At 69.0% G+C, this 56,051-nt stretch carries 54 protein-coding genes and 2 pseudogenes (1 of these 56 running past the window's edge); 31 read left to right on the top strand and 25 right to left on the bottom strand.

Annotation, left to right across the window (positions count from 1 at the left end; all coding sequences use genetic code 11):
• From HOV77_RS20445 to HOV77_RS20410, 8 genes are all read left to right on the top strand, one after another.
• Nucleotides 1–1,248 carry the 3' portion of a branched-chain amino acid ABC transporter substrate-binding protein gene (locus tag HOV77_RS20445; protein WP_290864043.1) on the top strand. Its footprint begins 18 nt before the window's first position, so only the last 1,248 of its 1,266 coding nucleotides appear in the window; the start codon falls outside the window, past its left edge; the stop codon is at nt 1,246–1,248.
• Between the two features lie 133 nt (nt 1,249–1,381).
• Complete coding sequence (locus HOV77_RS20440) at nt 1,382–2,446, top strand: branched-chain amino acid ABC transporter permease (RefSeq protein WP_290864042.1); 1,065 nt, start codon at nt 1,382–1,384, stop codon at nt 2,444–2,446.
• A gap of 2 nt (nt 2,447–2,448) precedes the next feature.
• Nucleotides 2,449–3,717, top strand: a complete 1,269-nt coding sequence (locus HOV77_RS20435; protein ID WP_290864041.1) for a branched-chain amino acid ABC transporter permease — start codon at nt 2,449–2,451, stop codon at nt 3,715–3,717.
• Entirely contained in the window at nt 3,714–4,553 is an 840-nt protein-coding gene (locus tag HOV77_RS20430) for an ABC transporter ATP-binding protein (protein ID WP_290864040.1), read from the top strand. Before HOV77_RS20435 ends, HOV77_RS20430 begins: the two co-directional genes overlap by 4 nt.
• Nucleotides 4,554–4,555: 2 nt before the next feature.
• Complete coding sequence (locus HOV77_RS20425; RefSeq protein ID WP_290864231.1) at nt 4,556–5,260, top strand: ABC transporter ATP-binding protein; 705 nt, start codon at nt 4,556–4,558, stop codon at nt 5,258–5,260.
• Nucleotides 5,261–5,388: 128 nt separating this feature from the next.
• Complete coding sequence (locus HOV77_RS20420; protein ID WP_290864039.1) at nt 5,389–6,279, top strand: ABC transporter substrate-binding protein; 891 nt, start codon at nt 5,389–5,391, stop codon at nt 6,277–6,279.
• A complete protein-coding gene (locus HOV77_RS20415; protein ID WP_290864038.1) occupies nt 6,228–7,211 on the top strand; it encodes an amino acid ABC transporter permease in 984 nt (327 codons plus the stop codon). Before HOV77_RS20420 ends, HOV77_RS20415 begins: the two co-directional genes overlap by 52 nt.
• Before the next feature lie 29 nt (nt 7,212–7,240).
• Nucleotides 7,241–7,993, top strand: a complete 753-nt coding sequence (locus HOV77_RS20410; protein ID WP_290864229.1) for an amino acid ABC transporter ATP-binding protein — start codon at nt 7,241–7,243, stop codon at nt 7,991–7,993.
• Here HOV77_RS20410 and HOV77_RS20405 read toward each other — a convergent pair.
• A complete protein-coding gene (locus tag HOV77_RS20405) occupies nt 7,990–8,751 on the bottom strand; it encodes a hypothetical protein (protein WP_290864037.1) in 762 nt (253 codons plus the stop codon). The two genes, HOV77_RS20410 and HOV77_RS20405, sit on opposite strands and share 4 nt — an antisense overlap.
• A gap of 218 nt (nt 8,752–8,969) precedes the next feature.
• Between HOV77_RS20405 and polA the strand changes: the two genes are divergently transcribed.
• A complete protein-coding gene (gene polA / locus HOV77_RS20400; protein ID WP_290864036.1) occupies nt 8,970–11,657 on the top strand; it encodes a DNA polymerase I in 2,688 nt (895 codons plus the stop codon).
• A gap of 353 nt (nt 11,658–12,010) precedes the next feature.
• Here polA and HOV77_RS20395 read toward each other — a convergent pair whose 3' ends face one another.
• Complete coding sequence (locus HOV77_RS20395; protein WP_290864227.1) at nt 12,011–12,781, bottom strand: class I SAM-dependent methyltransferase; 771 nt, start codon at nt 12,779–12,781, stop codon at nt 12,011–12,013.
• Between the two features lie 489 nt (nt 12,782–13,270).
• Between HOV77_RS20395 and rpsA the strand changes: the two genes are divergently transcribed.
• Nucleotides 13,271–14,743: a 30S ribosomal protein S1 gene (rpsA, locus tag HOV77_RS20390; protein WP_290864035.1), complete on the top strand. Its 1,473-nt coding sequence runs from the start codon at nt 13,271–13,273 to the stop codon at nt 14,741–14,743.
• A 262-nt stretch (nt 14,744–15,005) separates the two neighbouring features.
• Here the strand turns inward: rpsA and HOV77_RS20385 are convergent, their stop codons facing one another.
• On the bottom strand, nt 15,006–15,203 hold the full coding sequence (locus tag HOV77_RS20385) for a hypothetical protein (RefSeq protein ID WP_290864034.1): 198 nt from the start codon (nt 15,201–15,203) through the stop codon (nt 15,006–15,008).
• 67 nt (nt 15,204–15,270) lie between these two features.
• Between HOV77_RS20385 and coaE the strand changes: the two are divergent.
• Nucleotides 15,271–15,831, top strand: a pseudogene (gene coaE / locus HOV77_RS20380) (dephospho-CoA kinase); the annotation flags it as partial.
• A gap of 64 nt (nt 15,832–15,895) precedes the next feature.
• On the opposite strand, the gene HOV77_RS20375 reads toward coaE, so the two are convergent.
• Nucleotides 15,896–17,479 carry a hypothetical protein gene (locus HOV77_RS20375; protein ID WP_290864033.1) on the bottom strand — a complete coding sequence of 528 codons (1,584 nt, stop codon included), beginning with the start codon at nt 17,477–17,479 and terminating at the stop codon, nt 15,896–15,898.
• 633 nt (nt 17,480–18,112) lie between these two features.
• Between HOV77_RS20375 and uvrB the strand changes: the two genes are divergently transcribed.
• Together uvrB and HOV77_RS20365 are read left to right on the top strand one after the other, a co-directional pair.
• Complete coding sequence (gene uvrB / locus HOV77_RS20370) at nt 18,113–20,251, top strand: excinuclease ABC subunit UvrB (protein WP_290864032.1); 2,139 nt, start codon at nt 18,113–18,115, stop codon at nt 20,249–20,251.
• 46 nt (nt 20,252–20,297) lie between these two features.
• A complete protein-coding gene (locus HOV77_RS20365; protein ID WP_290864031.1) occupies nt 20,298–21,215 on the top strand; it encodes an alpha/beta hydrolase in 918 nt (305 codons plus the stop codon).
• On the opposite strand, the gene HOV77_RS20360 is transcribed toward HOV77_RS20365, so the two are convergent.
• Both HOV77_RS20360 and HOV77_RS20355 read right to left on the bottom strand, forming a co-directional pair.
• Nucleotides 21,202–21,936, bottom strand: coding sequence for an alpha/beta fold hydrolase (locus tag HOV77_RS20360; protein WP_290864030.1), 735 nt, complete (start codon nt 21,934–21,936; stop codon nt 21,202–21,204). The genes HOV77_RS20365 and HOV77_RS20360 overlap by 14 nt on opposite strands.
• Nucleotides 21,933–22,223, bottom strand: a complete 291-nt coding sequence (locus HOV77_RS20355) for an antibiotic biosynthesis monooxygenase (RefSeq protein WP_290864029.1) — start codon at nt 22,221–22,223, stop codon at nt 21,933–21,935. Before HOV77_RS20355 ends, HOV77_RS20360 begins: the two co-directional genes overlap by 4 nt.
• Nucleotides 22,224–22,435: 212 nt before the next feature.
• On the opposite strand from HOV77_RS20355, the pseudogene HOV77_RS20350 reads away from it, so the two are divergent.
• Nucleotides 22,436–23,401: pseudogene (locus HOV77_RS20350) on the top strand (TerC family protein); the annotation flags it as partial.
• A 212-nt stretch (nt 23,402–23,613) separates the two neighbouring features.
• On the opposite strand, the gene HOV77_RS20345 reads toward HOV77_RS20350, so the two are convergent.
• Genes HOV77_RS20345 through HOV77_RS20335 form a run of 3 tightly spaced genes read right to left on the bottom strand, consistent with a single transcriptional unit; the run spans nt 23,614 to nt 26,486 of the window.
• A complete protein-coding gene (locus HOV77_RS20345; protein WP_290864028.1) occupies nt 23,614–24,558 on the bottom strand; it encodes a C40 family peptidase in 945 nt (314 codons plus the stop codon).
• Nucleotides 24,555–25,622, bottom strand: coding sequence for a dipeptide epimerase (locus HOV77_RS20340; RefSeq protein WP_290864027.1), 1,068 nt, complete (start codon nt 25,620–25,622; stop codon nt 24,555–24,557). Before HOV77_RS20340 ends, HOV77_RS20345 begins: the two co-directional genes overlap by 4 nt.
• A gap of 9 nt (nt 25,623–25,631) precedes the next feature.
• On the bottom strand, nt 25,632–26,486 hold the full coding sequence (locus HOV77_RS20335; RefSeq protein ID WP_290864026.1) for a serine hydrolase: 855 nt from the start codon (nt 26,484–26,486) through the stop codon (nt 25,632–25,634).
• A 143-nt stretch (nt 26,487–26,629) separates the two neighbouring features.
• Between HOV77_RS20335 and HOV77_RS20330 the strand changes: the two genes are divergently transcribed.
• On the top strand, nt 26,630–27,547 hold the full coding sequence (locus tag HOV77_RS20330) for a lytic transglycosylase domain-containing protein (protein WP_290864025.1): 918 nt from the start codon (nt 26,630–26,632) through the stop codon (nt 27,545–27,547).
• An 89-nt stretch (nt 27,548–27,636) separates the two neighbouring features.
• Nucleotides 27,637–28,296 carry a hypothetical protein gene (locus tag HOV77_RS20325; RefSeq protein ID WP_290864024.1) on the top strand — a complete coding sequence of 220 codons (660 nt, stop codon included), beginning with the start codon at nt 27,637–27,639 and terminating at the stop codon, nt 28,294–28,296.
• A gap of 62 nt (nt 28,297–28,358) precedes the next feature.
• Here the strand turns inward: HOV77_RS20325 and typA are convergent, their stop codons facing one another.
• On the bottom strand, nt 28,359–30,224 hold the full coding sequence (gene typA, locus HOV77_RS20320; protein ID WP_290864023.1) for a translational GTPase TypA: 1,866 nt from the start codon (nt 30,222–30,224) through the stop codon (nt 28,359–28,361).
• A 111-nt stretch (nt 30,225–30,335) separates the two neighbouring features.
• Here typA and gsmA (HOV77_RS20315) point away from each other — a divergent pair, with 111 nt between their 5' ends.
• A complete protein-coding gene (gsmA, locus tag HOV77_RS20315) occupies nt 30,336–31,418 on the top strand; it encodes a sporangiospore maturation cell wall hydrolase GsmA (protein WP_290864022.1) in 1,083 nt (360 codons plus the stop codon).
• Nucleotides 31,419–31,497: 79 nt separating this feature from the next.
• Here gsmA (HOV77_RS20315) and HOV77_RS20310 read toward each other — a convergent pair whose 3' ends face one another.
• Nucleotides 31,498–32,535, bottom strand: coding sequence for an LCP family protein (locus HOV77_RS20310; RefSeq protein WP_290864021.1), 1,038 nt, complete (start codon nt 32,533–32,535; stop codon nt 31,498–31,500).
• Nucleotides 32,536–32,644: 109 nt separating this feature from the next.
• Here HOV77_RS20310 and gsmA (HOV77_RS20305) point away from each other — a divergent pair, with 109 nt between their 5' ends.
• Nucleotides 32,645–33,769, top strand: a complete 1,125-nt coding sequence (gsmA, locus tag HOV77_RS20305) for a sporangiospore maturation cell wall hydrolase GsmA (RefSeq protein WP_290864020.1) — start codon at nt 32,645–32,647, stop codon at nt 33,767–33,769.
• On the opposite strand, the gene HOV77_RS20300 is transcribed toward gsmA (HOV77_RS20305), so the two are convergent.
• On the bottom strand, nt 33,766–34,896 hold the full coding sequence (locus HOV77_RS20300) for a citrate/2-methylcitrate synthase (protein ID WP_290864019.1): 1,131 nt from the start codon (nt 34,894–34,896) through the stop codon (nt 33,766–33,768). The genes gsmA (HOV77_RS20305) and HOV77_RS20300 overlap by 4 nt on opposite strands.
• A gap of 68 nt (nt 34,897–34,964) precedes the next feature.
• Here HOV77_RS20300 and HOV77_RS20295 point away from each other — a divergent pair, with 68 nt between their 5' ends.
• The 4 genes from HOV77_RS20295 (at nt 34,965) to HOV77_RS20280 (ending at nt 39,647) form a co-directional block, all read left to right on the top strand.
• Nucleotides 34,965–36,131 carry a citrate synthase gene (locus tag HOV77_RS20295; RefSeq protein ID WP_290864018.1) on the top strand — a complete coding sequence of 389 codons (1,167 nt, stop codon included), beginning with the start codon at nt 34,965–34,967 and terminating at the stop codon, nt 36,129–36,131.
• Between the two features lie 202 nt (nt 36,132–36,333).
• Nucleotides 36,334–36,909, top strand: a complete 576-nt coding sequence (locus tag HOV77_RS20290) for a TetR/AcrR family transcriptional regulator (protein ID WP_290864017.1) — start codon at nt 36,334–36,336, stop codon at nt 36,907–36,909.
• Nucleotides 36,906–38,204, top strand: a complete 1,299-nt coding sequence (locus tag HOV77_RS20285) for an MFS transporter (protein WP_290864016.1) — start codon at nt 36,906–36,908, stop codon at nt 38,202–38,204. Before HOV77_RS20290 ends, HOV77_RS20285 begins: the two co-directional genes overlap by 4 nt.
• A gap of 3 nt (nt 38,205–38,207) precedes the next feature.
• Nucleotides 38,208–39,647: an aminotransferase class V-fold PLP-dependent enzyme gene (locus tag HOV77_RS20280; RefSeq protein ID WP_290864015.1), complete on the top strand. Its 1,440-nt coding sequence runs from the start codon at nt 38,208–38,210 to the stop codon at nt 39,645–39,647.
• Between the two features lie 225 nt (nt 39,648–39,872).
• Here HOV77_RS20280 and HOV77_RS20275 read toward each other — a convergent pair whose 3' ends face one another.
• Nucleotides 39,873–40,715, bottom strand: a complete 843-nt coding sequence (locus HOV77_RS20275; protein ID WP_290864014.1) for a site-2 protease family protein — start codon at nt 40,713–40,715, stop codon at nt 39,873–39,875.
• A gap of 30 nt (nt 40,716–40,745) precedes the next feature.
• Between HOV77_RS20275 and HOV77_RS20270 the strand changes: the two genes are divergently transcribed.
• Together HOV77_RS20270 and HOV77_RS20265 are read left to right on the top strand one after the other, a co-directional pair.
• Complete coding sequence (locus HOV77_RS20270; protein WP_290864013.1) at nt 40,746–42,341, top strand: NAD(P)/FAD-dependent oxidoreductase; 1,596 nt, start codon at nt 40,746–40,748, stop codon at nt 42,339–42,341.
• Between the two features lie 155 nt (nt 42,342–42,496).
• Nucleotides 42,497–44,521, top strand: coding sequence for a glycogen debranching N-terminal domain-containing protein (locus tag HOV77_RS20265; RefSeq protein WP_290864012.1), 2,025 nt, complete (start codon nt 42,497–42,499; stop codon nt 44,519–44,521).
• 166 nt (nt 44,522–44,687) lie between these two features.
• Here HOV77_RS20265 and HOV77_RS20260 read toward each other — a convergent pair whose 3' ends face one another.
• Entirely contained in the window at nt 44,688–45,716 is a 1,029-nt protein-coding gene (locus tag HOV77_RS20260) for a toprim domain-containing protein (RefSeq protein ID WP_290864011.1), read from the bottom strand.
• Nucleotides 45,717–45,759: 43 nt separating this feature from the next.
• Nucleotides 45,760–46,023 carry a hypothetical protein gene (locus HOV77_RS20255; protein ID WP_290864010.1) on the bottom strand — a complete coding sequence of 88 codons (264 nt, stop codon included), beginning with the start codon at nt 46,021–46,023 and terminating at the stop codon, nt 45,760–45,762.
• 214 nt (nt 46,024–46,237) lie between these two features.
• Here HOV77_RS20255 and HOV77_RS20250 point away from each other — a divergent pair, with 214 nt between their 5' ends.
• Complete coding sequence (locus HOV77_RS20250; RefSeq protein ID WP_290864009.1) at nt 46,238–46,696, top strand: NUDIX domain-containing protein; 459 nt, start codon at nt 46,238–46,240, stop codon at nt 46,694–46,696.
• Here the strand turns inward: HOV77_RS20250 and HOV77_RS20245 are convergent.
• Genes HOV77_RS20245 through HOV77_RS20225 form a run of 5 tightly spaced genes read right to left on the bottom strand, consistent with a single transcriptional unit; the run spans nt 46,693 to nt 50,354 of the window.
• Nucleotides 46,693–47,562: a neutral zinc metallopeptidase gene (locus HOV77_RS20245; protein WP_290864008.1), complete on the bottom strand. Its 870-nt coding sequence runs from the start codon at nt 47,560–47,562 to the stop codon at nt 46,693–46,695. The genes HOV77_RS20250 and HOV77_RS20245 overlap by 4 nt on opposite strands.
• A gap of 30 nt (nt 47,563–47,592) precedes the next feature.
• On the bottom strand, nt 47,593–48,705 hold the full coding sequence (gene menC, locus HOV77_RS20240; protein ID WP_290864007.1) for an o-succinylbenzoate synthase: 1,113 nt from the start codon (nt 48,703–48,705) through the stop codon (nt 47,593–47,595).
• Entirely contained in the window at nt 48,702–49,394 is a 693-nt protein-coding gene (locus HOV77_RS20235; RefSeq protein ID WP_290864006.1) for a GNAT family N-acetyltransferase, read from the bottom strand. Before HOV77_RS20235 ends, menC begins: the two co-directional genes overlap by 4 nt.
• A 9-nt stretch (nt 49,395–49,403) precedes the next feature.
• Nucleotides 49,404–50,027 carry a GNAT family protein gene (locus tag HOV77_RS20230; protein WP_290864005.1) on the bottom strand — a complete coding sequence of 208 codons (624 nt, stop codon included), beginning with the start codon at nt 50,025–50,027 and terminating at the stop codon, nt 49,404–49,406.
• A 54-nt stretch (nt 50,028–50,081) separates the two neighbouring features.
• Complete coding sequence (locus HOV77_RS20225; protein WP_290864004.1) at nt 50,082–50,354, bottom strand: type II toxin-antitoxin system Phd/YefM family antitoxin; 273 nt, start codon at nt 50,352–50,354, stop codon at nt 50,082–50,084.
• Between the two features lie 58 nt (nt 50,355–50,412).
• On the opposite strand from HOV77_RS20225, the gene HOV77_RS20220 reads away from it, so the two are divergent.
• The 5 genes from HOV77_RS20220 to HOV77_RS20200 are packed head-to-tail and all read left to right on the top strand — an operon-like array spanning nt 50,413 to nt 53,351.
• Entirely contained in the window at nt 50,413–51,018 is a 606-nt protein-coding gene (locus HOV77_RS20220) for an ATP-dependent Clp protease proteolytic subunit (protein WP_290864003.1), read from the top strand.
• A gap of 11 nt (nt 51,019–51,029) precedes the next feature.
• Nucleotides 51,030–51,323, top strand: coding sequence for a hypothetical protein (locus tag HOV77_RS20215; protein WP_290864002.1), 294 nt, complete (start codon nt 51,030–51,032; stop codon nt 51,321–51,323).
• Nucleotides 51,324–51,347: 24 nt separating this feature from the next.
• Nucleotides 51,348–51,899 carry a M50 family metallopeptidase gene (locus HOV77_RS20210; RefSeq protein ID WP_290864001.1) on the top strand — a complete coding sequence of 184 codons (552 nt, stop codon included), beginning with the start codon at nt 51,348–51,350 and terminating at the stop codon, nt 51,897–51,899.
• A gap of 7 nt (nt 51,900–51,906) precedes the next feature.
• Complete coding sequence (locus HOV77_RS20205) at nt 51,907–52,512, top strand: allophanate hydrolase subunit 1 (protein WP_290864000.1); 606 nt, start codon at nt 51,907–51,909, stop codon at nt 52,510–52,512.
• The gene (locus HOV77_RS20200) at nt 52,509–53,351 is read left to right on the top strand and encodes a biotin-dependent carboxyltransferase family protein (protein WP_290863999.1); all 843 of its coding nucleotides are present in this window, start codon (nt 52,509–52,511) and stop codon (nt 53,349–53,351) included. The genes HOV77_RS20205 and HOV77_RS20200 overlap by 4 nt, the downstream gene beginning before the upstream one ends.
• Here the strand turns inward: HOV77_RS20200 and HOV77_RS20195 are convergent.
• From HOV77_RS20195 to HOV77_RS20180, 4 genes are all read right to left on the bottom strand, one after another.
• A complete protein-coding gene (locus HOV77_RS20195) occupies nt 53,329–53,766 on the bottom strand; it encodes a hypothetical protein (RefSeq protein WP_290863998.1) in 438 nt (145 codons plus the stop codon). The two genes, HOV77_RS20200 and HOV77_RS20195, sit on opposite strands and share 23 nt — an antisense overlap.
• Before the next feature lie 222 nt (nt 53,767–53,988).
• Nucleotides 53,989–54,561, bottom strand: a complete 573-nt coding sequence (locus tag HOV77_RS20190; protein ID WP_290863997.1) for a Fic family protein — start codon at nt 54,559–54,561, stop codon at nt 53,989–53,991.
• On the bottom strand, nt 54,558–54,875 hold the full coding sequence (locus HOV77_RS20185; protein WP_290863996.1) for an antitoxin VbhA family protein: 318 nt from the start codon (nt 54,873–54,875) through the stop codon (nt 54,558–54,560). Before HOV77_RS20185 ends, HOV77_RS20190 begins: the two co-directional genes overlap by 4 nt.
• Before the next feature lie 335 nt (nt 54,876–55,210).
• Complete coding sequence (locus HOV77_RS20180; protein WP_290863995.1) at nt 55,211–55,369, bottom strand: hypothetical protein; 159 nt, start codon at nt 55,367–55,369, stop codon at nt 55,211–55,213.
• A 165-nt stretch (nt 55,370–55,534) separates the two neighbouring features.
• Between HOV77_RS20180 and HOV77_RS34810 the strand changes: the two genes are divergently transcribed.
• On the top strand, nt 55,535–55,705 hold the full coding sequence (locus HOV77_RS34810; protein WP_363260658.1) for a hypothetical protein: 171 nt from the start codon (nt 55,535–55,537) through the stop codon (nt 55,703–55,705).
• A 71-nt stretch (nt 55,706–55,776) separates the two neighbouring features.
• Here the strand turns inward: HOV77_RS34810 and HOV77_RS20175 are convergent.
• Nucleotides 55,777–56,051: VOC family protein (locus HOV77_RS20175; protein WP_290863994.1), on the bottom strand; the 275-nt coding region annotated here is incomplete at its 5' end.

The raw sequence follows: 56,051 nt of genomic DNA, 5'->3' as shown, positions 1-56,051 counted from the left end.
GCACTCACAGTGCTGGCCGCCGCTGCCGCCACCGCGGTCGCGGCGACGGCGTGTGACAGCTCGGGCGGCGACAACGGCGGCTCGGGCGTAACCGAGGTCGTCGTCGGCGTCGACCTCCCCTTCCAGGGTTCGTCGAAGGACGCCTCCGACTCGACCTGGAACGCGATGTCGCTCTACCTCGAGCAGGCGGGCAACAAGGCCGGCAAGTACAAGGTCACGCTCAAGAAGTACGACGACTCCACCGCGGCGGCGGGCAAGTGGGACGCGGCGCAGTGCACCAAGAACGCCAACGACCACGTGGCCAACACCAACGAGGTCGCCGTCATGGGCACCTACAACTCCGGCTGCGCCCAGCTCCAGATCCCGGTGCTGAACCAGGACCCGAGCGGCCCGATGCTGATGGTCTCGCACGCGAACACCAACCCGGGTCTCACCAAGGCGTGGGACGCGAACGAGCCGCAGAAGTGGTACCCGACCAACAAGCGCAACTACGCGCGGGTGGTCACCACTGACGACTACCAGGGCAAGGCCGCCGCGCAGATGGCGATCAAGGACCTGGGTGTGAAGAACTGCCTCGTCCTCGACGACACCGAGACCTACGGCAAGGGCGTCGCCAAGCAGTTCGCCGAAGAGGCCACCAAGCAGGGCATCAAGGTGACCCAGCAGGGGTGGGACTCGAAGGCGACGAACTACAACGCGCTGTTCAACAAGGCCAAGACCGACGGCGTCGACTGTGTCTTCACCGGTGGCGTGTTCGACAACAACGGCGGCCAGCTGGTCAAGGACAAGGTCAAGATCCTGGGCGACAACCAGAAGGTCAAGCTGATCGGCCCGGACGGCATGGTCGGCTACCCGGAGTTCGACAAGATGCCCGAGGCTGAGGGCTCGTTCCAGACCTTCCCGGGCCTGGGCCTGTCGGACCTGTCGAAGTCCGCGGTCACCGGCAAGTTCCTGGCCGACTACAAGACCAAGTTCGGCGCCGACCCGGCCAGCCCGTACGCCCTGTACGGCGTCCAGGCGCTCCAGGTGATCCTGGCGGCGATCGAGAAGTCCGACGGCACGCGTAAGAGCGTCACCGAGCAGGTGCTCGGCGGCGGCGCCGGCATCACGATCCCGGCTTCGACCGCGATCCTGGGCAAGGACATCAAGATCGACCCGGCTTCCGGTGACGTCAACGCGATCGACATGACGATCCAGACCATCACCGGCGGCAAGGAGACCACCGTCAAGGCCTGGCCGGTTTCCTGATCAGGTAGGCACGGCATCTGACGGATGTGCTGGGGAGGGAGCCGATGCGGCCCGGCGTCGCACGGCTCCCTCCGCGCATCCGGGGCATGTCGTCCCACGACGGACACACCGACCGGCCCTTCCAAGGAGCACCATGGCACAGTCCACGACAGCTGCCGCACGCTTGCCCCGAACGCGACTGAACCTCTCCGCGTACGGCGAGCGAATCGCCGGCTTCACGATCCTCGCCGCCGTCGCGGCCTGGCTCGCGATCAACTTCATTGACAATCCGCAGCAGTTCATGACCGCATCGGTCATCGGCATCAGCAACGGCGCGCTCTACGCGCTGATCGCGCTGGGCTATTCGCTCGTCTACGGCATCATCGAGCTGATCAACTTCGCTCACGGCGATCTGTTCATGCTCGGCACGCTGTTGAGCGCGACCGTCGTCGCGGCTGCGTTCAACCTCTTCAACGAGCCGGTCGGCATGGGCGCGCTCGGCTGGCTGGTGTTCGCGGGGACGCTTGTGCTGGCGGCGGCGTTCTGCGCCTCGATCAACGTGACGATCGAGTTCCTGGCATACCGGCGGCTGCGGCACGCGCCCAAGCTGGCGCCGTTGATCACGGCGGTCGGCATGAGCTTCATCCTGCAGTTCATCGGCCTGAAGTGGAACGGCTCCGGCCAGAAGGACCAGCCGAGCGTGCTGCCGCAGGGTTCCATCGATCTCGGCGGCGTCCAGATCGACACCAACTTCTTCGTGGTGCTGGCGGTCGTCATTCCGGTTCTGGTCCTGATGACCTGGATCGTGACGAAGACCCGGGCCGGCAAGGCGATGCGGGCCACCGCTCAGGACCCGGATGCGGCCCGGCTGATGGGCGTCAACGTGAACCGGATCATCTCCTTCACCTTCGCCATGGGTGGTGCGCTGGCGGGCATCGCCGGTCTGATGTACGAGCAGGTCGTCACGACGACCCGGTACGACCTCGGTCTGCAGCTCGGCCTGATCGCGTTCACGGCCGCGGTGCTCGGCGGTATCGGCAGCCTGCCCGGTGCTGTGCTGGGCGGCGTGCTGATCGGCCTGATCCAGGGCCTGAACGAAGGCGTCAAATACGGTGCCGGGCAGCGGTGGACCCAGAGCGTCGTCTTCTCGATCCTCATCCTGATGCTCGTCTTCCGGCCGGCCGGCCTGCTGGGCAAGGCCACAAGGGAGAAGGTGTGACCATGAGCCAGCCGACTATCGCGGTTCCGACGCCCAAGCGGCCGCAGGGCGTCGATCGGACCCAATTGAGGTGGCCGCTCGGCTTCACCGTCGCCGCCGTCGTGGTGGTGGTCTTCTACGGATTCATTCTTCCGTTCCTCGTGCCCGGAGTACGCGGATGGGTGCAGGACTGGCTGCCCATCAGCGAGATCAACGTCGCGCTGATCTGGGCGATGAGCGCCCTGGGCCTGAACATCGTGGTCGGCTACGCCGGTCTGCTCGACCTGGGATACGTCGCCTTCTGGGCGCTGGGCGGCTACACCACCGCCTGGCTGATGTCCGACTTCGGCTTCGGCGGGAAGGTGAACTTCAACATCTTCGGCAGTCCCGGGGCGGCCAGCACCACCGGCATCCATCTCAACCTCGTCCTGGTGTTCCTCGCCGCAGCCGGGGTCTGCGCCTTGTTCGGCGTGATCATCGGCGCTCCGACACTGCGATTGCGCAGCGACTATCTGGCGCTGGTGACGCTCGGCTTCGGTGAGATCATCCCGCAGATCTTCCGCAACGGCGACGAGGACGGCCTCGGGTTCAACCTCACCAACGCCACCCTCGGCATCGGGCCCATCGACTCGATGACCTTCGTCCGGATCAACCGGGGTGACGTGGTCGTCGGCAAGCTCAACGTCTTCGACCACGTCGGGCGGTTCATCCTCTTCTCGCTGCTGACCGCGCTGATCATCTTCGTCTCGCTGCGGCTGCGGCAGGGCCGGCTCGGCCGGGCCTGGCTGGCCATCCGCGAGGATGAGCTGGCGGCGAGCGCGATGGGCGTGCCGTTGATGCGGGCGAAGCTGGCGGCGTACGCCGTCGGTGCGATCGCGGGCGGGATCGGCGGTGTCGCGTACGCGCTGCACCTGGGCCGGATGCTGCCCGACCCGTTCACCTTCGCGGTGTCGATCACGCTGCTGGCGATGGTGGTGCTGGGCGGCATGGGCAACGTCTGGGGCGTACTGCTCGGGGCGCTCATGATCTCCTGGTTCAACTCCACGGGTCTGCCGCAGATCGGCGACTCGTTCAACTCCGCCTTCGGCACGAACGTCAACTTCCCGTCGTTCAACTTCTTGATCTTCGGTGGCGTCCTCGTGCTGATGATGCTGTTCCGGCGCGAAGGACTGCTGCCCGAGTCGCGTACGCGGCTGGTGCTGCACGAGGGCGAGGCGGGCGACACTCAGGCGGAGGAGCCGGAGCAGGAGCTGGTCGACGAGACCACGGTCAAGTCGGGAGACGTCAAGTGAGCGAGAACCCGACGACGGTGGGTCAGCCGGCGCTCCAGGCCGACGACATCTCCGTCATCTTCGGCGGTCTGGTGGCCGTCAACAAGGTCAGCTTCACCGTGCCCGAGCAGAGCATCGTGAGCCTGATCGGCCCGAACGGCGCCGGGAAGACCACCTTCTTCAACGTGCTCACCGGGTTGTATCCGGCCGAGCGCGGCGGCCAGGTGGCTCTCGGCGGGCGGGATGTGACCGGCCTCGCTCCGCACAAGATCGCGTCGCTCGGCCTGGCCCGGACGTTCCAGAACATCCGCCTGTTCAACCTGATGACGGCGGAGGAGAACGTCAAGGTCGCGATGCACTCGCACCTGAAGGCCGGCGTCTTCGGCACCGTCATCCGAGCGCCCTGGCAGCGCCGGGAGGAGCGGGAGGCGCACGACTTCGCCCTGGAGCTGCTCAAGTTCGTGGGCATCGGCAAGTCGGCCTACGAGTACGCGCGGAACCTGTCCTACGGCGATCAGCGGCGGCTGGAGGTGGCCCGCGCGCTGGCGCTCAAGCCGAAGGTGCTGCTGCTCGACGAGCCGACGGCCGGGATGAACCCGCGCGAGTCGGCGGAGTTCGTGGACTTCGTCCACCGCGTACGCGACGAGCGGAAGGTGTCGGTGCTGCTCATCGAGCACGACATGAGCGTCGTCATGCGGGTCTCGGAGCGGATCACGGTGCTCGACCGGGGCGAGAAGATCGCCGAGGGCACCGCCGACGAGGTACGCACCAACCCCCGGGTCGTCGAGGCGTACCTGGGCAGCGCGGCGAACGACAACCACGTGACCATCGACGACGGTGAGGAGGCCGGGTCGTGACGATGCTGGACGTGAGCGGCATCTCCGTCTACTACGGCAACATCGCCGCCGTGAAGGATCTGTCGCTCCAGGTGAACCAGGGTGAGATCGTCACCCTGATCGGCTCCAACGGTGCGGGGAAGTCCACCACGTTGCGGACGATCTCCGGGCTGCTCAAGCCGCGCTCGGGGCACATCGTGTTCGACGGTCGCAAGATCGAGGGGATTCCGGCGCACGACATCGTGCGGCTGGGTCTGGCGCAGTCGCCCGAGGGACGGCGGATCTTCCCCCGGATGAGCGTCGCGGAGAACCTCGACCTGGGTGCGTACCTCCGCAATGACAAGGCGGGGATCGCCGAGGACCAGGAGCGGATGCTCGAGCTGTTCCCGCGTCTGCGGGAGCGGATCGCGCAGAAGGCCGGCACCCTGTCCGGCGGTGAGCAGCAGATGCTGGCCGTCGCGCGGGCACTGATGGCGCGGCCGAAGCTGCTGCTGCTCGACGAGCCGTCGATGGGTCTGGCCCCGGTGCTGGTGGACGTCATCTTCGCGACCATCAAGCGGATCCGCGAGACGGGCACCACGGTGCTCGTCGTCGAGCAGAACGCGCGGGCCGCGTTGAGCGTCGCCGACCGGGCGTACGTGCTCGAGTCGGGGAGCATCAAGCTCAGCGGGCCGGCTCGGGAGCTGCGCAACGACCCCGAGATCGCGAAGGCATACCTGGGCGGCTAGCCGTCCAGGTCCAGCCGGCTCAGCTGGGCGGCTAGCGGTACCAACCAGATCAGGGTTCTATGTCGAATCTTGCCCCAAGATTCGACATAGAACCCTGATCTTGCCCTAACGGGGCGTAACCTACCTTCGTGCGAATTGTCCAGTTTGTGGCGGCTATCCTGCTCGTCGCCGGCGGAGCCACGGCGTGTTCGAGCGACGACAACGGCGGCGACGACGGCGGCGCGAAGCCCCTGCCGAGCGTGAGCGCCGACGCGTCGCTGGCGGCGAAGGTGCCCGCGGCGATCAAGTCCGACGGGAAGATCACCGTCGGCACGGAGGCGACATACGCCCCGGCGGAGTTCCTCGACGCCGACGGCAAGACGGTCATCGGGTTCGACATCGACCTGTTCAAGGCGGTCGCGGCGCGACTTGGACTGACGGCCGAGTTCCAGCAGAGCACCTTCGGCGCGATCATCCCCGGTGTCGGCACGGGAAAGTACGAGGCCGGCGTCTCGGCGTTCACCATCAACAAAGAACGCCTGCAGCAGGCCAACATGACGAGCTACTTCAGCGCCGGTACGCAGTGGGCGGTGAAGAAGGGCAACCCGCAGGGCGTCTCGATCGACGAGCCGTGTGGCAAGCGCATCGCCGTGCAGAAGGACACCGTTCAGGTCGACGACATCACCGTACGGTCGACGGGGTGCACGTCGGCGGGGAAGACCGCGGTGACGATCAACCCGTACCCGGGTCAGGATGCGGTGGCCAACTCGGTTGCGTCCGGCAAGGACGACGCGATGCTGGCCGACTCCCCGGTCACGGCGTACGCCGTCAAGCAGTCCAACGGTGAGCTCGAGACGCTGGGCGACATCTACGATTCCGCGCCGTACGGGTATGTGACGGCGAAGGCGCAGACGGAGTTCGCCGAGGCGCTCCGCGCGGCCGTCCAGTCGCTCATCGACGACGGCAGCTACCTGCAGATCCTCCAGGCGTGGGGGGTCGAGAGCGGCGCGATCAAGACTTCGGCGGTCAATCCGTCGTGACCGGCCAGCCGGAACCGCTGAAGGCGGTGCCGGTCCGGCACCCGGGCCGGTGGGTGGCGGTCGCGGTGATCGTCGTGCTCGCCGCCATGTTCGCCCACCTGCTCCTGACGAACGACGCGTTCCACTGGTCGTTCATGTTCCGCAACATGTTCACCCCGGCGGTGCTGCGGGGTGTGCAGGGCACGCTGCTCATGACGGTGCTCGCGATGTTCTTCGGCATCGCGCTGGGCATCGGCGTGGCGATCGCCCGGCTGTCGCCCAACCCGGTGCTCCGCGGAGTGGCCTGGGTTTACACCTGGGTCTTCCGCGCGGTGCCCCGGCTGGTGCTGCTGGCACTGCTGGGCAATCTGAACATCCTGTGGCCGCAGATCTCGTTCGGCGTCCCGTTCGACACCTACATCGGCAAGATCTTCGGTATCACCGACCTGCATCTGCGGGTGTTCGAGGGGCAGACCCGCAATCTGCTGACCGGGTTCGTCGCCGGCCTCATCGGCCTGGCGCTGTCGGAGGCGGCGTACATGGCCGAGATCGTGCGGGCCGGCATGCAGTCGATCGACCCCGGTCAGGAGGAGGCGGCGACCGCGCTCGGCATGCGGCGTTCGCAGACGCTGCGCCGGATCGTGCTGCCGCAGGCGATGCGCGTCATCATCCCGCCGACCGGCAACGAGACCATCGCGATGCTCAAGGACACCTCGCTGCTGATCTACGTGCCGGTCACCGCCGAACTGTTCTTCCAGCTCTCGGCGGTCGGCAGCCGCACGTTCCTGCCGTTCCCGATGTACGTCGCGGCCAGTCTCTGGTACCTCGCGATGGTCAGTGTGCTGCTGGTCGGCCAGCACTTCCTCGAGCGCTACTTCGCCCGCGGCCACCGCACCGAACAGGCCCGCATCCGGCTCGCCGGCATCGCCGGAGAACAAGGCGGCACGCTGTGACCGTCCCGGACGCTCCGCCGCCACACGTCATGGTGCGCGCCGACCAGGTGCACAAGTACTTCGGGCGCCTGGAGGTCCTGCGCGGCATCGACCTCACGGTGAACGCCGGGCAGGTGTGCGTCCTGCTCGGCCCGTCGGGTTCCGGCAAGTCCACCTTCCTGCGCTGCATCAACCACCTGGAGAAGGTCACCAGCGGCCGGATCTGGGTGGCCGGCGACCTGATGGGCTACCGCCAGCGCGGCGACAAGCTCTACGAGCTGCGCGACAAGCAGATCGCCGCGCAACGCCGGGACATCGGCATGGTGTTCCAGCGGTTCAACCTGTTCCCGCACCTCACCGCCCTGCAGAACGTCATGGAGGCGCCGCTGCGGGTCAAGAGCGAGCCCCGCGAACAGGTCCGCGAGCAGGCCAAGGCGCTGCTCGATCGGGTCGGGCTGGCGGACAAGGCGGCGAGCTATCCCGCGCAGCTGTCCGGTGGCCAGCAGCAACGCGTCGCCATCGCGCGAGCCCTCGCGATGCGGCCCAAGCTCATGCTCTTCGACGAGCCCACCAGCGCGCTCGACCCGGAGCTGGTCGGCGAGGTGCTCGACGTCATGCAGGGCCTGGCCCGTGACGGGATGACCATGATCGTGGTCACGCACGAGATCGGGTTCGCCCGAGAGGTCGGCCACCAGGTGGTCTTCATGGACGCCGGGGTGGTGGTCGAGTCCGGCTCGCCACGCGAGGTCATCGACAATCCGCGCGAGGAGCGCACCCGCGCCTTCCTCGCGAAAGTCCTTTAACTCGCCGCGCAGGGCAGCGCCGCCAGGCCCGCGAGAAACTCCAGCCGCTCCGCCGGGCGCAAGGCCGTCCAAGGAGCTGCGGCTCCGCGGTTCGTCTCCTGCTCGATAGGGATACGCACAGCGGAGTGCACCGGCAACGTGGCCATGTCGGCGGCGGTTCGCCCGGCGGCCTGCCAGGCAGCGGCGTGCGCGTCTGCCCTGTGGTAGCGCAGCGTCCCCAACCGATTCAACAGTGTCACTCCGTTGCGCGTACTCGGATCAGGAACCGGAAGCATGGCGGACAGCGCGTGACCGTCGGCTGTGACCGCCCAGGTGGCCGGGTCGGACGCGACGGCGAGTGCGCGGCCGGCGAGTTCGGACAGGCGGGGGACCGGGAAGCCGACCCACAGTGTCGCCGTGACCTGCGTGTGCAGGTCGTAGAGCGCGGACAGGAACTCGCGGCCGCGGTCGGTGGCCCGGAACGTGCCGTCTTCGGCGATCGTCAGCATCCCGCGTTCGGCCTGCCCGGTGAGGATCTCGCGGGCCTTGGCCAGGTCGCCGTACCGGCGGACCGCGGCGAACTGACCGGGAGTGACCGATTCGCCCGCACCGAGCCGCGTCCGCAGGTCGATCAGGAAGCCGACGGCGGGCGGGCCGCCGAACGACTCGCTCAGCTCGCGGCCGCCCATCGACCTCGTGGCCAGCATCGTCTCGGCGAAGACCCGGTCGATAGCAGGCGCGATCAACGCGGCGTACGCAGCCGGTGCGAGTTCATCCACCGCGCGAGCGTAGGGTCTGTCTCCCGGATCTCGCGAGTCGGTGGCGAGGTCCAGGCGGCGACTCGGCTAGCTTGATCTTCGTCGTCAGGCTTGTGGCCTGCCGGCGAAGACTCAAGCGACGCTGATCGTCGTCTGGGCCCGCCAACGGCCGCGAACGATCCGGGAGACAGACCCTGACGGTGCGTCGGAATGTCAGGGGACTGCAATAGGCTTCCGGGGTGACTGACGCTCGACTGTTGCTGCTGGACGGACATTCGCTCGCATACCGGGCCTTTTTCGCGCTGCCCGCCGAGAACTTCTCGACCACCACGGGCCAGACGACGAACGCCGTCTACGGCTTCACCTCGATGCTCATCAACGTGATCAAGGACGAGCGTCCGACGCACATCGCGGTCGCCTTCGACGTCTCCCGCAGGTCGTTCCGCACCGAGCAATACGCCGAGTACAAGGCGGGCCGGTCGGAGACGCCGGAGCAGTTCAAGGGCCAGGTCAGCCTCGTGCACGAGGTCCTCGACGCGCTCAAGATCAGCCACGTGCAGCTGGAGGGCTACGAGGCCGACGACGTCATCGCGACGATGGCCCGGCAGGGCCGCGAGGCCGGGATGAAGGTGTTCATCTGCACCGGTGACCGCGACGCGTTCCAGCTGATCACCGACGACGTCACCGTGCTGTATCCGCGCAAGGGCGTCTCCGACCTGGCGCGGATGGACCCCGCCGCGGTGCGCGAGCGGTACGGCGTGGGCCCGGACCGCTACCGGGACCTGGCCGCACTGGTCGGCGAGTCCAGCGACAACCTGCCGGGCGTGCCCGGGGTCGGACCGAAGACGGCGGCCAAGTGGATCGATCAGTACGGCGGCATCGACGGCGTCGTGGAGCACGCCGACCAGATCAAGGGCAAGGCGGGCGACAGCCTGCGCGAGCACCTGGCCGGCGTCATCCGCAACCACCAGCTCAACTACCTGCTCGACGACCTGACGCTGCCGCTCGCGGTGGACGAGACGGGCTGGACCGGCTGGGATCGCGAGGCCGTTCACCGCGTCTTCGACGCGCTGGAGTTCCGCGTACTGCGCGAGCGGCTCTATCAGTATCTCGAGATCACCGACGAGCCGGAGGCGCAGGCCGGGTTCGACGTCACCGGCGAGGTCATGCGGGCCTCGGGCGCGCTCACCGACTGGCTGATCGCCCAGGCGGGCAAGCCGACCGGCGTCGCGGTCAGCGGCGTGTTCGGCCGCGGCACCGGCAACCTCACCGGCGTAGCGCTGGCCACCGACGAGAGCGCCGCTTGGTTCGACCCGTCGGAGGTCGACGCCGTCGACGACGAGTCGTTCGCCCGCTGGCTCGGCGACCCCGACCAGCCCAAGGTGCTGCACGACGAGAAGCCGGCCCTGCTCGCGTTCGCGGCCAGGGGCTGGCAGCTCGCCGGAGTCACCTGCGACACCGCGCTCGCGGCGTACCTCGCCCGGCCGGATCAGCGCAGCTATGACCTCGCCGATCTGTCCGTCCGCTACCTGCATCGGGAACTGCGGGCGGAGGCGCCCGACGACGGCGGGCAGCTCGCCCTCGACTTCGGCGACACGTCGGCGGCCGACAGCGCCGGCGAGGCGTTGATGCTGCGAGCGCGAGCGACTCTGGATCTGGTCGACGCCCTGGGCGCCGAGCTCGACAAGGGCGATCCCGAGGCGCACGGCTCCCGGCTGCTGGCCGAGGTGGAGCTGCCCCTGGTGAAGGTGCTCGCCCGGATGGAGCAGACGGGCATCGCCGCCGACACCGACTACCTCAGCGAGCTGGAGGCCTTCTTCGCCGGCGAGGTCAAGTCTTCCGCTCAGTCGGCGTATGGGGTGATCGGGCGCGAGTTCAACCTCGGATCGCCCAAGCAGTTGCAGGAGATCCTGTTCACCGAGCTGAACCTGCCGAAGACGAAGAAGATCAAGACCGGCTACACCACCGACGCCGACTCCCTGCAATGGCTGTACGCCGAGACCGGCCACCCGGTGCTGGAGCACCTGCTGCGTCACCGCGACGTTGCCAAGCTCAAGTCGACGGTCGACGGCCTGCTCAAGTCGGTCAGCGAGGACGGCCGCATCCACACGACGTTCTACCAGACCGTCGCGGCCACCGGCCGGTTGTCGAGCACCGACCCCAACCTGCAGAACGTGCCGATCCGCACCGAGGAGGGCCGGCGGATCCGCCGCGCCTTCATCGTCGGGCCGGACTACGAGTCGCTGATGACCGCCGACTACTCGCAGATCGAGATGCGGATCATGGCCGACCTGTCCGGCGACGAGGGCCTGATCACGGCCTTCACCTCCGGCGAGGACCTGCACACCTGGGTGGCCTCGCAGGTGTTCGAGACCGACGAGATCACCGCCGACCACCGCCGCAAGATCAAGGCGATGTCCTATGGGCTGGCTTACGGCTTGTCCGCCTTCGGGCTCGCTCAGCAGCTCGGCATCTCCACCCAAGAGGCCAGCGGGCTGATGGAGGACTACTTCGCCCGGTTCGGCGGCGTACGCGACTATCTGCGGCGCGTCGTGGATCAGGCGCGGCGGGACGGTTACACCGAGACGATCCTCGGCCGTCGCCGGTACCTGCCCGATCTGACCAGCGACAACCGCCAGCGACGCGAGATGGCCGAGCGGATGGCGCTCAACGCCCCGATCCAGGGGTCGGCGGCCGACATCATCAAGATCGCCATGCTGCGCGTCGACGCCGCCCTCCGCGACGAGCAACTCGTCTCCCGGCTGCTGCTCCAGGTGCACGACGAACTCGTCCTGGAGATCGCGCCGGGGGAGCGGGAGCAGGTCGAGGCGTTGCTGCGCCGCGAGATGGGCGGGGCGCACCAGTTGTCGGTGCCGCTGGAGGTCTCGGTCGGCGTCGGCCGTGACTGGAACGCCGCCGACCACTGACCGGCCACACGTCGCTGACTCGCTGCGCGCTCGCGGCGAACGCGCCAGCTCGCCCCCCGTTGATCATGAACCTATGGTCCCTCTCGTCCGGCGTGTCGTATCCACCCGACCGTGATCGACTCCGCGATAGGGCGATCAACTCGGGTGCTACCCGCCTGCCCGAGATCAAGTGCCCTGCGTCTGTGGCGGGCGGCTCGAATCGGAGATCATGTTCCCGTGGCCTGCGCTAGAGGCCGGGTTTCCGCATACCACCGGCACTTGATCATCGGAATCACCGGTCGATCGCTGACCATGGGCACTCGATCTTGGACGACGCCGCCGTTGGGCGAGTCGGCATCGGCGCGAGCGGGTGATCAGCTCGGCAAGGTGGCGGTGAAGATCGCCGTCCCCGGGATGATGTCGCCGCGACGGGGACTCCAGCCGCCCCAGACGTTCTCGTTGCCCGCCGTCCACTCCGGCTCGACCAGATCGGTCAGGTGGAACCCGGCTCCGGTGATCAGGCGTACCCAGTCGCCGACCGTCCGGTGGTGCTCGACGTAGACCGCCCGGCCCTGCGCGTCCTCCTCGACGTAGGGCCGGCGGTCGAAGTAGGAGCTGACCGCGTACAGGCCTTCTTCGCCGGGTTCGTCGAGGAAGCACCAGCGGATGGGATGGGAGACGGAGAACACGAAGCGGCCGCCGGGGCGCAGCACCCGGGCCACCTCGGCGAGCACCGCGCCGGCGTCGGCGACGAACGGCATCGCCCCGTACGCCGAGCACACGAGCTCGAAGGAGCCCGCCGCGAACGGCAGGTTCGTCGCGTCGGCCTGCACCACCGGCAGGCGTACGCCGGACCGGGCGTCCAGCTCCCGGGAGTGGGCCAGCTGACGGCCGGATAGTTCGAGCCCGATCGCGGCGGCCCCCCGGGTGACGAGCCAGCGGCCGCACTGCCCGGCGCCGCAGCCGATCTCGAGCACCCGTACGCCGTCGACGTCGCCGAGCAGCCCCGCCCAAGCCTCGTCCAGCCCTTCGGGACCCCAGATGAACCGGGCGTCGCCGAGGAAGTCCCCGTGTTCGGCCTGGTACGCGTCGGCCGCCCCGTCCCACCAGTGACGGCTCGCCCGGCTGGTCTCGTCGGCGGCCACCGGTCGCCGATTCGGCCGCGCCTCTTGATCGGGATAGCTCACCTGATCATTGTCACGGACGCGGATTCCGCCCTCGGCGTACCACTGGAAATCCCGGCGCGGCAGGGTGCCGGAGCGTCGCCAGGGCCGGAAACGCTCCACACAGGACGCTCGATGGCAGGCGGCCCGACGTGGTCCGCCGGACGGAAAAGTGACCTGGACCACATGATCTACTGCAGCTCGGCCGATCAGTGTGATCAGACACACGTTCGGCTGATAAGCGTGCCCCACCCGGGCCTTGCGAGCGGAAGTCATCTTCTCGAAGCTGATGGGGTTGCGACGTGTGCTAGTGGGCACGGTAAGCTGTTCAATGCACTTACGCCGCCGCGTGCCTCGGTAGGGAGAAGGTTCGCAGCCGTCGATGCGACCTCGATAGAGGGAGTGTCCCCGGCGGGCGTCGAGGGGTGCACCTGTCTTACCTGACACCATCCGACCGGAGCAACAGTCCACATGACGAGCAGCATCGAGGCCACCTCGAGCGTCACCAAGGTCACTCACGACGATCTCGGTTCTGAGGAAGCTTTCCTCGCCGCCATCGACGAGACCATCAAGTACTTCAACGACGGCGACATTGTCGAAGGCACCGTCGTCAAGGTCGATCGGGACGAGGTCCTGCTCGACATCGGCTACAAGACCGAGGGCGTCATCCCCTCGCGCGAGTTGTCGATCAAGCACGACGTGGACCCCTCCGAGGTCGTCACGGTTGGTGACCACATCGAGGCCCTTGTTCTCCAGAAGGAGGACAAGGAGGGTCGTCTGATCCTCTCGAAGAAGCGCGCGCAGTACGAGCGGGCGTGGGGCACCATCGAGAAGATCAAGGACGAGGACGGCGTCGTCCGCGGCTCCGTCATCGAGGTCGTCAAGGGTGGTCTCATCCTGGACATCGGCCTGCGGGGCTTCCTGCCCGCGTCGCTGGTCGAGATGCGCCGGGTCCGCGACCTGCAGCCGTACGTCGGCCGCGAGCTCGAGGCGAAGATCATCGAGCTGGACAAGAACCGCAACAACGTGGTTCTGTCCCGCCGGGCCTACCTGGAGCAGACGCAGTCCGAGGTGCGTACCGAGTTCCTCAACAAGCTCGGCAAGGGCCAGGTCCGCAAGGGTGTCGTGTCCTCGATCGTGAACTTCGGCGCCTTCGTCGACCTCGGCGGGGTCGACGGCCTGGTGCACGTGTCCGAGCTGTCCTGGAAGCACATCGACCACCCGTCCGAGGTAGTCGAGGTCGGCCAGGAGGTCGAGGTCGAGGTGCTCGACGTCGACCTGGACCGCGAGCGGGTCTCGCTGTCGCTCAAGGCGACGCAGGAAGACCCGTGGCGTCAGTTCGCCCGGACCCACGCGATCAACAACATCGTGCCCGGCAAGGTCACCAAGCTGGTTCCGTTCGGTGCGTTCGTGCGCGTCGAGGACGGCATCGAGGGCCTGGTGCACATCTCCGAGCTGGCCGAGCGTCACGTGGAGATCCCGGAGCAGGTCGTTCAGGTCGGCAGCGAGGTGATGGTCAAGGTCATCGACATCGACCTCGAGCGTCGCCGGATCTCGCTGTCGCTGAAGCAGGCCAACGAGGGCTTCGTCGAGGGCGAGGAGCACTTCGACCCGACCCTCTACGGCATGTCGGCGTCCTACGACGCCGAGGGCAACTACATCTACCCCGAGGGCTTCGACCCGGACACCGGCGAGTGGCTCGAGGGTTACGACAAGCAGCGCGAGACGTGGGAGACGCAGTACGCGGAGGCCCGTCAGCGCTGGGAGGCTCACACCAAGCAGGTCCAGACCTCGCGCGCGGCCGACGCGGCCGCCGTCAACGAGGCTCCGTCCGGCAACGTCTCGACGTCGACCCCGGCGAAGGCCACCGAGGAGCCCACGGGCACCCTGGCCACCGACGAGGCGCTCGCGGCGCTGAAGGAGAAGCTGGCCGGCGGCAAGTGAGTCGCTAGTTCCACCTGAGAAGCCCCGCTCGGCACTGCCGGGCGGGGCTTCCGCGTTGTCGGCCGACGGGCCCAGCCCGCTGCGCCGCGCCATGATCGTCGGCTTCCGACATTCTTGGCGGCGCACACTTCCAAGATCGTCGGCTGCCGACATTCGTGGCACGAATCGTGCACTGATCGTCGGAAGCCGACGATCATGACGCGGGGGGCAGGCACCGCGTGGAGGGCGTGGCCGAAAGCGCTCGGGAAAGGAAAGCTGCTGATCAGGGGGCGAAGATCGCCGCTATCGCGACGGCGCCCGCCGCCGTGGCGTACCCGCTGATCATGAGAAGGGTGAAGCCGAGCGCGAGAGTCAGGCCGAGCGCGCGGGGAGCGGCGACCCGGCCGTGCCGCAAGTGGCGCGGGTGCGCGACGCGGACGGTGAACGGGCGGCGCTGGCCGCTACGGTGCCGTCCTGTCATGGAACCGCACTTTATGTCTGTTAAGTGCGGTAAGGCGGCATGCCACGCCGCGTCGTACGCTGTCCGCATGCTTTTCGTGGGGCTGACCGGCGGCATCGGGTCGGGGAAGAGTTCGGTCGCAGCGCGGCTGGGCGAACTGGGCGCGATCGTCATCGACTCCGACCGCTTGGCCCGGGAGGTCGTCGAACCCGGCACCGACGGGCACGCGGAGGTCGTCGCGCGGTTCGGGGCCGGGGTGCTCGCGGCGGACGGATCGATCGACCGGGCCGCGTTGGCCGCCAAGATCTTCGGCGACGCCGACGCGCGGAAGGCGCTCGAAGCGATCATCCACCCGCGAGTACGGGCCCGGACGGCGGAGCTCGCGAGCGCGGCGCCGCCGGACGCGGTCGTCGTCAACGACGTTCCGCTGCTGATCGAGGCGGGCTTGGCGGGCGCGTATCAGCTGGTCGTCGTGGTACTCGCCGATGAGGACATTCGCGTCGCCCGGCTCGTCGCCGCACGCGGGATGACCGAGGCCGAGGCACGCGCCCGCATCGCCGCGCAGGCCACCGACGAGCAGCGGCGGGCCGTCGCCGACGTGCTGATCGTCAACGAGGGCACCCTCGACGACCTGCGTTCTCAGGTCGACAAGGCTTGGCCCCGTCTTGTCGCGGCGGCCGCCTCTAACGCGTGACGGCGTCGCGGCGGCTGCCTCAAACGCGTGACGGCAGGGTGGGCAGCCGCTTGCCGAAGTCGATGTCGAGCTGGGCGAACCCCAGGCGCGTGCGGATCTCCAAGCGCCGGACGACGCCGGTCGGGTCGACCCAGTAGCGCATGAGCGCGGTGCCGGGCGGACTGGCCGCGTCCGCCGCCGTGTGGATCTCGAAGACCGCGACCGGCCGCCCGTTCAGCTCGTCCAGGCGCAGCCGGTAAGCGCTCTTGGCCAGCGCCTTCGGGTCGTCGCGCCCCGGCACGCCGACCGACAGCGCCTCGTGCAGCAACACATCCAGCTCGGTCGCGGGCACCCGCACGCCCAGGTCTTCCCAGGACCGCCGCTCCCACTTGCCGCGCGGTGCGGGAAGCGGCGGCTGCTTGTCGGTGCTCGCTCGCAACGACACACTGGTACGCCCAGCGTGCACGAGCACATTCCGGGCGTCGTCGTCCAAATCATGAGCGAGCGCGTACGCCACACCGGTGCGCCAGTCGAGCCAGCCGTCGACGAAGATCATCCGAGCCGGAGGGAGCGGCAGATTCACCGTGAAGTGCCCGCCCCGGGCGGCTTGGGTGCGCCGGCGCATGACGGACAGGGCTTTCGCCTCGGCCGCCGTGACCTTGCGCGGATTGATGAGCGCCCCGCCGAAGGCTGCGATCGCGGTCAGCTCCGGCCGCCGCGTCCGGTCGAAGTCCACCCGGGCCCGGATGTCGTTGGTGAGCAACGCTTCGATTCGGCGTACGCGGGCCGTGCCGTCCACCCAATAGGCGACGGGCCCGCCGTTGGCCACCAGCGAATGGGGATCCGGCGTCGGGCTGGCGCTCGGCGTCGCGCTGGGGTTCGTCGGTTTGACTCCGGCGGGATTCAAACCGGGTTTCTTCGTCGCGCTCGGACTTTGTGACGCTGCCGTTGTGGGAGTCGGTGACGACGTCGCGACGGGCTTCATCGGGATGGTCGCCGGACCCAGGAGGACTTCGACGGCGGTGCCGTCGACGGCGTCCTTCCGCAGCCATTGCGTTTGCAGGTCACGCAGGAGATCGGGGTTGTCCGCCTTGGTGGCGCTCAGCTGAAGGAGGACTGCGACGAGGCTGTCCAGCGGATCGGGCTGCTCCGGCACCGGCAGGCCCAGCGGGCGTACGCGCCAGTTCCCGGTGGGCGGCTCAGCCGGTGGCTCAGCGGTGGCCGAGGGCTTGTCCTCGGCCCGGATCGCCATGATTCCCGGCATCGCCTGGATGAGCAGCGCGGGCATGCCCTTCCGTTCCGCCGTACGCACATACAGCAACGAGCGCCGCCAGTCGATCCAGCCCGCGAAGCGGACGTCCTTCGGCTTCCCGTCGGGATCCTTGCCCGCGACGACACCGGAGACGGTGGCTCGCTGATCCTCATAGTTGTGCAGGCGTACGCCGGCGAGCGTGCCCGCCTCGGCGGCGGTCAGCGGCCGGGCCTTCGGGGCGTCGGCCGACTTGTCCGGCCCCGAGCAGGCCGTCATGCCCTGGCTGAGCCCGGCGACGGCGCCCAGCGCCAGGCATCCGGCGACGAGAACGGTGGCGATCTTGCGGCGGCGGTTCGGGCGGGCGGACTCCACGGCATGCTTCAACGCGAGAGGGGCGCGCGGGTAACGCGCCTTGCCGGGAACGCCCGGTTTGTCCCGACTGTGGAGCCTCCACCACGCGGGTTCCCTCCGCCCTCGTCCCGTTGATCAACGGGGATTCGCTGCAGATCAGGGTTACGCATGCTTCCCGCGGCTCCGGAGGCATGCGTAACCCTGATCTGCAGCTAACGGCGAGCGCGGTGGCGCGGCGGCGGGGCGCAGACGGTGCGCGGTGAGGCGAGCGACCCCGGCGGGCGCGGGGCGCGGGAAGAGAACGTGGGAGCGCCGCGTTGGCAGTGGTGGCGGGGATCGCCGGAAGCGTAAGGACGCCCGCGGCGGCCGGTCAGCGCGCTAGGCGCGCGACCGCGAAGGTGCGCTCACCGGGCCCGCGACGCCCTCGCCGTTTGGGTCGGCGGTGACGTCGCCGCGGGAGCAGCGACCCAGCGCCGGGGGGATCGGCCGGTGTGGAGGTCCGATCACTACCCCGGTCGGCCGCCGCGAGCGGCCTACGGCTATTGACGGTACTCGGATGGTTCACGTCACACAATCGCAATATCGGCCCGGATCGACCCGCTGTCCGAGGTCGATCAAGCGGCCTTGTCATACGCAGGCGTTAGGTTGGAAGGCATGGGTTTGGAGATTCCCCGCATCGACGGCAGGTTCGAGGTCGTCAGTGATTACGTTCCGTCCGGCGACCAGCCGACGGCCATCGCCGATCTGGAGCGCCGGGTCCGGGCGGGGGAGAAGCACGTCGTCCTGATGGGTGCCACCGGCACCGGCAAGAGCGCGACGACGGCGTGGCTCGTCGAGCGCCTGCAACGGCCGACGCTGGTGCTCGCCCCCAACAAGACGTTGTGCGCGCAGCTCGCCAAGGAGTTCCGCGAGCTGATGCCCAACAACGCCGTCGAGTATTTCGTGAGCTACTACGACTATTACCAGCCCGAGGCATACATCCCGCAGACGGACACCTATATCGAGAAGGACTCCTCGATCAACGAGGAGGTCGAGCGGCTGCGGCACTCGGCGACGATGTCGCTGCTGACCCGGCGTGACGTGATCGTGGTGGCCACCGTCAGCGCCATCTACGGTCTGGGCACGCCGCAGGAATACCTCGATCGCACGGTGAAGATCGTCAAGGGGCAGGAGCTGGACCGCGACCAGCTGCTGCGCCGCCTGGTCGACATTCAATACGCCCGCAACGACATCGCCTTCAGCCGCGGCACTTTCCGCGTACGCGGTGACACTCTGGAGATCATCCCGGCGTACGAGGAGCTGGCGATCCGCATCGAGATGTTCGGTGACGAGGTCGAGCGACTGTCCTATCTGCACCCGTTGACCGGCGACGTCGTCCGCGAGGTCGACCAGCTGCTCGTGTTCCCGGCGACCCATTACACCGCCGGTCCGGAGCGGATGGAGCGGGCGCTGGGCCAGATCGAGAAGGAGCTCGAGGACCGCCTGGCCGAGCTGGAGCGGCAGGGCAAGCTGCTCGAGGCGCAGCGGCTGCGGATGCGGACGAGTTACGACATCGAGATGATGCGTCAGGTCGGCTTCTGCTCCGGAATCGAGAACTACTCCCGGCACATCGACGGCCGCGAGGAGGGCAGCCCGCCACACTGCCTGCTCGACTACTTCCCCGACGACTTCCTCACCGTCATCGACGAGTCGCACGTGACGGTGCCGCAGATCGGCGGCATGTACGAGGGTGACGCCTCCCGGAAGCGGGTGCTGGTCGAGCACGGGTTCCGGTTGCCGTCGGCCATGGACAACCGGCCGCTGCGGTTCGACGAGTTCCTGGAGCGCGTCGGTCAGCAGGTCTTCCTCTCGGCCACGCCCGGACCTTGGGAGCTGCGGCAGAGCGGCGGCGAGTTCGTCGAGCAGGTGATCCGCCCGACCGGTCTGGTCGACCCGCAGGTCGTGGTCAAGAAGACCAAAGGCCAGATCGACGATCTCATGCACGAGATCAACCTGCGGACCGCGCGGGACGAACGCGTACTGGTGACGACGCTGACCAAGAAGATGGCCGAGGACCTGACCGACTACCTGCTGGAGCACGGCATCCGGGTTCGCTACCTGCACTCGGAGGTCGACACGCTGCGCCGGGTCGAGCTGCTCAAGGAGCTGCGCAAGGGCGACTACGACGTCCTCGTCGGCATCAACCTGCTACGGGAGGGTCTCGACTTGCCCGAGGTCTCGCTGGTGGCGATCCTCGACGCCGACAAGGAGGGCTTCCTGCGCTCCGGCACGTCGCTGATCCAGACGATCGGCCGCGCGGCCCGAAACGTCTCCGGTGAAGTCCACATGTACGCCGACAAGATCACCCCGTCGATGGCGAACGCGATCGAGGAGACCAACCGGCGCCGGGCGAAGCAGATCGCGTACAACGAGGCCCACGGCGTCGATCCGCAGCCGTTGCGGAAGAAGATCCACGACATCCTCGACGACATCTATCGTGAGGCCGAGGACACCGACAGCGCGCTGGCCGGGCATGGCCCCGGTGGTGCCGTCATCTCGAGTTCGGCGATGGGCAGTGGCCGGGCGCAGAGCCGGGGCAAGACGCCGACGCCGACCGCGTCCAGCCGGAGCAAGGGCCGGATCGAGGCCAAGACGCAGGGTATGGCGCGCGACGAGCTCGCCCGGCTCATCTCCGACCTCAACGAGCAGATGCTCGCCGCCGCCGGGGAGTTGCAGTTCGAGCTGGCGGCCCGGATCCGCGACGAGATGCAGGAACTGAAGAAGGAGTTGCGGGTGATGCAGTCGGCCGCCTGAGCTGTGTTCCGTTTCGCCGCCGCACCCGCCGGGGAACGGGCTCGGCGTGTTCGACGGATTCGAGCTGCGCCAGGTGGCGGTCGGCGACGGGGTGACTCTGCGGGTCAGGACGGGTGGTTCGGGCCCGCCGGTCCTGCTGCTGCACGGCCATCCGCGTACGCATGTGACGTGGCACAAGATGGCACCCCTGCTGGCAGTCGGCTTCACCGTCGTGTGCCTGGATCTGCGCGGCTACGGGCAGTCCAGTAAACCGCCGGCCGAGGCGGATCACTCCGGGTACGGCAAACGCGCGATGGCCCGCGATTGTGTGGAGGCGATGCGGCAACTCGGGCATCGGAACTTCGCCGTCGTCGGCCACGACCGGGGTGCGTACGTGGCGCAGCGGCTGGCCGCCGACCATCCCGAGCTGGTGAGCCACCTCGTGGTCATGGATGCGGTGCCGATCGGGGAGGCGTTGGCCCGCTGCGACGCCCGGTTCGCCGCGAGATGGTGGCACTGGTTCTTCCTCGGTCAGACCGCCAAGCCCGCCGAGCGCGTGATCGACGCCGACCCCGATGCCTGGTACCAGGTCGACGCGAAGGCGATGGGCGAGGAGGCGTACGCCGATCTGCGACAGGCGCTGCACGATCCAGCGACGGTGCACGCGATGTGCGAGGACTATCGGGCCGGGCTGACCGTCGATCGGGACGCCGACGACGCCGACCGGCGGGCCGGACGCCGGATCACCTGCCCGACGCTGGTCGTGTGGGCCACGAGGGACGATCTCGAAGACCTCTACGGCGATCCGGTCGAGGTCTGGCGCGGCTGGGCCGACGCGGTACGCGGTGTGGCCCTCGAATCCGGGCACCACCTCGCCGAGGAGGTCCCCGACCAGCTCGCCGCGGTGCTCCAGGAGTTCCTCGGTGGACCGGCCGGCCCGATCCCGTCGGCCGAGAACGAAGCCGGCGCGGTCACGGCTGAGTGAGAGCCGAGCGGAGGACCCACTGCGCGACGCGTTCCAGCAACTCGGGCGGGGCGGCGTTCTCGGCGTGCCCGAAGCCGTGTTCGATCCAGAGTTCCTTCGGCTCGGCGGCCGAGTCGAAGAGCTGGTGGGCGTGCTCCAGCGGGAAGTACGCGTCCTGATCGCCGTGGACCACGAGCAACGGCGTCGGCGCGATCTTCGCGGCGACTTCGTAGGGCGCCGGTGGCACCGGATCCCAGCCGTTGCGGGCGATGCGCGTACGCAGCACGACCCGGCTCACCAGCCGTCCGGTGGGCCGTTCGATCACCCAGTGGACCCGTCGCATCGGGACGGTCCCGCGGTAGTACCACCGGGCCGGTCCGCTGACGGCGGCCACGGCGTCGACCCCGCGGATCAGCGCGGCGTGCCGGACGGCGACGGACGCGCCCATCGAGAACCCGATGACCGCGATCCGGGCGTACCCCAGCTCTCGCGCCCACCGAACTGCCGCATCGAGATCCTCGATCTCCCGATCGCCGACCGTCGATCGGCCTCCGGATCGGCCGTGCCCGCGGAAATCGAAGGACACCACGCCCCCGTGGCGAGCGAAGACCGCCCCCGCCCGGCGTACCGCCGGCTTCTTCCAAGCCCCGGTGAAGCCGTGAGCGAGCACGAAGGCCTGGTCGCGCGGACCGGGGTCATGATGAGCATCAATTTGTACGCCGTCGGCCGTGACCAGTTTCACGGCAAGTACGCGTAGTGCTCGACCACCGGCGGCGCGGCGAAATGCGGGCCGATGAGCGCGCGCCAGGCGGGGAAGCGGTCGGAGCCGCGGAAGCCGACCTCATGGGCCTCGACGGTGTCCCACTCGACAAGCAGGACGAAACGGGACGGCGACTCCACCCCGCGCGTCATCCGGGCATCGCGGAAGCCGGGCGTCTCGGCGAGGAGCGCGCGGCCCTTCGCGTACGCAGCCTCGAACGCCTCCTCGGCACCCGGCGTGATCTCGAACTGAGCGATCTCCAACACCATGACGGCATCCTGCCACGGCGTGCCGACCACCCCTGTTGGGCCTCCGGGCACCTCATGAGGAACAATGGAGGCTACGGGAGGGGAGTATTCCCTCGCGGCGGCTTCGTCAGCACGGTTCGCACATCGGAACCCGGAGCCGCCGGTCGCCGGCGTTCGCGTGGTGGCGGGAGAGACCTCCGGGGCATGACGCTGCCGACCGGAGGAAATCCTGCATGAACGTGTCCACGCTGGAATGGACAATCACCCTGGTAGCCCTGGTGGCTCTACTTGTCGTCGATCTGCTGATCGTCGGCCGGAGACCGCACGAACCCTCGTTCAAGGAGTCGTCCCTCTGGGTCACGTTCTACGTGGGCCTGGCGGTCGTCTTCGGCATCTGGGTGTACGCCTCACACGGAGCCCAGTACGGCGGTGAATTCTTCGCCGGCTGGCTGACCGAGTACAGCCTCTCCGTCGACAACTTGTTCGTCTTCGTCATCATCATGGCCCGCTTCGCCGTGCCTCGGATGTACCAGCAGAAGGTGCTGCTGGTCGGCATCGTGATAGCGCTGATCATGCGCGGTGGGTTCATCGCCGCCGGTGCGGCCGTGGTGAGCCGGTTCTCCTGGGTCTTCTACCTCTTCGGGGCCTTCCTCATCTACACCGCGTGGGGCCTGGTCAAACACGGTGAGGACGACGAAGGCGACTACAAGGAGAACATCATGATCCGGACGGCGCGCCGGATCCTGCCGATGAGCCCGCAGTCGGACGGGGCCAAGCTCACCACCCGGGTCAACGGCCGGCTGCTGTTCACGCCGATGCTCATCGTGATGATCGCGATCGGCACGACCGACCTGATCTTCGCGCTGGACTCGATTCCGGCGATCTTCGGCCTCACCAAGGAGCCGTACCTGGTCTTCACCGCGAACGTGTTCGCGTTGATGGGCCTGCGCCAGTTGTACTTCCTGCTCGGCGGCCTGCTCGATCGCCTGGTCTACCTGTCGATCGGCCTGTCGGTCGTCCTCGCGTTCATCGGCGTGAAGCTGTTCCTCGAGGCGCTCGCCACGAACAACGTCCCGTTCATCAACGGCGGCGAACCGGTCGGCTGGGCTCCGCACGTGCCGATCTGGCTCTCGCTGACCGTGATCCTCGGTACGCTCATCGTCGCGACCATAGCGAGCTTGATCAAATCCGGCCGGGATGCCCGGGCCGAGGCGGCGCTGGCTTCGGCTGCGCACTCCTCCGTGCAGCCCGCTTCGTCGGGCGGGACCCAGGCGTCGGGTGAGGCTCCGGCCGAGCAACCGCACAAGGTACGCGGCCAAGGCTGAGTGGTGCGCGGTGCACCTTTCCCGATGGCGGAAGGGTGCACTGCGTACCACCGGCGGTTGATCAACGCGCGTCAGCGTGAAAGCGCCTAGAGCGGGACGCGGTGGGCGCCGACCAAGGTCGCAGCACGCCGCCCGCTGATCTCCTCGATGACGACCTCGCCGCGATCGGAGCAGGCGTGCAGCATCACGCGGGTGTCGCCGCGCGGCGCGGAGGCGACGAACCCGACGTGGTGCACCCGTTCGCCGGGGCGCGCGAAGAAGTAGAGATCACCGGCGCGTTCGCTGCCGAACGGGATCGGCGTCGTGAACGCCGCCTGGTTGTACGCGTCCCGGGGCAGGGTGACGCCGTGCCGTCGCCAGGCGAGGTGGACGAGGCCGGAGCAGTCGATGCCGAACGGGGACAGCCCGCCCCACACGTACGGCGTCTCGCGGAGCATGGCCGCGGTTTTCAGGACCTCCCGCGGTGTCACCGACGAGGGAACGGCGGTGACGTCGAGTGAACGCGCCCACAACGGTTCCGCGAACCCCGGTACGCCGACCGCCCGCCATCCGGAGGCCGACCGCAGCGGGGAGTACGCAACGGACTGCAGTCGCGTACCCAGGACGACGGAGGGCAGCACGAGGTCGCCTTCGGGCACGTCGCGCAGCGTCGTCGCAGTCACCGCGACAACCAGGTCGCCGTCAGCCAGGCCCGCCGACGAGCCGGACGAGCCCGACGACGCGTCAGACGAGCCGGAAGCCAGCTGACACGACGGCAGCCAGCCCGGATAACCCCGGGGATCGAGGTCGGTGGCGGGCTGCCCGGTCAGCACCACCCGGGCCCAGCCGTCCTCAGTGGAATCCACCAGGGCGGGGTCGCCGAGCAACGCCTGGCTGACGACGGCGGGCCGCAGTCGTTCAGCCGGTTCCAGGCCGGCGACCCAGGTGCGGATGTCGGTGAGCGGACCCAGGGCGGGCGCGTCCGATGGCCGATCCGTCGTCGGCTCGCGAAAAAGAGTCGCGGTGGCGACGCCGATCCGAGCCGCCGTCACAGGGCGACACCCAGGCCGGGTGCGTCGGGCAGGACCACCGCCGAACCCTCGTACCGGATGCCGCCGGTCACCGGCGACGACGCCAGCCACCAGGCCGCGTCGAGATCGCTGACCGCGGTGGTCGGATAGGCCGCGACCAGCGAGGCGGCCGCGCCGATGCCGATCGGACCCTCCATCATGGACCCGACGACCGTGCCGAGGCCGTGCGCGCGGGCCAGTTCGAGCAGCGTCTTGGCGTTCGTCAGGCCGCCGCATTTGGCCAGCTTGACGTTCACGAGGTCGGCCGCCCGCCGCCGGATCACCTCGACGAGGTCCCGCACGCTGAACACCGACTCGTCGGCCATGATCGGGGTGTCGACCCGGTCGCTCACCCAGGCCAGCCCGTCGAGGTCCCAGCGGGCCACCGGCTGCTCGACGAACTCGATGCCCAGCCCGGCGTCCTCCAGGCCGTGAATGATTTTCACCGCGTCCCGGGCGGTCCAGCCCTGGTTCGCGTCCAGCCGGATGGTCACGGCCGGCCCGGCCGCTTCGCGTACCGCCTGAATCCGGGCGAGGTCACCGGCGGCGTCCGTGCCCACCTTCAGCTTCAGGGTGGAAAAACCCTCCTTGACCCGGGCGGCGGCGGCTTCGCGCAGACCTTCGGCTTCACCGGCCGACAAAGTCACATCAGTTTGTACGCGGAGAGCAGCGCCGCCCAGCGTGCGTACGAGGGGGAGCCCGGCGCGGCGAGCCACCAGGTCGTGCAGCGCGCAGTCGAGCGCGGTCTTGGCCGCCTCGTTCCCGACGACTGCCCCTTCGATCGCCCGGCTGAGCCCGACGACCTCGGCCGGATCGGCGCCGATCAGGCGCGGCCCGAGGAGCTGCTCGACGCAGGCCCGGGAGCCGTCGATGCTGTCCCCGGTCACCTGCCAGACCTGCGGCGCCTCCCCGAAGCCGGACCGGCCCTCCTCGTCGACGATCTCGACGACCAGGCTCTCGACGTGCGTCGTCCGCCGCAGGGCGGTGACGAACGGAGTATGCAGGGGAGCGGTGAGGCGGTGGGTGCGCACTTCGATGATCGGCACCCGGCCAGCTTATGTGAAGGCTTTTCGGTCCCGCCAGGCTGCCGCCGCGATCCGGGCCACCAACGCCGCGCCCTCCGCCTCACCGAGCAGCGTCGTCGTGCATACGACGAGGGTGAACGGCGGCTCGCCGTCGGGCAGGACGACCCCCGCCCCATGGCGTACGCCGGTCACCCAGCCGTTCTTGGCCGCGACCGGCGTACCCGGCGGCAGCCCGGCCGGGAGGTCCTCGCGGTACTCCTGAGCTCGCAGGATCTCCATCATCGCCGCACAACTGCCCGGCGCGGCGGCGGTACCGTTCGCGATCGCCGAGAAGAGCGCCGCCAGGTCGGCCGCCGTGACCAGGTTCGTGACGCCCTCGGCCCGGGCCGCCGCGTCCTCGATGCCCCGGCCGGTGACCGAGTGCCGCGCGCCGACCGATCGCCACACCTCGTTCACCGCGTCGACGCCGACCCGGGAGATCACGAGGTTCGTGGCCAGGTTGCTGGACCGGACGATCATGCGCTCGGCCAGCCACCCGATCGGCATCCGCTGCCCGAGCCGGTCGGTGACCTCGTCGTCGTTGTCGTCGGTGACGTCGATCGAGAAGTCGCCCGCGCCGGGCTGGACCGACGGGAACTCGTTGCGGATCTCGAGCTCGTCGCCGAGGCTCAGCTCGCCCGCCTCCACCTGCCGGAACAGCGCCACGAGCACGGCGGCCTTCATCGTGCTGGCCGCGTAGTGGGTCGCGTCGGCGTCGCGGGCGTACGCGGCCGGGCCACCGGAAGCGCCGGCCGCCACCGAGCCGGCCCAGACGGAGATCGTGCCGTTGCCGTCAGCGACCAGGGCGTCCAGTTCCGGGGTGAGGGCGTCGAGTTCGGGCGTCATGGTCCTGCACGTTATCGCGTCAGTGCGGAATCGATTCCATCCGGACGGCTACTCAGACCGAATTGAGTAGTACTGCGGTGGCCGCTGTCCGGACAAGACGGTACGGTTCCGGAGTTCGTCAAGAACACGGGGAGGAACACCGAATGCGTAAAACATGGTTCGCCGTCCCACTTGCGGCGACTCTCGCGGGCGTGACCTTGGCCGGGCTCGCCGCCTGGGGCTTCGCCGGCAGCTCGCCCTCGAAGTCCACTTCGGAGACGACGACCGATTCGGCGAGCGTGCTGAGCACCGGCGCGGGAGACGCCTCGGCGCTGGAGTCCCCCGCAGCTTCGGCCGCTGCGACACCGTCGCCGAAGGCGGCGGGCGCACTCGCGCCCACGCCGTCCGCCACACAGTCGAAGGCGCGCCGGGCCAACGCGGGCGTTCCCCTGCCGCGCCGCTCAGTCGATCTGTCGGACGCTCCGCCGTCCGTGCCCCGGCGAGGCGCGCCGCTGCCCGGCAGCAACGGATGCCCGTACTACGTCGGCGTCAACGCCCCCAAGACGGTGGTACGCACAGCGCTCGAAATCGCCGCGCAGACCCCGTTCTGGGCGAACGATCCCCGCTATACGGGTGTGACGCTGCCACCGGCGCTGATCAAGGCGGTCGCCTGGCAGGAAAGCGGCTGGCAGTCCCAGATCATGGCCTGTGACGGCGGCATCGGGACGATGCAGGTGATGCCGGCGACGGCCACCTGGATGAACGAGCGGTTCGGTACGAGCTACGACGTCCGCACCCTCAACGGCAACACGATGATCGGCGCGGCGTACCTGCAGTGGCTCATCGCGTACTTCGGCTACGTCTACTTCGGCAGCGACTACACCCTCGACGCGGCCGACTGTGTGAGCACCGATCCCAACGTGCCCAACTATCAGACGCCCTGCCTGCTGAACGCCGTCATCGCCGCCTACAACTACGGCTACCTCGCAGTCGACGTCGGCGACCACATCGTCATCCCGAATCCGGACTACGTCCGGCCGGTACGCGCGCTGATGGTCAGCTGCCCCTGCTTCGCCTACTGATCTAGTCCGTCGACGGGGCGGCGGCAAGATCGCCGCTCCGCTACGCTCCTGCTCCCGACCCCTTGAGCTTGTCGACTCCGGAGCAGACGATGACCGATCTCTTTCCGCCCAACCTGTCCGAGCGGCCCGCCGCCACGCCGATGCACGCGCCCCAGGTCACCTGCCGTTACTGCGGCAGCACACCCGCTACGGACGCCGTCTTCCAGCAGCAGACCGGAATGGTGATCATGCGGCAGATGCGGGCCTATCCGGGTCCGTTCTGCCGAAACTGCGGGCTGTCGGTGTTCCGGGCCGCCATGTCGCACACTCTCGGCGTCGGCTGGTTGGGCCTGATCTCCCTCCTGCTGTTTCCCATCACGGTGATCCAGAACCTGCTCGCCCGGCGCAAGGTGGGTAAGCTCGCGGCCCCGGTGCCGCCGGCCGGGTCGACCGTCATGCCGGCGTTGCCCGGCCGACCGGTCTTCCTGCGACCGCTGTCCTACCTGATTCTGCTGCCGGTCCTCCTCCTGGGGCTTGGAGCGTGGATGTCGGCCAACGACACTCCGGAGAACCAGGTCGGCAAATGCATCACCGTGCTGGCGGACGACAACGTCGACTTCGTCAGCTGCAGTCAGCGGCATGACGGGGTCATCATCTCGGTCGTCGACCGGGACGCATCCTGCCCCGCGTCGGCGATCGCCGAGGTCGAGCGCATGTCCGGCGACCTCAACCGGGATGGTGGCAAGAAGCTCTGCGTCGGCGAGGGCTGACGCTCTCGTCGGAGACAGCGAACGGGGCGGTCCGAATCGGACCGCCCCGTTGTGCGTATCGGTTAATTCTGATGCTTGCGCCGCGCGGTCTCGCGCGCCCGCTGGGTCTGGTCGAGCGTGACCTTGCGGATGCGCACGGCGACCGGGGTGACCTCGACGCACTCGTCCTCGCGGCAGAACTCGAGCGCCTGCTCGAGCGAGAGCTTGCGCGGCGGGATGAGCTTCTCGGTCTCGTCCGCCGTGGAGGAGCGCATGTTGGTGAGCTTCTTCTCCTTGGTGATGTTGACGTCCATGTCGTCGGAGCGCGAGTTCTCGCCGACGATCATGCCCTCGTAGACCTCGGTGCCGGGGTCGACGAACAGCGTGCCGCGCTCCTGGAGGTTGGTCATGGCGAAGGCGGTCACCGGGCCGGACCGGTCGGCGACGAGCGAGCCGTTGTTGCGGGTACGCAGCTCGCCGAACCACGGCTCGTACTTCTCGAAGACGTGGTGCAGGATGCCGGTGCCCCGGGTGTCGGTGAGGAACTCGGTCCGGAAGCCGATCAGGCCGCGCGCCGGGACCAGCCACTCCATCCGGATCCAGCCGGTGCCGTGGTTGACCATCTGCTCCATGCGGCCCTTGCGGGTGGCCAGCAGCTGGGTGATCGCGCCGAGGTGCTCCTCGGGGGCGTCGATGGTCAGCCGCTCGACCGGCTCGCAGACCTTGCCGTCGATCTCCCGGGTGACGACCTGCGGCTTGCCGACGGTGAGCTCGTAGGACTCGCGGCGCATCTGCTCGACGAGGATGGCCAGCGCCAGCTCGCCGCGGCCCTGCACCTCCCACGCGTCGGGCCGGTCGGTCGGCAGTACGCGCAGCGACACGTTGCCGACGAGTTCCTTGTCGAGCCGGTCCTTGACCATGCGGGCGGTGACCTTGGCCCCCTTGACCCGGCCGACGAGCGGCGAGGTGTTGGTGCCGATGGTCATCGAGATCGCGGGCTCGTCCACCGTGATGAGCGGCAGCGGGATCGGGTTCTCGGCGTCGGCCAGCGTCTCGCCGATCATGATCTCCGGAATCCCGGCGACGGCGATGATGTCGCCCGGCCCCGCCTGCTCGGCCGGCTTACGCTCCAGCCCTTCGGTCATGAGCAGCTCGGAGATGCGTACGCGCTCGGTCGACCCGTCGGTCTTGCACCAGGCGACCGACTGCCCCTTGCGGATGACGCCCTCGCGTACGCGGCACAGCGCGAGCCGGCCGAGGAACGGGGAGGCGTCGAGGTTGGTGACGTGCGCCTGGAGCGGCGCGTCCTCGGTGTACGTCGGCGCGGGGATGGTGTCGAGCAGCGTCTGGAACAGCGGCTGCAGCGTCTCCGAGTCCGACGGGATCTTGCCGTCCTCCGGCTGGCTCAGCGACGCGATGCCGTCGCGGGCGCAGGCGTACACGATCGGGAAGTCGATCTGCGACTCGTCGGCGTCCAGGTCGAGGAAGAGCTCGTACGTGTCGTCCACGACCTCCTTGATCCGGGCGTCGGGACGGTCCACCTTGTTGATCACGAGGATGATCGGCAGCTTGGCCTTGAGCGCCTTGCGCAGCACGAACCGGGTCTGCGGCAGCGGGCCCTCGGACGCGTCGACGAGCAGCACGACGCCGTCGACCATGGTCAGGCCGCGCTCGACCTCACCGCCGAAGTCGGCGTGGCCCGGGGTGTCGATGATGTTGATCGTCACCGACTCGCCGTCCGCGCCCTGGTAGTGGACCGCGGTGTTCTTCGCGAGAATGGTGATGCCCTTCTCACGTTCGAGGTCCATCGAGTCCATCACCCGGTCGGCCATCTCGCCGCGGGTGTGGATCGCCCCGCCCTGCTTGAGCATGGCGTCGACGAGCGTGGTCTTGCCGTGGTCGACGTGCGCGACGATCGCGACGTTACGGAGATCCGGGCGGGTCAGCATACTGACCATTGTTCCGGGTGGGCTGCCATGATCTGGCATCGGGGCCGGGGTTAGCGGTGAAGATCACGCCGTTCTCGCACTTTATGGGCATTACCCGGTTATCGTCGACTTATGGCAGGTCTGCGAAGGTTTGTCGCGATTGCGCTCGGTGTCGTGCTTCTACCCGCTCCGTCTTCGGCCTTTGCCGCCGCGTCTGGCCCCGGCCGCGCGGTGGTCCAGTCCAAGGTCGGGCTCAACGTCCGCTCGGGGCCGTGGTTGCGCGATCGCGTCCTATCCCGCCTCGGGCAGCACAAGACCGTCTCGATCTCCTGCCGGGTACGCGGACAGGAGATCGTCGGCTCGGTCCGCCGCACCACCACCTGGGTACGCCTGACGACCGGCGGGTACGCCTCGGACGCGTTCCTCTCCTGGTCCACCCGACGGGCCTCGGCGCCGACATGCGCGGCGTTGTCCGTGCCGGCTGGTACCGCAGTCGTGAACCTGTCGTTCCCGTTGAATGTGCGCTCCGGGCCGGCCACATCGCACGCCATCGTCGGCTCGGTCGGCTCAGGTGCTGCCGTGCGTCCGATCTGCCGGGTCTGGTCGCAGAACATCAGCGGCGACCCGGTGTGGTACCAGCTCGGCGTACGCCGATTCGTGACGGCCGCGTTCCTCCGCTGGCCCGCGGGCGAACCGCGGCTGCCCTGGTGCGGCGCGGCTGCCCCGTCGGCCCCGTCGTCCAACAAGGCGTTCCTGGCTGCCGTCATCGGACCGGCTCAGGCGAGCGCGCGTACGTGGAAGGTGCCCGCCTCGGTCACCATCGCCCAGGCGATCCTCGAATCCGGCTGGGGACGCAGTCCGCTGGCCGTCACCGAGCACAACTACTTCGGGATGAAGTGCTTCGGCGACCCGGGCCCGATCGCTCTCGGCTGCTCTACGTACGCCACCCGCGAATGCTCCGCTTCCCGGTGTTACTCCACAAGGGACGCGTTCCGGTCCTATCGGCTCGTGAGCGACTCGTTCGCCGACCACGGACGGGCACTGGCCCGGCTGCCGTACTACAAGACGGCGATGAAGTACGCCGCTTCACCCGACCGGTTCGCCCTGGAACTCCAACGAGCCGGGTACGCGACCTCCCCGGCGTACGCCGCGCATCTCGTCGGCGTCATGAAGGACTTCAGCCTTTACCGCTACGACGTCGCCCCCCAGCGTTGATCATGAACCCATGGTCCCGCCTGTTCGGCGTGTCGCGCCCCCATCCTCATGATCAACTCGGGCTCCGGCGCGGGCGGGGTCAGCGTACGTAGGACGGGTTGGCCAGCGCCCATGTCGCGACAGTGTCGCTGCCGACCGACTCCCAGAGCTCAGTGGCCTTCTCTGTGTCGGACTTGACCACGCTCTGGCCGTCGATCGTCGGCGTACCGCTGGTGGGGTTGGTCAGGAAAGTGACGTCGGAGCTGCCGATAGCCCGAAGGGCCCACGCGAGGTTGAGCGGCGACAGCGTGTCGTCCACGGTGATCGCGCTCGCGGTGGCGTTGAGGAAGGAGGTCAGCTTGGTCAGGTCGGTGATCGTTCCGGTGCTGGTCGCCTTGTCCATCACGGCCTTGATGATCTGATGCTGGTGGGCGATGCGGGTGAAGTCGCCGTCGGCGAACTGCTTGCGCTGGCGGGCGTAGTCCAGCGCGGTCGCGCCGTCCATGTGGGTGGTGGTGCCCGCGGCGTTCTTGGTGAACTTCCGGTGCGGGGCGTGGATCGAGGTGAACGTCTTGTCCACCTTGATGTCGATGCCCCCGACGGCGTCGATGATCTCCTTGAAGCCGGCGAAGTCGATCATCATGACGTGGTCGAGCTGCAGACCGGTGAACTTCTCGACCGTCTGCACCATCAAGTCCGCCCCGCCCCAGGCGTACGCACTGTTGATCTTTGCGTTTTCGCCGCCTTCGCCGTCACCGGATTCGGGGACGTAGACCCAGGTGTCGCGGGGGATCGAGACGAGCTGGACGTCTTCGTGGTCCGCGCTGACGTGGGCGACCATGATCGTGTCGGTACGCGAGCCGCTGGTGTTGTCGGGGTCGCGCGAGTCGCTGCCGAGCAGGAGGATGTTCATCGCGCCGTCGGCGATGCCCTCGGGGGTGGTGGCGGACTGCTTGGTGTCGCTCAGGGCGGCGACCGAGATCCGGTCCACCTTCTTGTCGACGCCGCGCAGGTAGAGCCAGCCACCGACGCCGGCCGCCCCCAGGAGCACCACGACGGCGAGCCCGCCGGCGATGACGAATCGCCGTACCCGTCGTCGGGTCCGTGATCTGGACGTATAGACCGATCCTTCTGCCATGGGGCGCAACGCTAGCCGGGTTGCCGCACGGCGACCATGAATGTTTGCTGAGACCAACGCCACTGTCCTGACTTGTCATGTCGTGACGGTAAGTTCGGATTTGCGTTGAATGAGCATGAAGTTCATCGGCGTCGCCGGGCTCGGCCTGCTCCTCGGCGCACTCGCCCTCGCCAGCCCGGCAAACGCCAGCCCGTCCAGCGCCGCCCAGCCCCTCGATCGAGCGACCGCGAGAGGCGGAGGGAAAGCGATCGTCCGAGCCCCCGGCGGGCTCAACGTACGCTCGGGCGCGGCGACCGACCGCGCGATCCTCGGCACCGTCGACGACGGCTCGACCGTCCGGGTGATCTGCCAGGTGTGGGGTCAGCAGGTCAAGGGAAGTCAGCGCACCGCCGCCCTGTGGGATCGGCTCGACTGGGGCCACGGCCACGTCGCCGACGGGTTCCTCCAGTGGCCGAACGGCCGTCCGGCGTTGCCGTGGTGCGGCGATCCGCCGGTGGATGCGACGTCGGCCGCCGTCGACGTCACCTCGGGTGGACTCAACGTCCGATCCGGGCCGGGTACCGCTCACTCCACCGTCGGTTCCCTGGGCGACTCCGCCGGTCTGCAGGTCGAATGCCGCAGTTGGGGCACCACGATCGACGGCAACGCCGTCTGGGACCGGATCGGGGCCGGCCGCTACGTCGCCGACAAGTACGTGCGCTGGGCTCCGGCCAAGCCGCGATACCCCTGGTGCGGGCAGGCTCCGGCGACCGTGCCGGCCGCGACGAAGGACGCCTTCTTCGCCCGGGTCGCCGGGCCTGCCCAGGCCAGTGCGCGTACGTGGAAGGTGCCCGCCTCGGTCACCATCGCGCAGGCCATCCTCGAATCCGGCTGGGGGCGCAGCACCCTCACCCGGGTGGACCACAGCTACTTCGGGATGAAGTGCTTCGGCGGTCCCGGTCCGATCGCGGTCGGCTGCTCGGCGTACGCGACTCAGGAGTGCACGGCCGGCAAGTGCAGCACGACCAGGGCTTCCTTCCGGGCGTACCGGACGATGGCAGACTCCTTCGACGACCACGGCCGGCAGCTCGCCACGATGTCGCGTTACAAGACGGCGATGAAGTACGCCTCCGACCCCGAGCGGTTCGCCCGGGAGATCCACAAAGCCGGGTACGCCACCTCACCGACGTACGCGAACAACCTGATCGACCTGATCCGCCGCTACGACCTGACCAAGTACGACCGGCCGTCTTAGCAGGGGACGGGCTGGGGCGGCGGCGGCCCCACATAACGGGAGTCGGGCCGGATGATCTTCGAGTCTTCGGCCTGCTCCAGGACGTTGGCGCACCACCCGATGACCCGGCTGGCGGCGAAGGTCGGCGTGAACATCGCGCGCGGCAGCCCGCACAGTTCCATGACGACCCCGGCGTAGTACTCGACGTTCGTGTGCAGCTCGCGCCCCGGCTTCAACTCGGCGAGCAGCGCGAGCACTCGGGCTTCCACTGCGACGGCGAAGTCGACCAGCGGTCCGCCGAGGGATTGGGCGACGCCCTTCAGCATGCGGGAACGCGGGTCTTCGGTGCGGTAGATCGGGTGGCCGAAGCCCATGATCCGGTCGCCGCTGAGGATTCGTTCTCGGAGCCACGCGTCTGCCCGAGGAAGAGAGCCGATCGCGTCCAATGTGTCCAGTGCTCGGCTCGGCGCGCCGCCGTGGAGCGGGCCGGACAGCGCGCCCAGGGCGCCGCCGATGCAGGCGTACAGGTCGGCTCCGGTGGAGGCGATGACCCGGGCGGTGAAGGTCGAGGCGTTGAAGCCGTGGTCGACCGTCGCGATCAGGTACTTCTCGATCGCCGCCACCTGCGTCGGTGCGGGAACGGAACCGGTGATCATGTACAGGTAGTTGGCGGCGTGCGGCAGGTCGTCGCGCGGTTCCACAACCTCCAGGCCGAGACGGAGGCGGTATAGCGCTGCCAGCAACGAGGGCGTAAGGGCGCAGAGGCGCATCGCTTGGGACCGACGCTCCGGAGGAGACGTGTCGTAGAGCGGCTTGGCGCCCGCGGCCAGGCCGGCGACGGCGAGTGCGGCGCGGAGTCCGCCCATCGGGTCCACTGATGAGGAGGCCGCCGCGATCGACGGGAGGGCGGCGGCGACCACCGGCGGAATGTGGCGCAGCGGTGCGATTTCCTCCTGCAGCGAGGCGGCCGGCAGGGCGCCGTCGATCAGCAGAGCCCAGACGTCTTCGAGCGTACGACGCTCGGCGAGATCGATCGCCGAGTACTGCCGATAGTGATAGAAGCCTTCGAGGCCGCGTACGTGGCCGATCGTGGTGTCGGTGACCACGACTCCGGCCAGTCCGCGGGGGACGGTGACGAGTTCAGGCATGCCGTGAGCGTCGCCCCGACAAACGCAGGCAGTCAACGTTGATTCAGTCAATGTGAGACCATGGCCACATGGCCGAAGATCACCTGCTGACCACCGCTGAAGTCGCCCGGCGGCTGCGTATCAAGCCTGAGACGATCTACGCGTACGTGAGCCGGGGACTGTTGACTCGAGTCAAGGTGCCCGGCGAGCGGATCAGCCGCTTCCGGCTCTCCGACGTCGAGCGGCTCGCCGCCCGTACGCAGGGCACTCGACCGGAACGGGATGCCGAACCGGCCATGCGGACGGCGATCACGCTCATCGCGTACAACCGGCTCTTTTATCGAGGCCGCGATGCCGCGAGCCTGGTGGACACCGCGTTTGAGCACGTGGCGACGTTGCTGTGGGATTGTGAGCCGGTGGCGTTCGTCGCGCCGGGCGAGGCGCTGGAGCGGGCGCGGCGCGCGAGTGAGCAGCTGCCGCCGCACGCGCGCCTGGCCGACCGGTTGCCGGTGATCGTCGCGGTGGCGGCGGCGACCGACCCGCTGCGGTTCGACCTGTCACCGTCCACTGTGGTCTCCCATGCGCCGGAGTTGCTGGCCACGATGGTCGACGCGTTGCCCGCGCGGGGCGAGCCCGCCGACACGAGCATCGCGGCCCGCCTCTGGTCGCGCCTCACCGATCGCTCGCCCGCCGCGCACGATCTCCGGGCCCTCAACGCCGCGCTCGTCTTGCTCGCCGACCATGACTTGGCCGCGTCGACTATTGCGGTACGCGTTGCCGCGTCGACCAGAGCGCACCCGTACGCCGTGGTGTCGGCTGGATTGGGCGCGTTGGACGGGCCGATGCACGGAGCGGTCGGTGCCGCGGTGTACCGCCTGGTCGAGACGGCCGCCCGCGACGGAGCCGCCGCCGCGATCGCCGAACAGTTGCGCAGCGGCGGGCTGCCGGGCCTCGGCCAGCGCCTCTACCCGGACGGCGATCCCCGGGCGCGGGCGCTCCTCGACGTCGTGCCGATTCCCGCCGGCCTCCAGTCGACGCTAGACGACCTGGTCGCGACGGCCAACGCGAAGCCGAACATCGACTTCGCGTTGGCGGCGCTCGCGTACGCGGCCGAGATGGGGCCGGGTGCGGCCGAGGTGATCTTCGCACTCGCGCGTACTGCGGGATGGATCGCGCACGCGATCGAGGAGTACGCCCAACCGCCGCATCGCTTCCGGTGGAGCAGCGGGTACGTCGGCCCCACGCCGGCGGCCTGACTCGCCGTCGCGCTCGCCCGTCGCGCTCACGCCCGCCCCCGCCATGTCGATCACCCGGTTGCGGAGTCGATCAGGGTGCCCGGGACACGACACGCCGGTCGATCATGACCGAAGGTTCATGATCGCGCAGAAAGGGCGGGGGGTAGAGAGCGCCTCCATCAAACGATTGACGGGGACACCCCGGCGCGGTTAACGTGCGGGGATGGAGGAGAAGGCCAGCCGCGAACGCGTACTCGAGGCGGCGACGCGACTGTTCGCCGAGCGCGGCTACGACGGCACCAGTACGCGGGAGATCGGCCGGGCGAGTGGGCTGAACATCGCCACCGTGGCGTACCACGTGGGTGCCAAGGCGGATCTCTATCGCGAGGTCATGCGGCACGCGTACGAGTTGGAACGAGCGGCCTTGACCGGCGCGATCGAGGAGATGCGTGCGGAGCCCGACCCGGTGGCGGGCCTGCAGTCGCTCGTGGGTCGCTACCTGGACTTCTGCCTGGCGAATCCGCATGTGCCCGCGCTCTGGATGCGGCGCTGGCTCGCCGACGCCGCCGACGTGACCGGCCTGGAGCAGGAGTACGCCTGGCCGCTGATCGACCTCGTGCGCGACGCGATCGAAATTCACGACGACATGACACTCTGGACGGTCATGTGGAGCATCCACGGCTTCGTCCAGGCCGGCGTGCTGGACGCCGACGGCAAGCGGCACGTGCACGACCTCGCCACGGTGGCGCGCTACCGGGCGCATCTCGACGGTCTCGTCAAGAAGCTGGTGACGCAGTGAACAAAGGGCGGCTCGCCGGATACGGCGTGGGTTCGATCGGCACCGGGGTCTTCTCGACCGTTCCGGGCCTCCTCCTGCTGTTCTTCTTGACCGACGTCCTGGCGGTGCCGGCGGCGCTGGCCGGGGTCGTGGTGGTCGCCCCGAAGGCGCTGGACGTGCTGTTCAACCCGATCATCGGCGCAGCCAGCGACCGGGAGGCGGTACGCACCGCCCGCCGCACGAAGCTGCTACTGACCGGCGCGCTCGTAATGCCGGTGGCGTTCGCGACGATGTTCCTGAGCCCGTCGAGCGGGTACGCGGGCGCGATCTGGGTGACGCTGGCGTTCATCGGGGCGTCGGTGGCGTTCGCCGCGTTCCAGGTGCCTTATGTCGCCTTGCCCGCAGAGATGTCCGACGAACCCGACACGCGGCTGCGCATCATGACGTGGCGCATCGTGTTCCTGACTCTCGGCATCCTGATCGCGGGCGGGCTCGCGCCCGCTGTCGTGGACGCCGGTGGCGGCGGCCGTCCCGGGTACGCCCTGATGGGCGGGGTCGTCGGCGCAGTCGTCCTGGCTGCGTGCGTGACGGCGACGCTCTCCACCCGCTGGGTACGCTCCCGGCCGGGCGGCGACGTCCTCGGTCTCGTCGCGGCCTTCCGCCTGGCCCGGGGCAACCGTCCGTTCTTCCTGCTCATGTCGGCGTTCGTGACTCAGGCGGTCGGCATCGCGATCATGCTCGCCGCGGTGCCGTACGTGGCGACATATTGGCTCGGCGACTACAGCCTCACCTCGATTCTCTTCGTATGCGTCGTCGGGCCGAGTGCGCTCGCCGTACCGGTGTGGTCGGCGTTGGCCCGGCGCTTCGGCCGGCTGCGCTGCTTCACCGTCGCGACAGTCGTCTTCGCCGTGGCGGCATTGGTCAACTACCCGCTGGGCGCTGCCGGTTCCAAGTCGGTGCTGGCGGCCGCGGCCGTCCTCGGGCTCTGCTACGCCGCCCTCCAAGTCCTGCCGCTGGCGCTTATGCCCGACGCGATCGTCGCCGACGCTGCGCGTACGGGCCAGGTTCAGGCTGGTGCGTTCACCGGGGCGTGGACCGCGGGGGAGACCGCCGGGCTCGCGGTCGGCCCCGGCCTCTACGCCCTGATGCTCGCGGTCGGCGGCTTCCTGTCGTCCACTTTCGACGAACCGGTCACCCAGCCCGGCTCGGCGAAAACGGCTCTACTGCTGGGGTTCACCGTTGTACCGGCGCTGCTCATGCTGGCGTCGCTGCCCATCCTGCGCGCTTACGGGCGCGCCCGCACCACCGGGAACTGACGAATGTTGCCTGATCACGGCCGATCTTCTGCGGAACTGCTCGAGGAACTGAACACGCTGCGCGCCGCCGACCTGCCCACGCAAGGCGGGCGGACGACGGCGTACGTCTATGACAGTGGCCGTCCTGAGGTCCGCGCGGCGGCGCAGGCCGCGTACCTCGCGATGCTGGAGGTCAACGGGCTCGACCCGACCGCCTTCCCCAGCATCGTGCGGCTCGAGCGCGAGGTGGTCGCGGCGGTCGCGAGCCGGCTCGGCGGTGACGCCACGACGCCCGGGATCTTCACGAGCGGCGGCACGGAATCGATCATCCTCGCTGTCAAGGCTGCCCGCGACTCCCGGCCCGACGTGGCGAATCCCGAGATCGTGGTCCCGGCCACGGCCCACGCGGCCTTCCACAAAGCAGGTCACTACCTAGGGGTACGCGTAAAGCAGGTCCCGGTCTCGCCGACTTCCTTCCGGGCCCTCCCGGAGGCGATGGCCGACGCGATCACGGACGACACCGTCCTCGTGGTCGCGTCCGCACCGTCCTATGCGCACGGAGTCATCGATCCCGTCGTTCCCATCGCGGCTGCTGCCGCCGCTCGCGGGGTCGCGTGCCACGTCGACGCGTGCGTCGGCGGCTGGCTGCTGCCGTGGCTGGCCGACGCCGGAGCCGACATCCCGCCCTTCGACCTCGGCGTCCCCGGCGTCACCTCGTTGTCGGTGGACCTCCACAAATTCGGGTACGCCCCGAAGGGCGCCTCGGTCCTGCTGTTCCGCGATTCGGCGATGCGGCTGGGGGCGTACTTCGCGTGTGCGGAGTGGCCCGGGTACACCGTGATCAACTCGACGATCCAGAGCAGCAAGGGCGCCGGTCCGCTCGCCGGTGCTTGGGCGACGCTCCAGTCCTTGGGCACCTCGGGCTATCGCTCGCTCGGTGCCGCTGCATTGGAGGCAACGCGTCGTGTCGTGCGCGGCATTTCGGACATTCCCGGCCTGCGAGTGCTCGGTACGCCCGACGCCACGCTGGTCGCGTTCACTGTGGACGATGATCCCGGGCTGGATGTCTTCACCATCGCTGACGAAGCACGTGTCCGCGGCTTCTTCCTTCAGCCTCAGCTCAGTTACGCCGGGATGCCCGCCAGCCTTCACCTGACCTTGACCGGGGTGAGCGAATCCGGCGTCGACTCTTTGCTGGCGACCTTGGCTGTCGCCGTTTCCTCTGCACGCTCGCTCGGCCCCGTTTCCACCGATGCGCTTTCGCAGATCGCTTCGCTTGATTTCGCTTCGCTCGACGACGCTGCGCTTGGCGCTCTGCTCCCCGCTGTCGGCGTTTCCTTCGCCGGTGGTACGCCTCGGATGGCTGCCGTCAACGCTGTGCTCGACGGGCTTCCGCCCGCCTCTCGTGAGGCTTTGCTTACTCGGTTTCTTTCGGCGCTTTACAGCCCTGCTCTGGATGGCTGACTGCGGCTTCGTACGGTGCTGGGTTGGAAAGAGCGCGCCGAAGGGGGTTGGGGTGGCGGTTCGCCGTTGTCGATTTGTCCGACTTCCATGATCATGGTCAATTCTGGGGTGTGATAGCGACGCAGAATTGACCATGATCTTGCGTTGCCATGATCAGCGGAAGTTTTGCGGTGCCATAGCCCCGCATTTTCTCCGTTGATCATGGAAAGAAGTAGCGAAGGCGTATCACCAGTGATGGGGAACGTAGGTGTACTCCATCCCGTAAAGGCAGAGAAGAGCGACAGCGAGGTAAGCACCGCCGATAGCCCAGCGCGTACCAGTGGGAACGTCGAAGAAGGCGCTGGTGCGCCCGGCTTTGCGGTCCTTCCAGCGGCGGTAGGTCTCGATGCCGCCGAGGATCAGCGCGAAGATCCAGATCGGGCTGGGGCGCAGGATCAGCATGACGGCTGCGCCCGCCAGTCCAGCGATCCAGAGGGCTGGGTGCAACGCGCCGGCGACTCGGCCGCCGTCGAGGGGGAGTACCGGGAACAAGTTGAAGAAGTTGATGAGGAAGCCCGAGTACGCCAACGCGGTGAGCAGGGGTGATCCGCTCGATTCGGCGGCGGCGAGGACGGCGATCGTGCCGATGGTTCCGGCGATCGGGCCGGCGAGGGCGGAGGCCGCCTCCTGGGCGACCGAGCGCTGCTCGCCTTCGACCTTGACGAACGCGCCCAGGAACGGGATGAACATCGGCGCGCTGGCCTTCACGCCCTGGATGCGGAGCACGATGACGTGCCCGATCTCGTGGACGAAGATCAGCAGGACGAAGCCGATGGCGAACCACCAACCGTAGAAGAGGGCGTACCCGGCGACCGAGAGCAGCATGGTGAACGCCGTCTTGAAGTGCGCGAACAGCCAGACGCCCTTGAGCAGGCCGAACAGTTTGCCGGCCCCGGCGACCTTGGCCGCGCCGGCCGCTACGGCGACGCCGGCGCCGGCCTTGCCCGCACGATCACGCCAGGTCCGCTTCTTCTGCATGACCTGCGATTCGACCTGAGAGACCGTGGGCGGAGGAGGAGGGGGTTCCACGACCGACAAGGTAGCGCAAGACTGCACCTTATGGCGTACCAGATGATCATCATCGGCGGTGGGCACAACGGCCTGGTGGCCGCCGCCTACCTGGCGCGAGCCGGACGCCGGGTCTTGGTTTTGGAGCGGCGGGACGTGGTGGGCGGCGCGGCGGTGACCGAGCGGCCGTTCGGGCCGGATTTCGCGGTGACCGCGCTGTCCTATGTGGTCAGTTTGCTGGACCCCCGGATGGTACGCGACCTGCGGCTGGCCGAGCACGGCTACCACGTGTACCCGCAGGGGCCGTATTTCGCGCCGCGCCGTGACGGCCGCGCGCTGCGGTTGGCCGACGATCCGGCGCAGCGGTACGCGGAGATTGCGAAGTTCTCGCAGCGCGACGCGGACGCCTACGAGCAGTGGGACGCGTGGATGGCGCGACTGGGCGGCCTGGTCGGGCCGTTGCTGAAGGAGATCCCGCCGAAGGTCGGCTCGAAGCGGCCGGGTGACCTGCTGGGACTCGCGCGGATCGGGGCGAAGCTGCGCAAGGTCGACGTACGCGCGGCGTTCGACCTGACCCGGCTGTTCACGTCGAGCGTCGCCGACCTGGTCGAGGACCGGTTCGAGTCGGACGCGATGCGCGGCCTGCTCAGCGTGTCGGGCGTGATCGGCGGCTGGGCCGGGCCGCGCAGTCCCGGGACGGCGTATGTGCTGCTCCACCACCATGTCGGCGAGGCGGTCGACGGGCAGACCGGCGCCTGGGGCTTTCCGCGCGGCGGGATGGGCGCGGTGACTCAGGCGCTCGCGGCGGCGGCTCGCGGGTTCGGGGCGGAGATCCGCACGTCGGCCCCGGTCGCTCGGATCACGACGCGCGACGGCCGGGTCACCGGAGTGGTCCTGGAGGACGGCGAGGAGATCGCGGCGCCGGTCGTCGTCACGACGGCCCACCCGCAGCTCTCGTTCCTGAAGCTGCTGGACCGGGCCGACCTGCCGCCGGAGTTCGTCGCCGACATCGAGTCGTATCAGACCAGGTCAGGCACGGTGAAGGTGAACTTCGCGGTCGACCGGCTGCCGATCTTCACCGCCCACCCGTCGTTCGATCCGTCGGTCTACGGCGGCACGATCGTGCTGGCCGAGTCGCTCGACGACGTGGAGACGGCGTTCCAGGAGGCGGCCGGGGGCCGGCCGTCGACGCTTCCGTTCGCTGACATCTGCATACCCAGCGTCTTCGATCCGACTCTCGCGCCCGAGGGCAAGCACGTCGTCTCGATGTTCACGCAGTGGGTGCCCTTCTCCTATGCGGACGCGGCCCACGACGCCGAGTTGGACGCGTACGCCGACCGGCTGACGGCCCGGATGGAGCAGGTCGCACCCGGGTTCACCGCGTCGATCCTGGGCCGGCAGATCATCGGGCCGCACCGGATGCAGGAGGAGTACGGGCTGGTCGGCGGCAACATCTTCCACGGTGAACTGACCGCCGGGCAGATGTTCCACTGCCGTCCGGCGGCCGGATACGCCGACCTGCGTACGCCGATCCGGGGGCTGTACCAAGCCGGATCGGCGACCCACGGCGGGGGAGGGGTGACGGGCGTTCCCGGCCGCAACGTCGTCCGGCAGATTCGCCGTGATCTGCGGTTCCGTCCCTGGTGACGAAGGGTGCAAGTGTGAGCCACGTCACGAAGATCACCGATCGGGCCGCCGCGTAATGCTGGGAGAGACGATCACCGGCGACTACGGTTGTCGGTCTGCCCCCCGATCACGCCGCAATCCGAGGAGCTGCTGTGCAACCCCTCCTGCATGATCTCGTGAGCGTTGTTCACGCCCCCGCCTCGGTCCTCGGTGGAACCGACGGCCAGCTGCGGCCGACCGGCGCGCAAGGGCTGTTCCACGCCGACTATCGGGTGCTGTCCGAGGCGGTGCTGCGAGTGGACGGTCGCGAACCGGTCGCCGTCACCCACAGCCTGACCGGGCCCGGTTCGGCCGTCTTCATCGGGCTGCTGCCCTGGCTGGGCGACCTCTCGCCGGATCCGACCGTACGCCTGGAGCGCCGCCGCCGGGTGAGCGCCGCCGGGATGACGGAGAACCTGCGGTTCACCAACGCCTCCCACGAACCGGTGACGCTCGGCCTCACCGTCGACCTGGCCTGCGACCTCGCCGCCATCGAGACGGTGAAGTCGGGCGGGCTGACCGCCCCGGTCCCGGCGTACCTCGACGGCGGGCGGCCGGCCTGGCGGCAGGGTGGGCTGGCCGTCACGGTCACCGCGCCGGGCGCGCGGGCCGCCGTCTCGGACACGGGCGCAGCCCTCGTGGCCTGGGACGTCACCATCGGGCCGGGCTCGGCGACCGAGGTGGACTGGAAGGTGGCGGTCAGCGACCCGCGCTCGGTCCTCGTCGAACCGGCCGGACCGGTCGAGTGGGAGCGGCCCGAACTGGTCGCCGACGACCGGCGGCTGACCCGGCTCCTGGAGCAGTCGCTCGACGACCTGGAATCGCTGCGGCTGGCCGAGGCGGGCAGCCCGGGCGACGCCTTCCTCGGCGCCGGGGTCCCGTGGTACTTGACGTTGTTCGGGCGCGACAGTCTGTGGGCGGCCCGGATGCTGCTGCCGCTCGGGACCGAGCTCGCCGCCGGCACCCTGCGTACGCTGGCTCGCCGCCAGGGACAGGCGCTCGACCCGAGGTCGGGGGAGGCGCCCGGCAAGATCCTGCACGAGCTGCGGCGGCACGAGTTCCACGTCGCGCTCGAAGGCGAGGAGCTGTCGCTGCCCCCGGCGTACTACGGGACCGTCGACGCGACCACGCTCTGGATCAGCCTGCTGCACGACGCCTGGCGCTGGGGGCTGGCCGAAGACGCCGTCGAGGAGCTGCTGCCGACCCTGGAAGCCGCGCTGACCTGGCTCGACGAGTACGCCGACCCGGACCGCGACGGTTTCGTCGAGTACCTCGACACCAGTGGGCTCGGCCTGGCCAACCAGGGCTGGAAGGACTCCGGCGACGCCGTATGCTTCGCCGACGGCCGGCTCGCCGAAGCACCGATCGCGCTCGCCGAAGTTCAGGCGTACGCGGCACAGGCGGCGACGAACGCGGCCGCACTGCTCGACGCGTTCGGCCGTCCGGCCGCCGACAAGTGGCGCACGTACGCCGTCGAAATGGCCAAGCGCTTCCGGTCGGCGTTCTGGGTGGACGGGCCGCGGGGAGCGTACCCGGCGATGGCGCTGGACCGGGCCAAGCGGCCGGTCGACGCCCTGACCAGCAACATCGGGCACCTGCTCGGCACCGGGATGCTGACCGCCGAGGAGTCGACCCGAGTCGCCGAGCTGCTGGCGTCGCCGGAGCTGGCGGGCGGCTACGGGCTGCGGACGATGTCCGATCGCGACGGCGGCTACAACCCGTTGTCCTACCACTGTGGATCGGTGTGGGCGCACGACACTGCGATCGCGGTGTCGGGGCTGGCCGCGGAGGGCCACGCGGACGCGGCCGCAGTTCTCACGGAAGGACTGCTCACGGCGGCGGAAGCGGTCGGCTACCGGCTGCCCGAGCTGCACGGCGGCGACGCCCGGACCGACCTGCGCCACCCGACGCCCTACCCGGCCTCGTGCCAGCCCCAGGCCTGGTCGGCGGCGAGCGCAGTCGCGATCCTGCACGCCGCTTCGGGTCTGCGCCCGGACGTTCCCGCCGGTCAGGTCACGCTTCGTCCGCTCGCGGGCGCGCCGCTGGGCGGCTTCACGGTCCGTGGCCTGCGGCTGGCCGGGCGACGTGTCTCGGTCACGGTCGGTCGGGACGGAGCCGCTTCCCTCAGTGGTACGCCCAGCGCCCTGGCCGTCCTCCGCTGACCGTCGTCCCCCGCGCCCTGATTGCGCCCCGCTCTTTGGCGCTGGATCAGGGTTCTCGGTCGAATCTTGACCCATGATTCGACCCGGATCCCTGATCCAGCCCCGAGCGCCGAGCCCCGAGCGCCGAGCGCCGAGCCGTCAACGGTGTGCGGCGAACCGTGCGGCGTCAGGCGATCTCGTTGACGACCCCGGTCATGACGTCGGCCAACGACAGCCCGAGCCGGGCGCTGGCGAGATCGGCCAGATCGGAGCCCCGGGACGGGTCGTCCCGGAAGCACGGCGTGATCGCCCGCCAGACGCGTACGCGAGTCTCGGGTTCGCCGAGATCGAGCGCACCCCCGAGCCGGTCGAGAATCCGGTCGAGCCGGGCCAGCTGAGCCGGGCGGAGCGCGCCGAGGACGATCCGCAGCGCGTCGGCGGGACCGTGCCGGACCAGCAACTCCGCGGGGTCGGTGCCGTCGGGCAGGGTCGCTATGTCCACCGGCCCCGCCCACGTACGCAGTAGCGGCAGCCACCGCTCGAACGCGTCCCGCCCGGCGTCGTCGCCATCAAGCAGGAGGCTGAGCGAGGCGGTCGGCCCGATCGTCTTCCGCAGCAGCCGCAGGTGGTGTTCGGTGAGCACGATCCCGCACAGCGCCACGGGCAACAGCTGTTCGCTGGCATGATCATGCACCATCCGGTGCACCGCGATGGCGTCGGCCGCGCCCTCGACGACGAAGACCCGGATCGGGCGGCGGTCCCGGCGTCGCCGGTGCGCCAGCTGCAAGCCGAGCCCGAACAGCGCCTCTCCCTTGTGATAGATCGAGGTCGTCGGAGTGTTGAGGTACTTCGGCGCATCCGGGCGGCCGGACAGATCCCGCCCGGTGAAGCCGATGACGTTGCAGCGCTGGTCGTGGATGGGGAAGACGACCCGCTGCCGGAGGCAGTCGATGAGCCGGCCGGTCCGCGACTGTTTGACCAGCCCCGCGGCGAGCAGTTCGGCCGGGGTGAACCCGAGCCCGGTCAGCCGGTCGAGCAGCCCCGTCCAGCCGGGCGGCGCGACACCGGGCTGCCACCACGACCCGGCCGCCGCCTCGATGCCCCGTTCAGCCAGGTAGCGCCGGGCAGCCGGAACGTGCCGGAGCTGGGCGGCATAGAACGCCGCGGCGGCCCGGTTGGCCGCCAGCAGGCGGGATGTCGCGGGTACGAACTCCATGGCGCTTTCCATGTTCGCACATGTGTACGAACACGGAAAGCGTTCAGTCGAGTGAGCGACGCATCGAGTAGGTGACCGCGTACAGGCGGTGAGGTTCGCCGTGGTGATAGACGGCGCTGCGGTCGTACGCCTGCCAACCGTCGGCTCCGGCTCGGTTGAGGTGACGCAGGTCGTCGAACCGTTCGTCAGTGCCCCAGCGCTGCACCCCGCCCGGGTGGTAGAACACGGCGTCCCAGTCCAGGAACCGGTCGTTGCCGAGCGTTCCCGCCGAGCGATACTCCAGCCGCGCGTACTCCCAGAGCCTCATGGCGTCCATTGTGCCCACTGCCCGGGCCGCCCGCATGCCCGGGCCGCCCGCATGCCCGGGCCGCTCGCATGCGATGCGGAACTGGGTGGTACGTCATGCACGCCACCCGAGCCCGGAGAGGTCGCTGACGTACCACCCGACCGACGCCAGGCGACCCCCGCGATCGCGGGGGTAGCGTGCTCGCCCGGGGAGACCGCACGGGCACGGGGAGATCATGGACGAGGTGCAGGATCGGACGGCGGCACGCGTACTGCTGGTCGACGCGCGCGACCGGGTGTTGTTGCTGCGCGGCTGCGACCCCGCCCGGCCGGAGACGTTCTACTGGGTCACCGTCGGGGGTGGGCTCGACGAGGGCGAGACGTACGCCGAAGCCGCCGTCCGGGAGCTCCGCGAGGAGACCGGCCTGGCGCTGACGGCTGGCGACCTGCGAGGCCCGGTGTGGACCGAGGTCAGCGAGTTCTCGTTCGACGGCGTCCACTACCGCCAGCGGCAGGAGTTCTTCGTCGCCCGGGTCGATCGGTGGGAGCCGACCCGGGACGGGTTCGACGAGTACGAGGAGCGGTTCGTCGATTCCTTCGGCTGGTGGTCGGTGGCCGATCTCGACGCGCTGCGCGACGAGGCCGTCTTCCCGGCCGAACTCCCACGGCTCCTGCGGGATGTGGTGGGGCCCTAGGCGCTGGCGGTATCGCAGGACTTCGGGTCGCCGGACTCGTAGCCGGTGCTGAACCAGTGCTGGCGTTGGGCGGCCGAGCCGTGGGTGAACTTCGACTCGTCGACGTGCCCGGTCGTCTTCTTCTGGATGGTGTCGTCGCCGACCGCCGCCGCCGCGTCGAGCGCGGATTGGATGTCGGCCTGCGACAGGCTCTTGATCAGGGGACGGCCGCTGGCGTCGGTAGTCTGCGTCGCGTGCTTGGCCCAGACTCCGGAGTAGCAGTCCGCCTGCAGCTCGATGGGCACCGAGTCACCCGAGCCACCGACGGCGGCACCGAGGAGATTCTGCACGTGGTGGCCGTACTCGTGGGCCAGCACGTACGCCTGCGCGAAGATCCCGCGAGCGCCGAACCGGTTCTCGAGCTCGTCGTAGAACGACAGGTCGATGTAGACCTTGCCGTCGGGCGGGCAGTAGAACGGGCCCACCGAGGCGTCCGCCTGACCGCAGCCGGTGCTCACCGCCTGGCTGAAGAAGACCGTCTTGGCCTGCTGATACTTCTTGCCGAAGGTGCCGGGCAGCGCGTCTTGCCAGTAGTCCTGGATCGACGTGACGAACAATGCGCTGCGGCAGTCGGGCTCGTCCAGCCGATTGGGGTTCGACGCCGCGCACTTCTCCGCCAGGTTGCTGGAGCCGCCGTCGTCGCTCAGCATGTTGCCGCCGAGCACGCCACCGCCGGCGATCGCGACGATGAGAAAGATGATGGTCACGATCCAGCCGCCGCGGCCGCTGGGCAGCGGGATCGGCATACCGCTCAACCCGCTGCCGCCCGCGCCACGGCGGTCTTCGATCTGACCGGTGTCGATCTGAGCGTCCTTGTTGAGGTCCACGCCGAACCTCTACCCAGGACACGCGATCGTTTATCGTGCCAGGTTCAGCACCTCGGTCGAGGTGGTCGCGTCGGTCAGCGCGTCCGGGTCTGGATCGACGCCGATGCCCGGGGCCGCCGGGACTTCCAGCTGCCCGTCTACCAGGACGAACGGCCGGGTGATGTCACGGGCGTAGTAGCGGTTCGACGCCGACGTGTCGCCCGGCAGCGTGAAGTTCGGCAACGCCGCCAGTGCCACGTTCGCGGCCCGTCCGAGGCCCGTCTCCAGCATGCCGCCGGCCCACACCGGCACACCGTTCGCCGCGCACACGTCATGGACGCGCCGCGCTTCCAGATAACCGCCGACCCGCCCAGGCTTGATGTTCACGATCGAACACGCGCCCAGTGCGATGGCGTCGGCCGCGGCCCGCGCCGAGGTGATCGATTCGTCCAGGCACACAGGGGTACGCACAACGCGCGCCAATTCGGCGTGGCCGCGTACATCGTCCTCCGGGAGCGGTTGCTCGATGAGCAGCAGGCCGAACGGGTCCAGCCGGGCCAGGTGCCGGGCGTCGGCCAGGGTGTACGCCGTGTTGGCGTCCACCTGCAACAGGATGTCGTCGCCGAACCGTTCGCGTACTGCCCGGACCGGATCGACGTCCCAGCCCGGTTCGATCTTCAGCTTGATCCGGAGATAGCCCTCGGCGAGGTACCCGGCGACCGCGTCGAGCAGTTCCGGGATCGAGTCCATGATGCCGACCGAGACGCCCGAGGGGACTGCGGGGCGTACTGCGCCGAGGTAGGTGCCCAACGACGTCCCGGACGCCCGCAGCTGCGCGTCGAGGACGGCGGTCAGTACTGCGGCCTTCGCCATCGGATGCCCCTTGATCGGGGCGAACGCGCGCTCGACCAGGTGCGCCTCGGGATTGTCGACAGTGGACAGGATGGGCGCGAGGAAGCGGCGGATCACGTCGGCCGCGCCCTCGACGTATTCCGCGGAGTAGAGCGGCTCGTCCATCGCGACGCATTCGCCCCAGCCCTCGGCGTCCGGCCCGTACGCCCGGACCAGCAGCACATCGCGGGCGTGTTCGACGCCGAACGACGTACGGAACGGTGCCACCAGGGGCATCGCCACTCGGCGTAGTTCGATCCCGGTCAGCTTCATTCCGGCTCCTTCAACGCGTACGCCCCGTCTTCGGTGAACCCGGCGACGGTCCAGCCGGTGGCCATCGGCTCCTGCAGTCCTTCGCGGACGGCGTACCGCCAGCGCTGGGCCGCCGCCGGATCGGCCGCGCGCAGGCCCTCGATGTCCGGGGGCGTCGGTACGAACCGGGTGGCTCCGGCGACCTCGGGCACTTCGGTCGGCTGGTCCAGTTCCCAGCAGACGTAAAGCCGATCGCTCGGTTCGCCGGTGTTGATGCCGTCGGTCAACGCGCCGTAGAAGTCCTCGAGGTACTCGGTCGCCACCGCGCCCAGCTTCCGGAGATTGAAGTACGCGTTTCGGCGTACAAGTGGATCGAAGGTCCACCGGATGCGGGAGATGCCGTGGCGCAGCGACCATTCGCGTTGATGGTGCTTGAGGGCGTGACCGACGCCCGCGCCCTGGCCACCGCGGACCACGCCCGTGACGTGCGAGTGGAGGTGGTCGTCGCCGCGGAAGGCGACGCTGGCCCCGACCAGCTGCCCGTCCCGGTACGCCCCCACGACGTAGTTGCCCGCGTGCGCGAGGGCCCGCAAAGTCGACAGGTTGAGGATCTGGTCGGCGGAGTCGGCGGCCCAAACTCGGCGCAGCAGCTCGGCGACGTCGCTCAGCCGGTGGACGTCGTCCAGCTCGGTGATCGCCAAGTCCGCCATGGTCGGATTTTAGGCGGTGAGCCACTCCAGGCACTCGGCCAATCCGTCGATCTCGACGCCCAGCCCGCCGTGGTGCTGTCGCCAGGTCTCCACCGGCATCCGCATGCGGATCATGTCGTCCGCGCCGTCTCCGTCCAAATGGCGGTAGACGCCGTTGGGCAGGTAGCCGAGGCTGCGCGAGACGCCGAGCGAGGCGGTGTTGTGATGCCAGGCCTCGGTCTCCGCGACTACTGCGCCGAGGTGGTCGAAGGCGAGCGACAGCACGGCGAGCCGCATGCGTTTGCCGATGCCTTTGCCGCGCGCCCCGGAGACCAGCCACGACGCCGTTTCGACCGTACGCAGCCGGCCGAAGTCGTCGGCCTCCAGCGTCTGCTCGCCGAGGATCCGCCCGTCCCGGAGCACCACGAACGGCAACGTCCACGAGCCGGGGCGCGAGTCCGCGCGATTACGCCAGTACTGCTGGTAGACGCGGGCCGTCCGGTCGAGCCGGGCGTCGCCGTCGGCGCCCGGAAGCGCCGGGTTGAGCTCGACGTCGTCGGGGAGCGTCGCCGCCAGCGCGGGGAGATCAGCCTCGGTCGTCGCCCGCAGGGTCAGCTCGTCGACGGTCAGCTGGAGGTGAAGGAGCGGCTGCATGACCGCCATTGTGCGGCCGGGTTGAGCTTCGTGCGCCGCCTTTCCCGGACCGGCTCACCGCGGATTCCCGCCCGGTGGGCGGTGCTCGGCGGTCAGGCCGAACTGACGCCGGGTCGGGGCCGCCTCGGCAGCGGACGACGTCTCGCTGGTCACCCGGATGACGGGCTGGTCGGCGGCCTCCAGGCGGGCCAGGTCGGCCGCGGAGACCAGCGCGACGAGCGGCTTGCCGTGCCGCGTCACGACCACCCGTTCGCCGCCGTAGACGACGCGGTTGACGAGGTCGGCGAACTCGGCGCGGGCCTGAGTCACCGGGACTTCATGGGTCACCCCTCAGATGGTACGCTCTGTACAGAACTTACGTCCTGTACAAATTTGGAGCTTCGTGATGAGCCACCTCCCGATGATCAGCGAGCGGACCGCGCGGTCCGAGTACCTGATCGATCCGTACTCCAAGGCCTTCGGCGACCGCGTGGTCTTCCTCGGCACCGCCCTCGACGACCAGACGGCCAACGACGTCCTCGTCCAGCTCCTCTACCTCGACGCCGACAACCCGGGCCGCGACATCGGCGTGTATCTCAACTCGCCCGGCGGTTCGCTGACCGCGATGCTCGCCGTCTACGACACGATCCGCAGTCTGGCCAGCGATGTGCAGACGGTCTGCGTGGGCCAGTGCGGACCCGAGGCGGCGATGCTGCTCGCGGCGGGGGCGAAGGGCAAGCGCATGATGCTGCCGAACGCACGCGTGATCCTGCACCAGCCGTCGCTCGACGTCCGTCAGGGCGCGACCCAGGATCTCCAGATCGAGGCCCAGGAGTTGCTGCGTCAGCGGACCGCGCTGGAGACCATCCTCGCCGAGCACACCGGGCGGACCGTCGAGCAGATCCGCGCCGACCTGTCCCGGCCGAAGGTGCTCGACGGCCCGGCCGCCATCGAGTTCGGGCTGGTCGACGTCGTGCTCGCCGATCGGGCGACGCTTCGGACGGCGGGCTGATGATGGCCGAGATGCTGCGGATGCCGGCCCTCACCCGGGCCGAGGCCGACGTCGTGGACGCGTACGTCGCCGTCCTGGCGAGCCTCGCCCGGGTCAATCCGGCCCGGCAAGACGAGACCTACGGAGCGCTCCGCGCGGCTCAAGCGCTGGTCAGTCAGGCGACCGCGCTTCGCGACGCGCTCGCGCTGATGTTCCAGCGCGGTGAGACCACCGTCCATTCCTCCACATTGGTACGCGCACTGCTGATCCTCGACGCGGAGAAGTCGATCGACCGGCTGTCTGTCGGCAACCAGGCAGCGATCTAGGGTTCGACGGCAGCCAATGTATGCATGACCGACTCCGACCTTCCCGTCTGGAAGCTGCGCCTGACCGACCTCTGGTGGCTGCTGGCGTACCCGGCGTACCAGATCTTCGGCACGATTCGCCACGAGGGCAGCCACGCCCTCGTGGCGAAGCTCGAAGGCGCCGACGTCACGAACTTCGTGTTCTGGCCGCAGACCGACATCGGCCGGTTCACCTGGGGCTACACCGAGTGGACCGGCAGCACCGGGTGGGCCACCGACGCCGCGCCCTACTTCTGCGACCTGATCTGGTTCGTGGGCTTCTTCTTCCTGCTGACCCGGTTGCCGATCCGCAACCATCTGCTCTGGCTCAACCTCGCAATCATCGGGCTGTTGTCGCCGCTGGTGAACTCCTTCGTCCAGTGGATGGCCGGGATCTTCGGCAGCCCGGAGACCGACGTCGCGAAGTGGCTCGGCGCCTGGCCCGACTTCGTCGTGCACTTCTACTTCTTCGTCACCGTGACGGCGTACGTGGTCGGGATCGTCGCCGTGACGCTCCGGGTCCCCAAGGTGCTCCTTCCGGAGGCGGTCCCGGCATGATTCAGGGGTGAGGATTCTGCCGGTCGGGCTGACCGGGTGGCTGGTCGAGGCCGAAACCGGCGACGCCGCTGCCGCGCTGTATGCGTACCTCCGGGAGCGGTCGCTGCCGCAGGTCGCCGATCTCGTGCCCGGGGCGCGATCGGTGCTGCTCGACAGCGCCGGGCTCACCGAGGCTGCGCTGCGGGAGGCGCTTTCGGGCTTCTCGCCGGACGTCGCTCCGGACTTCTTCGGCGAGGCCGTGGAGATCCCCGTTCGGTACGACGGCGAGGACCTCGACGACGTCGCCCGTTGGGCGGGCTGCTCACCGGCCGAGGTGACCGCGCTTCACACCGGGTCCGACCTCCGGGTGGCCTTCTGCGGGTTCTCGCCCGGGTTCGCGTACCTGACGGGGGTGCCGGAACGGCTGCACGTGCCCCGGCTGAGCCGTCCGCGTACGGCGGTGGACGCGGGGAGCGTCGCCGTCGCGGGTGGCTACACCGCCGTCTATCCGCGCCGCTCGCCCGGCGGCTGGCGCATTCTGGGACACACGTCGGTACGCCTCTGGGACGAACGGCGTACGCCACCGGCACTGCTCACCCCGGGTACGCGAGTCCGCTTCGTGGCGGCGTCGTGATCCACGTCCTGCGGCCCGGTCTGCTCAGCACGATTCAAGATCTCGGCCGTACCGGGCTGGCTAGCCTGGCCGTACCCCGCTCCGGCGCGGCCGACCGGGATGCTCTGCGGCTGGGGAACCGCCTCGTCGGCAATCCCGAGGAACTGGCGGGCATCGAGACCACCGTGCTCGGCGCGGATTTCCGGTTCGACTCGGCCTGCTGGGTCGCCGTCACGGGGGCTTTGTGCGGCGTACGCGTCGACGGGCGACCGTCGCATGTAGACCGCCCGGTGTTCGTGCCGGCCGACGGAGTGCTCTCTCTGGGAGCCGCGCTCGACGGCGTACGGTCCTACCTGGCCGTGGCCGGCGGAATCGCCGTCGAACCCGTGCTGGGCAGCCGATCCACCGACACCCTGTCCGGCCTCGGCCCACCCCGGCTGGCCGTCGGCGACCTCCTGCCGTTGGGCACTGCTTTCGGCGTACCAGCTGAAGTTGATTGGACGCCTCGGAGCCGTGCGCCGGCGGCGGTACGCCTATTGCTGGGGCCGCGCGACGACTGGATCGACCTGACCGCGCTGGGTGACTACGTCGTGACCTCCGCGAGCGATCGTGTCGGAGTACGCCTGCGCGGGCCTGCACTGGCGCGGACCCGGACCGAGGAGATCCCGAGCGAGGGCATGCTCCCTGGCGCGGTCCAAGTCCCGCCGGACGGCCAGCCGGTGATCATGCTCGCGGACCACCCGACGACCGGCGGCTATCCCGTCGTCGGCGTGGTCCACCCGGCCGACCTCGGCCTGGTCGCGCAAGCCCGGCCGGGCGCCGTCCTGAGGTTCGAGCTCAGCCGGCGATCGCGTTCCTGACCAGCTGGAACGCCTCGTACTCGGCCTTCTGGTCGACCGGCAGCTGGTAGAACGCGGCGGTGATCTTCGGCACCGACGGGATTACCGACAGCCGGAACTTCTGGCCGTCCTTCGTGGACACGACGAAGCGTCCCTGCAGATCCCGCCGCTTGACCGCGCCCCGGTTCTCATCGGTGATCGTCACCGGCGCGCCGGCCGTGACCTGGCCGCCGTCCTCGTCCACGGGCACGATCACCAGCTCCGTCCGGCCGGGCTTGAAGCCGACCGCGTAGTTGTAAACCGTCGTGCTCTGATAGACGATGAAGTTCCGCTGCTTCATGTCCGAGGCGTACACCTTGGTGTAGCTCGAGCCGTCCGGCACGACCTGGTCGAACGCCGCGTGGATCGCCGCCTTCAGCTCTTCCTTGCTCGCCACTTCTCCTCCTGCTTGCGCTGGCTTGCTTCGCTTGCGATCGGCGGATCCTATTGGGAGGGCGCGCTATTAGTCCACTTTGGAGTTGGTGGCTGTTCATGATCAGCGGAGTTTTCGCGGGGTCCGGCCATGATCAGCGGAGTTTTCGCGGTGCTATCACACCGCATCCGCTCCGTTGATCATGGCGGGGCGCGTCACCAGCCGCACTCGCCATTCGGTGTGCGCTCACGACCTGATCATCGAGTCGAGCATGTAGCGCAGCGGTTCGTTGTCTCCGCGCAGAGCGGCGACCGAGGCGGCGACGTTGACCTCCGGATCCAATCTCGACCAGTCGATCGGCCAGGATGCCATGCGACAGAGCTGGTGGAAGAACGCCCGCTGCGTACGTCCGTTTCCCTCCCGGAACGGGTGGATGGCGTTCACCTCGGCGAAGTAGTGGGTCAGTCGATCGACGAACGACTCACGGCTCAGCGTCCGCAAGTAGTTTTCCTTGGCGAGCGCGGAGAACACCTCCTGCGAGTAGGTCTCGATGTGCTGGTGTACGCAGAACAGGTCGGTCTTGGCGATGTTGACGCTCCGGACTTCCCCGGCCCAGGAATAGATGTCGCCGAAGATCTCGCGGTGGAAGGCGCGCAGATGCGCGAGGTCATATGAGCCCGGCAATACACGCACTGCCAGGTCGGCCAACGCGACGGCGGTGAGATCTGCTTCGACGGTCCGTAAGCGATCGGAATCGGTGATCGCGAACCGATTGCGGAGAATGCCCGTGTCTGGGTCGGTGTACGGATCGGCGATCACGGCAGGTCGTGCAGTTGGCGTACCAGTGTGCGCATCTCGGCGGCGCTGATTTCACCGCGGGCCCAACGCTGCATGATCTGCTGCGTCTCGTCCGACACGTCCAGGCCTTCGGCGCGCACGGATGCTGTCGCCTGGGTCGCGGCACTCGACCGCTCGGCGGTCAGCTCGTTGAATACGTCGACGGAGATCACTACCGCTTCGGTTTTGCGGTGTGACCCGACCCCCACCGGCGTACGCTCCCCGTGACGGAATCGGTCAAGCAGGCTGGGAAGCTGTTCGCGCGCTTCCCGGACAGACAGCGTCTCGATGAGCATGGATCGAGTGTATCTGATTGTGTACACATTTTGTGTACTTGTAGGAGTGAGACCAGGACGGCCAGCGTCACGCCGGCGGCCGGAGCACCGGCGACAGCCGCCGCCTCCTTAGCGCGTTCACCAGTAAGCTTCCAGAACTTGCCCTCATGCGGGATCTCGAACGGAAACACCTTCCAGCCGATCGCGCCCACGACGATCGAGGCACACAGCAGGAAGACCCTTTGTGTCATGCCGAGCGCGACGAACTGTACGACCAGCAGAACAGCCAGCCCTACGGCGACGGTGAGCATGTCCTTCCGTCTGCGTGCAGCGCCCTCCCTCGATGAAGCCATCATCTAACTCCACCCGGAGACGACGGCACGCAGGCCGGTCGCCGACGTGGAAACGTTGGGCGCACCGTCCGGGCAGCTATTCGCCGTGGTGAAGATGCCGCCTGGTGCTCCGGCCGTGTACACAGTGATGATCTTTCCGTAGGTGGCGGTAAACGGGCTCATCCCAATCGAGGGTGTAGGTGGGGTCTGAAGCCGCCGGTCTCGAGCACGTCGTCGTAGGCCGCGCGCCAGCCCCGCAGCCGGGCCGCCGGCACCCCCGGGGGAGGCTGAGCAGCTGGTGGTGGATCCGACGTACGTCGGCCGCGATCCGCTCGATCGGAGGGCCGGCTGGTCACCCCACCCTTCGCGGCCCTCGCGGCGAGTCGCCTCCGTCCGGGGGGCGTGTGGCGGCTGGCCACCGACTGGGCCGACTACGCCGAGCAGATTCTGGGGGTACTCGATGCCGAGCCGGGCCTTCGAGGGTGGCGTGGTCGATCGCTGGGCCGAGCGGGCCGGTGACGAGGTTGGAGCGCAAGGGGACTGCCGCCGGCCGCGGCATCGCCGACCGGGCGCAGCGCGGGTCGGGTAGGTCAGCCGCCCCCGGCGATGTTGACCAGCCACGAGGTCCCGAACCGGTCGACGCACATCCCGAACTCGTCGCCCCACGGCTGGGTGGCCAGCTCGACCGTCACGGTCCCTCCGTCCGACAGCGCCTGCCAGTAGCCGCGCAGTTCCTCGGTGTCGTCCCCGCCGAGGCTGACCGCGAGGTTGTTCCCGGGCCGCAACGTCTCGCCCGGCAGCATGTCGGCGGCCATCAGCGTGAGGCCAGACGCTGTTTCCAGCTGGCCGTGCATGACCTGGTCGC

The sequence above is a fragment of the Hamadaea sp. genome (assembly GCF_013362815.1).
Lineage (GTDB): Bacteria > Actinomycetota > Actinomycetes > Mycobacteriales > Micromonosporaceae > Hamadaea.
This window is presented reverse-complemented; position numbering and strand designations above follow the sequence as displayed.

What these genes read in the sequence shown, in the direction of transcription:
- HOV77_RS20440 (WP_290864042.1), top strand. Translation starts at nt 1,382, where the DNA reads ATGGCACAGTCCACGACAGCTGCCGCACGCTTGCCCCGAACGCGACTG.
- HOV77_RS20435 (WP_290864041.1), top strand. Translation starts at nt 2,449, where the DNA reads ATGAGCCAGCCGACTATCGCGGTTCCGACGCCCAAGCGGCCGCAGGGC.
- HOV77_RS20425 (WP_290864231.1), top strand. Translation starts at nt 4,556, where the DNA reads ATGCTGGACGTGAGCGGCATCTCCGTCTACTACGGCAACATCGCCGCC.
- HOV77_RS20410 (WP_290864229.1), top strand. Translation starts at nt 7,241, where the DNA reads ATGGTGCGCGCCGACCAGGTGCACAAGTACTTCGGGCGCCTGGAGGTC.
- rpsA (WP_290864035.1), top strand. Translation starts at nt 13,271, where the DNA reads ATGACGAGCAGCATCGAGGCCACCTCGAGCGTCACCAAGGTCACTCAC.
- HOV77_RS20385 (WP_290864034.1), bottom strand. Translation starts at nt 15,203, where the DNA reads ATGACAGGACGGCACCGTAGCGGCCAGCGCCGCCCGTTCACCGTCCGC.
- uvrB (WP_290864032.1), top strand. Translation starts at nt 18,113, where the DNA reads ATGGGTTTGGAGATTCCCCGCATCGACGGCAGGTTCGAGGTCGTCAGT.
- HOV77_RS20355 (WP_290864029.1), bottom strand. Translation starts at nt 22,223, where the DNA reads ATGGTGTTGGAGATCGCTCAGTTCGAGATCACGCCGGGTGCCGAGGAG.
- HOV77_RS20335 (WP_290864026.1), bottom strand. Translation starts at nt 26,486, where the DNA reads ATGACGCCCGAACTCGACGCCCTCACCCCGGAACTGGACGCCCTGGTC.
- HOV77_RS20330 (WP_290864025.1), top strand. Translation starts at nt 26,630, where the DNA reads ATGCGTAAAACATGGTTCGCCGTCCCACTTGCGGCGACTCTCGCGGGC.
- HOV77_RS20325 (WP_290864024.1), top strand. Translation starts at nt 27,637, where the DNA reads ATGACCGATCTCTTTCCGCCCAACCTGTCCGAGCGGCCCGCCGCCACG.
- typA (WP_290864023.1), bottom strand. Translation starts at nt 30,224, where the DNA reads ATGCTGACCCGCCCGGATCTCCGTAACGTCGCGATCGTCGCGCACGTC.
- gsmA (WP_290864022.1), top strand. Translation starts at nt 30,336, where the DNA reads ATGGCAGGTCTGCGAAGGTTTGTCGCGATTGCGCTCGGTGTCGTGCTT.
- HOV77_RS20310 (WP_290864021.1), bottom strand. Translation starts at nt 32,535, where the DNA reads ATGGCAGAAGGATCGGTCTATACGTCCAGATCACGGACCCGACGACGG.
- gsmA (WP_290864020.1), top strand. Translation starts at nt 32,645, where the DNA reads ATGAGCATGAAGTTCATCGGCGTCGCCGGGCTCGGCCTGCTCCTCGGC.
- HOV77_RS20300 (WP_290864019.1), bottom strand. Translation starts at nt 34,896, where the DNA reads ATGCCTGAACTCGTCACCGTCCCCCGCGGACTGGCCGGAGTCGTGGTC.
- HOV77_RS20295 (WP_290864018.1), top strand. Translation starts at nt 34,965, where the DNA reads ATGGCCGAAGATCACCTGCTGACCACCGCTGAAGTCGCCCGGCGGCTG.
- HOV77_RS20290 (WP_290864017.1), top strand. Translation starts at nt 36,334, where the DNA reads ATGGAGGAGAAGGCCAGCCGCGAACGCGTACTCGAGGCGGCGACGCGA.
- HOV77_RS20280 (WP_290864015.1), top strand. Translation starts at nt 38,208, where the DNA reads ATGTTGCCTGATCACGGCCGATCTTCTGCGGAACTGCTCGAGGAACTG.
- HOV77_RS20270 (WP_290864013.1), top strand. Translation starts at nt 40,746, where the DNA reads ATGGCGTACCAGATGATCATCATCGGCGGTGGGCACAACGGCCTGGTG.
- HOV77_RS20260 (WP_290864011.1), bottom strand. Translation starts at nt 45,716, where the DNA reads ATGGAGTTCGTACCCGCGACATCCCGCCTGCTGGCGGCCAACCGGGCC.
- HOV77_RS20255 (WP_290864010.1), bottom strand. Translation starts at nt 46,023, where the DNA reads ATGAGGCTCTGGGAGTACGCGCGGCTGGAGTATCGCTCGGCGGGAACG.
- HOV77_RS20250 (WP_290864009.1), top strand. Translation starts at nt 46,238, where the DNA reads ATGGACGAGGTGCAGGATCGGACGGCGGCACGCGTACTGCTGGTCGAC.
- menC (WP_290864007.1), bottom strand. Translation starts at nt 48,705, where the DNA reads ATGAAGCTGACCGGGATCGAACTACGCCGAGTGGCGATGCCCCTGGTG.
- HOV77_RS20235 (WP_290864006.1), bottom strand. Translation starts at nt 49,394, where the DNA reads ATGGCGGACTTGGCGATCACCGAGCTGGACGACGTCCACCGGCTGAGC.
- HOV77_RS20230 (WP_290864005.1), bottom strand. Translation starts at nt 50,027, where the DNA reads ATGCAGCCGCTCCTTCACCTCCAGCTGACCGTCGACGAGCTGACCCTG.
- HOV77_RS20220 (WP_290864003.1), top strand. Translation starts at nt 50,413, where the DNA reads ATGAGCCACCTCCCGATGATCAGCGAGCGGACCGCGCGGTCCGAGTAC.
- HOV77_RS20215 (WP_290864002.1), top strand. Translation starts at nt 51,030, where the DNA reads ATGCTGCGGATGCCGGCCCTCACCCGGGCCGAGGCCGACGTCGTGGAC.
- HOV77_RS20210 (WP_290864001.1), top strand. Translation starts at nt 51,348, where the DNA reads ATGACCGACTCCGACCTTCCCGTCTGGAAGCTGCGCCTGACCGACCTC.
- HOV77_RS20185 (WP_290863996.1), bottom strand. Translation starts at nt 54,875, where the DNA reads ATGCTCATCGAGACGCTGTCTGTCCGGGAAGCGCGCGAACAGCTTCCC.
- HOV77_RS20180 (WP_290863995.1), bottom strand. Translation starts at nt 55,369, where the DNA reads ATGAGCCCGTTTACCGCCACCTACGGAAAGATCATCACTGTGTACACG.